Source organism: Salegentibacter agarivorans, from assembly GCF_900113135.1.
GTDB lineage: Bacteria > Bacteroidota > Bacteroidia > Flavobacteriales > Flavobacteriaceae > Salegentibacter > Salegentibacter agarivorans.
The window spans coordinates 1-57,671 of sequence record NZ_FOOH01000018.1; the positions used below are offsets into that span (position 1 = coordinate 1).

Consider the following 57,671-nt stretch of genomic DNA (forward strand, 5'->3'; position numbering starts at 1 on the left):
ATCCTTGTCTCTCGACTTGTTTCTGCTTAGCCTGGAAAGGCGAATAATCAGGCTTCCCCCGTTAAGCAAACATTCCTGTTAGTGAAGCCATCCGTTTTAACATATATTGCTATTCGGATTTTGGGCATCGGCACTTTTTGCAACCTTACCCCCAATATATGCCAGAATCGGTTCGATTTCTCTATGTTCCACTAACTTGCTAGGTCTTCCTTCACACCCCACCGTTGCCAGTGACGCACTTGACTTTACATTGCTCTTCCCTCCGATCAGGTGAGCGGGCTTTCTTTCAAGCCTCGGAATTGTTTGCATGCAGGGCAAACAAAAAACCGCCGGTTAGCCTACCGGCGGTTCCACTACACAAAAGGAACAGTTGCCTGTTCACAAACAGAAATCAAACAAATTGAGGTACTTCTCGTTCCTCAAACAATTTATGGTTTAAACCCTGCAGGGTTTGTATCTTGTTTTTAGTATCTACCAATAAAGAAATATTGTTATCGCTGCCGCCGTAAGAAATCATTCTAACGGGAATATCATTTAATAGTTCAAAAAGTCGGCTTGTACTTTTATCTTCAATTAGGCCCTCGCCTACAATGCAAATGATACTGTGTTCTTTTTCCACTGTAATCTCACCGTAAGCGTTTAATTCTTCCAGGATCAGGTCTAAATTCCGGTCATCATCTATGGTGAGGGAAATTGCAATTTCTGAAGTGGTAATCATATCAATTGCTGTTTCGTATTTATCAAAAACCTCAAAGATTTTTTTCAGAAAACCGTGTGCCATCAGCATTCGGTTAGATTTAATCTTAATGGCAGTAATCCCATCTTTAGCTGAAATAGCTTTCAATCCACGAGAATGAATTTCAGCTGAAATTTTAGTTCCGGGAAGTTCCGGAGTAAAGGTATTTTTCAGAAACAAAGGAATTTTCCTTTTTATAACCGGAGAGATCGTTTGCGGGTGCAAAATTTTTGCGCCAAAATAAGCGAGCTCGGCAGCTTCCTCAAAACTCAATTCGGCAATTGCATGGGTATTTTCAACATAACGAGGATCGTTATTATGAAATCCATCAATATCAGTCCAAATTTGAACTTCTTCGGCCTGAACTGCTGCAGCAAGTATAGTTGCGCTGTAATCGCTTCCGCCTCGTTTTAAGGTGCTAATATTATTTTGCGCATCAATTCTTACAAAACCCTGGGTGATATAAATATCTGAGGGTTCCAGGTTTTCTATATTCTGCTGAAATAATTTGCCAACTAAATCTGTATCAGGATTTTCCAGGTTTGAAACCTGCATAAAATCTTTGGCATCCAGAAAGTTATTTTGAATTCCTAAATTGGTAAGAAAAGTAGAGAAAATATAGGTAAGCATTGTCTCACCGGTAGTCACAACTTCAGCATAAACCTTTTCAGAATATGTATTGCGGCTAATTTCCTGTAAACCTTCAAGCACATTGTTCACAAAAGCTTTGGCATAAGAATTCAACCCAGGCTTATCTATAAGTTCATCTATAGTAGTTTCATGCTTTTGTTTTAATTCAGCAATAATAGAATTAATAGCTGAATGATCTTCAAGCTTAATGTTTTCGGTAATTTCTACCAGTTTATTAGTCACCCCGGCCATTGCCGAAAGTACAAGAACTTTCTTTCCTTCTCTTGAAGCTAAAATGTTCTTAACATTCCTAATGCTTTCTACAGATCCTACTGAAGTACCACCAAACTTTAATACTTTCATTGCTAAATATTTACTCACTTAGTGAGATTTTTAATTTTAAATATTCTTTTTGTTATTCCGGTTTTACTAACTGAAATAATTTGATGCATAATTAGAATTAAAGCTTCCTGCAACAAAAAATATCTATCAATTTATATACATTTGCACAAAATGTACAATATTTAACAATGAAGACGATTACTACCTGTGTTCACGATATAATTAGACACCAACCCTTTTTGGATGATGCCATTGCCCGGGATATAGTAAATTTTAGCGGACTCGCGGAAGACATCCAGCCGCAGGTAGAAAAAGAAATGCGGAAACCTGTAAAACAGGGTTCAATTATAATGGCGTTAAGACGCTATGCTCCCCGCCGAACCAAGATTAATATGCAGCATTTACGGGAACTGGGAGATATAGTAGTCCGCTCCGGCATTACCGAATATACTTTCTTAAACTCTAATACAATTATTGCTAATAAAGCTAAATTACTGGATGCGGTAAAAGATCAAACCGGGGTTTACCTTAATTATTCCAGCAATTACCAGGAAAGTAATATTTTGGTGTCCTCCAGCCTTACAAATCTTGTTGAAGATTGCTTTAGAAACGAGAGACGGGTTTCTATTAAAGAAGAACTTTCTTCTATTACCATTGCGCTGCCAAAAAACAGTTCGCAATTTGTAGGCCTCTATTTTTATCTCTTTAAGCTTCTTGCCTACGAAGGAATACCAATTTTTGAAATGATCTCAACCTCAAATTATTTCGCGCTTTTCTTAGAAAAGGAATATGTAAACCAGGCGTTTTTATTGATTAATGAGATTAAGAAGTAGATAAAAGCTCCCCTCCTTTCAAAGGAGGGGAGGGAATGAATTCAGCTTTGCGGAAAAAAGGGGTGGTTACCCCATTCAAAATTTTATAAGGAGAAACCTTCAGTTAGACGGTTTGTTATCCCCATTACCAAAATTCAAAGTAAAAACCAGAGATCACTACCGCTACTATAAGAATAAGTAAAATGGTAATAATAAAACCGATACCGAAATTAGTTTTCTTATTGTCTTTTAAAATATAATCTTTTTCTTCGTCGTCTTTTTTAAATTCCATTTGGTTAGTTTTTCTTCAAAATTAATATATCCAGAATTTAAGAATGATAAGGTATTCTTAAATTATTGAAGCTGGTACCACCAAACGGAATTCTGAAAATTCATAGGTAAAACCAACTGATTTTTTTCAGCATCAAATAAAATATCTCCAGAGCTTTTTTCTGAAGTTAATACTTCTTTAAGTTCCCCGTCTTTCTTAATAAGATAAATTGTACCGGTAGCCCAATCTGAAATATAGAATGCATCATCACCAACCGGTTGAACGCCGTCTAAATTGCCAATTCCTTCTTTAGATACTTTTTCGATCTCGCGTGTATCCATATCAATTTTCAGGAAATTACCGTCGGAGTTTTCCCCCCAGGCAGCAGCATACAGATGATCTTTATGTGCGTAAAGTCCGTTTACATATTCTAACCTTGTAGTATTTAAATATTCAATAATTTCTCCTTTCTTATTGTCGGGAATCATCATATTAGCTGAATCGCCGGGCATTAAATAAATAGCACTTTTCCCAGAATCTGAAATAAAAATATTACCAACCGCATCTATAGTAATATCATTTAGAGACTTTGCGTCCTCAACTTCAATTCGCTTTGTGATTTCTGATTTTTCAATACTAATTTCTATAAGTTCGGTATTATTGGTAACATATACCTTATCCTCTTTTATCAGTAAACCTTTTGGGTCTTTTAAACCATCTATCCATTTTAAGTCGATTATTTCTCCATCAGCAGAAACCCTGGAAATAAATCCGTCTCCGGCTTCGTTATCGGCCATATTTGAAATATAATACTCATTTTTTGCTTCGTTAAAAACCACAGATTCGGGATGGCTAAAACCTTCTACCTTTTTTATTAAAGTGGCAGATGTACTTTGGGCATAAAGGCCACTACTAATAAACACGCTTAAAAGAAGTATTTTAATAGAATTTAATTTCATAATATTTTTTGTTAGTTTTTATAAAGATACAAAATAGAAATCTTTAGAATTTTTAAGGTTTGTACTAATATGCTGCTAAATATTTCCTAATTCTAAATTTTGAAATTCGATTTCAGCTAAATTAGAGCTACTTAACCTATAAATTATCAATTATGAAAAATATCATTAGGGCTATACTTGCCGGTTGGGGCGCCAAAAAACTTGGCGGCGGCTGCGGGTGTATAGGAATTATCGTGGTATTTATAATCCTTTGGATTATTCTTGGTTACCTTGGGCTCGGATAGTTATTCGTACTCTGCCATAATAGTATTCCATTCCATTGTTTTCATTACTCCAATGAGAACAGGATCAATTTTATTCAATAGAGCTGAATTTTTAGGAAAACTATACCCGTAATAATCCTTTTTCAGGGTTTTGGGGAGAACTTCAATATCATTTTCTAAGCCTCTTCTTTTTAATTCGTAACGCAGAATAGGTTCATCGTAAACAAAAAGCTTTGTTTCTTTATTTTCTAAAAGTTCTATTCCTTCTTTTTCACTAATTACCTCGGTATGCTGAATATTATAAAGGTTTAGTAGTTCCTGGGCGCTACTACTTTTTACACTGGTAACTTCAAATTTAGATAAATCCTGAACGCCGGTGATTTCATCGTTCATTGTTTGAACGGTAAGTGATGATGCTATTCCAGCCGTTAAACTGGAAATAATAATTATGGCCATAAACATCCAGATTAAGCCAATTATACGTCCGCCGGTAGTTCTGGGCGATTTATCACCGTAACCCACTGTTGTCATTGTAACAGCACTCCACCAGAAACCTTCCAGGATTCCACGAGAACCACCGCCAAATTCTTCGGCATTCTTTTTACGTTCAAAAATCCAAACCAAAAAGCCGAAAACGAAAATTACGGCTAACAGAATAAGTATTGCTGAAATAAAATTCCAGCTAAATAAATTGGCTAAATAACTAAAAACCTGAGATTCGCTCCTTTTGGCCACACCGGTATGAGATATGAAATATGGTTGGGAAAAATCCATTCGCTGCATCCTATTATCGGTCACCGTAACGGGATTAATACTGAAATCTACTTCGTTATTTTCAATAGCAATTAATAATTCGCCAAGAGAAGCAAATTCTTTAAACTCGTAATTAAAATCCAGCTCATCATTTACCAAATCCCACGCATCAATGCTCAGTCCGGCGTATTCACCGTTTTCGTTCATAACAAAAGGAGGAGTTGGTGTAACCCCAATTACAAAGGTTTTGTTGAGATCAAGACTATCTGAGGCTTGCTGGGCATTAAAACTGAAACTTGAAATTAATAAGATAAATAGAAAAAAGTATTTTTTAATCATTAAGAGTTATTCTTTTATGTTTCTATTCTTTGAAATTGAATCTACCGGGACCTCATAGTAAATCTTTAATTTTTTCCTTCCAAATTCCCTGGCTTTTTGTACATCTTTATCCATATAGATGTCAATTTTATTCTTCCAGCGGTAATGCATTTTATCTTTCACCAGGAAAATGCTGTCAAAACCTTCAATTTTAATCGGCGTATTATGGTCTAAGCCTTTTTTAATTAAATCCCGGGAAACAGCGATTGCTCTTAAACCTGGTTTTAAAGTATCTCCCCACGCAGTAATATTAGCACCACCGGCGCCAGTTTGCCAGCTAAGGGAATTATAGGCCGAAGCTGTAACTTCCAGGGTGTCCCAGACTGTAGATGGTTCTTCGGAAATTTTATCATTAAAATTACAAGCTATAAAGCCGAAATAAATAATTATTAAAAAAACTATTATTCCGGCTTTCATAACTTATAATTTTAAATTCTTATTCTAGCTTAACTTCCAGCCATCACGATAATCTCTACGTACAAATTGATTGGCTTCGTCAAAATTAGTAACTCTCATTTCTTCTGAATTCCAGAGCATTTTTATATCACGCCCGGGATATTCAAAATATTTATCTCCATTATCACGCATCTTTTCATTTCTAACATCGTAGCCTCTAATAGCTAAATTGGCAATTAGTAAAGTTTCAGTTAGCGGTCCTGCAATTTCAAAAGGAGAACTCAGTTCTTTTTTTCCGTAGCCGGCAATTGCGCCTTCTACCCATTGTGCATAATGGCCTTCTTCCCCACCGGGAACGCGGTCATATTTCTCCGCAACATTTACTTCGTCGGTTTTTGAAGTTGGCAATAAACGTGGATTTCTACCATAGGTACCACACATCATTTTTCCTTTATCTCCAATAAATAATACGCCGTTTCCACCATCGCCAAAAGTTTCGTTTGGTCCAAGTTCTTCCGGTCTCTTTGGTTTAATTCCACCGTCCATCCAATGTAAAGTAACATCTTCACTGGTTTTTTCGGTTTTTGGGAAGGTCATTACTGCGTGGCTGGAAGGTGGGCAACTTTCGGGGAAATAACCTCTTTGAAATTCATCTACATAAACGCTTCCTACACTACATTGTACATCTTTTGGATGGCCAAGGCCTAAAACACGGTAAGGCGCTTCAATTAGATGGCAACCCATATCGCCAAGTGCCCCGGTACCATAATCCCACCAGCCACGCCAGTTAAACGGAACTAATCCTTCAATATAATTTTTATACGGTGCAGTATTTAACCATAGATCCCAGTCTAAACCTTCAGGAACCGAAGTGGTTTTTCCTTTGGGCCACGGAATTCCCTGTGGCCATACAGGTCTATCTGTCCACACATAAACCGTATGTACTTTTCCTATAAGGTCGGCATCATACCATTCTCGCATTTTTCTAACTCCGTCGCCAGAAGCTCCCTGATTTCCCATTTGGGTCACCACTTCATATTTTTTAGCAGCTTCAGTTAATTGCCTGGCTTCATAAATATCGTGAGTAAGTGGTTTTTGAACATACACCGGTTTACCTAATTCCATAGCTGCCATTGCCTGTATTGCGTGGCCGTGATCTGGCGTAGAAATGGAAACTGCATCTATATTTTTGGCTTCTTTCTCTAGCATTTCCCTGTAATCGGTATAAAACTTAGCTTTTGGGAAACGGGCTATAGAGCGTGCCGCCCTTTTTTTATCAACATCACACAAAAAACCAATATCGGCTTTCCCAGATTGGTGAAAGCTATTAATATCACTTTCCCCTTTTCCTCCTACTCCAATTCCGGCAATTACCAGCTTATCACTTGGGGCTAAAAAACCGGGCCCTCCCATTACGTGCCGCGGAATAATACTAATTCCCGCCGTGGCCAAGGCAGTTGTTTTTAAAAAACTTCTTCTGGAATTAGATTTAGGGGTTTCATCTTTTTTCATGTGTTTCAGGATTTAAGTTAAGAGGGTTAAGCTTATTAAAATATTTCTAAATTTTGAGTTAATAAATGTATTTACTTATTCTGGGAATTCCAATTTAAATATTAAGCCCCTGTCTTTCAGAGTGTATGATTTCAAAATAAATCTCTCTGGCAAATGTTAAGATTTTTAAAAGATTTCCGGATTAAAGGGGTCATAATTTGGAAGCGGATTTTATAACTGTACCTTTGCACTCTTTAACGGGCAGATTGTTAATAAAGCCCATTATAATTTCGAAAAACAACATTATGAGTCAAGTAAAAGCAAATGACACGGTAAAGGTACATTACACAGGTAAACTGGCTGACGGGCAGGTTTTTGACAGCTCGGTAGAGAGAGGTGAGCCTATAGAATTTACTATGGGACAAGGACAGCTTATCCCTGGTTTTGAAAAAGGCCTTATCGATATGAAAGTGAACGAAAAGAAAACCATAAATATTCCTAAAGAAGAAGCTTACGGAGAGCCAAGAGAAGAGCTTGTGCAAGAAGTTCAAAAGAGCCAACTTCCAGAAGAAATTAAGCCTGAAGTAGGAATGGGACTTGTTTCTAAAAGCCCTGATGGCCAGGAAATGAACCTTGTGGTTAAAGATGTGAAAGATGAAACTATAGTGGTAGATGGAAACCACCCACTAGCAGGAAAAGACCTGGTATTTGATCTTGAAGTAGTAGAGATCAAATAAGTTTTTTTAACTTATATAGAAAGCCCGAAGCCTAATGGTTTCGGGCTTTTTTATTTATTAAATTTTAAGCTTTAGGTTAAGGTTTTGATAATAATTTGAGGTTGGGTACAATCATCTTTATCTTAGGAAGAAATCAACAAAAAGTATTATTATGAAAAGAAATGGAACCGCAGTTTGGAAAGGGAATCTTAAAGAAGGTAAAGGCACAGTAAGCACCGAAAGTGGTGTTTTAAAAGAATCGCAATATTCTTTTAAAACCAGGTTTGAAGATGGAATTGGTACCAATCCAGAAGAACTTATTGGTGCGGCCCATGCCGGGTGTTTTACCATGCAGCTTTCGGCTAATCTTACTGAAGAAGGTTTTGAGCCAGATAAATTAGAAACTAAATCTGAGATTACTTTTGCAGATGGTGCTGTGAAAAAGTCGCACTTAATTTTAAAAGCGAAAGTAAAAGGAATTGAGAAAACACAATTTGAAAAAATAGCCAAAGATGCTAAAGATAATTGCCCAATTTCTAAATTACTCAATACCGAGATCACTTTAGAATCTGAATTGATTCAATAGATTCTGAAATATTCCTAAAAGATGGAATAAATGAATATATGGGGTTGGCTAAAAGTCTACTTTCGTCAAGCTTAACTTGTTCAGTTTCTAATATATGTTTTTCTAACATCTTAGATCCTGAAACAATTTCAGGATGACGAGTAAAAAAACTTTTAGCCAACCTCTTTTAATGCTATAAACACTGCATTTTTAATCCTATATTCCATTTTGTTTTGCGGCACAAATTTCTGGTTTACTTCCAATTCAATTCCCAAATAATTTTCATGGAATTTTTTACGTAAATAAGTAGTAAACCCATCTGCTTTCCCCAAATAGGGATAATTAAATCTGATCTTTAATTCAGGATTTTGATTCTTTATATTCTGCTTAAATTTTTTACTGAATTCTTTTTCTTCACTCCTTGACGGATCGTAAAGTAGCCCAATATCTGTATTTCTAATCTCTTCGTCTAATTTTGGAGTAAACGTGTGCACCGAAAAATGTAGTACCTTCTCCCCTTTTTCTATTATACTTGAAATTTGCTTTTCTACCGAATCTCGATATGGAAAATAATATTGAGTTAAAATTTCATTTTTCTGCTTTCCTGATAAATTTTTAGTGAATGCAGAAAACAAATTAGAATGCCCTTTAGATCTATTTACTTCCACTAACAAACGCCCCGTTTCGTGATAAAATGAAAAATCGGATAAGTCCTTTAGCTCCTTAAACAGATCTAAGGCACCGGGATCATAGCCACGGTGTGATTCCAGAGTTTCCATGGCATTAGTAAATAAATTTTGATATTCCTGCGGAATTGTATTAAAAGCGTGTTCGCAGGTTAAGACCAGTTTCACGGCTTAAAGAATTTATTTTCTTCAAGACAATCGGCTAGCTTAAAATAGGTTTTTTGAATATTTTCATCTGAAAAATCATCACCTAAGGCCTTTAAAATACGGGTTGAAAGACTTCCATTATTCAGTAGAAACTTTATGCTTTCCTGTTGTTTTTCTGCAATATTTCTTTTCACTTTTGAAAACAAAATCCGCCAGATCTCTTTAATTTCAATGGTTTGTGAAAGTCCGAAGATCTTAAGATATTCTTTGTTACTGATTTTAGTATTTTCGGCGTCCTTTATTACGGCATCAAATATTTCAAAAAGATCATTCTCGTGCCATTTTTTCTGTTTACTAATAGCAATCAAATCTTCGCTAACCAGCAATTTCAAACATTCAATAATAAAAATAGCAATTGCCATATCGGCTTTTGGACATTCCTGAACGTCTATTACGCGAATTTCTATTGCATTTCTATCAAAACGAGCAATAGCTCCACGGGAATTCAAAAAGTGATGATCCAGGATATTTTCTGTATCGTGCGGTTTGATCTTTTTATTAATCGGTTCAAAAATGGTTTTGTAATAATCGTCTTTAGAAAAAACCTGTTCCGGAATAACTTTTCCCGTCATCTCCGGAATTTCCTTTTGATTGGTTTTATATACCTGCATCCTGGCATCTTTAAAACCGGTATCTTTTCCTTCAAAAATAGGAGAACTGGCACTTAAAGCAGGGATTATAGGTAAAAGTAAACGCACTGCAGCGTGCAGTTTTTCAAATTCAGTATCATCAAAAAACGGAAGGTTTATATGCATACTTTGCACATTGCTCCAGCCGTGGCCGCTGCAATCAAAAATTCTATTATAAAGTGCGTATATTTTACTGGAACTGTGTTTCCACAATTCGGTTTCAGTAACGGGATTCATTAAAGGATGGGCTGCCGAAGGTAAAAGCCTGGTGTTCTTCTCCTTTAGCAAAAGATTTACTTCTTTAATATTTTCAGCAAAAAGAAGATCTAGATTTTCTATATCTCCGGTTGGACCATTGGTTTTTAATTCTACAACGTGAGCCACTAATTCGTTGCTCCATTCAATTTCTCCATTTTCAATATCTGAGGTAATTTCCCCATTTTTACTAATAAAAAGTTGGTCTACAATTGGATTTACCTTAAAACTGGACGTATCTACAAGCATATATTCCAGTTCAATTCCAAAAACTTCAAAAAGATGATATTTCATAATTACTTCTTTTCTAATCTTTCTTTTAATGCCGAAATGATCTCCATATAAACCTGTTCCCCATAGTACCCGTCTTCTACACCAAAGTCGATATTCGGATTATCATTAATTTCAATAACAAGCGGCTTTCCTCCTACTTCTTTGATATCTATGCCGTAAAGTCCTTTCCCCATTAATTTAGCCGATTTTAATGCAGCTTCTAATATTTTCTTTGGAACCTTTTCTATAGGTAAGCAATCTGCATTTCCGTCCTGGTCATCTTTTTCTTTAGCGTCCCAGTTGTAGATTTGCCAATGGCCTTTTGCCATATAATATCTACAGGCATAAAAAGGTTTATTATCCAGAATTCCTATTCGCCAATCGTATTCTGATGGTGAAAATTCCTGCGCAATCACTAATTCCGATTTTTTAAGCATCATAGTAACCAGTTCATGATATTCTGCCGGGGTTGTTGCTTTTTTCACTCCGAAAGAAAAAGTAGAATCGGGAGATTTTAAAACTACCGGCAATCCGGTAATTTCAAGAACTTTATCTTTATTTTCTTTATGAATTATCACCGTTTTTGGAGTTGGAATATTGGCATTTTCTAAAGCCTCGGCCATATAAACTTTGTTGCAACATTTCAGAATAGCATCTGGGTAATCTATGATGGCGATACCTTCCTGCTGGGCTTTTCTTGCAAAGGCATAAGCTTCATTATTTACTTCGGTACTTTGCCTTATAAACAAAGCATCAAAAGCAGATAAACGCGAAAGATCTTTAGGAGCAATTATTTCTACATAGAAATCCATTTTTTCAGCAATTTCTACGAATTTCTTTAATGCTTTGGCATTACTGGGCGGGGCGGGATCGTCTGGCTGTACTAAAATTGCCAAATCATATTCCGTAGTATTTGCACGAGGAGTGTCGTAACGTTTTTTAGCAAAATATTGCGCCGCAAAATCGTACATACTTTCTAAGTGATCCTCAGGTATTTCGGCTTCAGAAATAGCTTTAATACTTTTTATATTCCATTTTGTGGTATAATTGAATTTTACCCGTAAAAACGGAATTTGAAAATGGCGGTGAAACATCGCACTCAACTCTTTATATTTTTGCGCTACGTTTTGCCCAAAATATATACTAAGGGTAAATTCCTGTGATTTTATACTTTTTAAGCTGGTTTGCATTAAATTGTCAAACTCTTCTGAAACTATTTTTACCAGTTTCGGCTCTCGTAAATCAACGATATTTTTTACCGTAGGAATTGCCAAATGCCCGCGAGCTTCGGCTAAAAGTGAGACGTAATAACCTTTTGACTGATAAGAATAATCTTTGCAGAGGTTGAAAATCCTTGCATTTTTTAGCTTAGCAAACTCCGGATTGGTTAGATAAGATTGCGCTGAAATTATCTCAACATTATCCAGTTTTAACTTCCACTTTTCAGGGTGGTTTACAATTATATATTTATTCATTTAGAAATTGAAAATTCTATCAAATGTAGGAGAAAATTAAATACGTTTTGAATGAATTTTATCAAAATAAGTCATTCAATTTATTTCTTTAATTTTTATTAGTAATTTCAGGGCTTCAATAAAAATGAAAACCCATATATATGAAATTAAATCTTCTTAGTCTTGCGCTAATTTTCACGGGAAATCTGGTAGTAGCCCAACAAAATAGCGATGATGCTTTACTGGAAAAAGCTAAAGAAATTCACGAAAAGGTAATCACCATAGATACCCACGCCGATATTAATATCAATAATTTCACTGAGGAAAGAAATTATACTATGGATCTTGAAAACCAGGTAACGCTGCCCAAAATGGAAGCGGGCGGACTCGATGTGGCCTGGTTTATTGTTTATACCGGCCAGGATGAGCTTGATGGTGAAGGTTTTAAAAATGCGTATAAAAATGCAATGAGCAAGTTTGATGCTATTCATAAACTCGTTAAAGATTTTGCTCCAAATCAAATAGGTTTGGCCACCAACTCTGAAGAAGTGCGAAAATTAACTTCTGAAGGAAAAAAAGTAGCGATGATTGGGGTAGAAAATGGATATCCTATAGGAAAAGATATTGAAAATGTTGAGAAGTTCTACGATCTTGGTGCCAGGTATATGTCACTTTCTCACCAGGGACATAGCCAGTTAAGTGATTCTAATACCGGTGAGGAAAATGATGAATGGTTGCACAACGGTCTTAGTAATTTAGGGAAAGAAGTGATTGCAGAAATGAATCGACTGGGAATGATGATAGATGTTTCGCATCCTTCAAAAGAAGCTATAAAACAAATGTTTGAGCTTTCTAAAGCACCGCTTATCGCTTCCCACTCCTCTGCTCGTCAACTTTGCAACCATAGTCGAAATTTAGATGATGAACTTCTAATGTTATTTAAAGAACACGGCGGGGTTGTTCAAACCGTTGCTTTCAGTGCTTATGTAGATACCGAAAAAACCCAGGCATTTAATAAAGCAAGCGATAAAGTTTATGAGAAAAAGGCTGAAGAAATGAGTTTTGAAGTTTTGCCACGCGATGCTGTAAGGGCTTTAAGCAATGAAGATAGAAATACTTACTACGCCGATTTTCAAAAAGTACGAGCTGCAGCAGCACCTGAAGTTGAACTATTAAAACAAAAAATTGAACCTGTAGGAGTTTCAGATTTTGTAGATCATATAGACTATATGGTAGATTTAATTGGAATTGAGCACGTAGGAATTAGCTCAGATTTTGATGGTGGCGGCGGAATTGACGGCTGGCAGGATGCTTCAGAAACTTTAAACATTACCAAAGAATTGGTAAAACGCGGTTATACCGAAGCGGAAATCGCTAAGCTTTGGGGAGAAAATTTACTAAGAGTGATGGATGAAGTTGATGCCGTAGCTGCAGAACTTAAAAAAGCATAAATCCTAAAATACTAGCATGAAAAAAGCCTGTAAGGAATATTCCTTACAGGCTTTTTAATTGTGTGCCGTGCATGGCGTATAACTCGACGGTGAAAGTCCGTTATGAGGGTTTATAGCTACCTATCATTAGCTAAGAGCAAGGGTGTCCACCGCGAGGTGGAATCTGAAGGAAGCTTAGGGCAAAGTTCCGGCCCGAGGAACACGAACATCATAAGGCATATTCAGTTTGGACGAGTTTGCAATACAAAACGAAATCCTAAAGCTATACGGAAACTGAAGTGTAGATGATGCGGGCAAATGGAATGAAAGTTATATGTCTTACCGCGGGAGGGCTCACAGACGCGTGGAAACAAAGTATGAAATGCGGTTGAAACAAGATTTGTTGTGAGCATTCAGCCGATGCCATAGTACCGGATGGCCGACATCTTCCGGGAAGGGCTGAACCTTAAGGAAGTGAATAGTAAATGACTGTTACCTTGTGAAGGAAAGAATGCAGAAAATATCGCAAGATACCTGGCTGCAAAAGGATAGGGCGGCACCCGAAAGTTATGCAGGAGGGCAGACCTTTATAGGGATAACTGAAAACAACTTCACTGATCCTGATTACCAAAATTATGGACTACTGGAACAAATCCTATCTCCGGCTAACCTAAACCGAGCCTTTAAAAAGGTACGGAATAATAAAGGAAGTGCCGGGGTGGATAAGATGGATGTCGAATCCCTACAGGATTATCTTATCACTAATAAAGAGTTGCTAATCCAATCCATACTGGAGGGGAAGTACCGTCCCAATCCTGTTCGCCGGGTACACATACCCAAGGCGAATTCTAAAAACAAGCGCAGCCTGGGTATTCCATCGGTAGTCGATCGGGTTATTCAACAGGCAATGGCGCAGGTGTTATCTCCAACCTTCGAGAAACAATTTTCCCCACAGAGCTACGGCTTCCGGCCAAACCGGAGTGCTCATAAAGCTGTAAAACAATGCCAGGCATTTATCACTGCGGGATATAAATACGCGGTGGATATGGACTTGGAGAAATTCTTTGATACCGTAAGTCAAAGTAAGCTTATTGAAGTACTCTCCCGAACCATTAAAGATGGAAGGGTGGTCTCCCTGATTCATAAATACCTCCGTGCCGGAGTGATGGAACGGGGAAGACTTAAGTCGAGCAAAAGGGGAGTTCCGCAGGGAGGTCCTTTAAGCCCGCTATTGAGCAATATTATACTCAATGAGCTGGATCAGGAACTCCATAGAAGGGGACATCGCTTTGTCCGCTATGCGGACGATCTTGTGATTTTATGCAAGAGCAAACGTAGTGCGCAACGCAGTCTTCGCAATATCATTCCCTTCATAGAGAATAAATTGTACCTCAAGGTAAATCAGGAGAAAACCGCTGTAGGCTATATCTCCAGAATTAAATTTCTGGGCTATGGTTTCTATAAAAGAAAAGAAGGTTGCCGGCTTCGAGCCCATCCCAGCAGCATTACCCGAATGCGGAAGCGAATTAAAGAGCTTACCAATAGGAGTAATGGTTGGGGAAATGAGCACAGGAAGCAGGAGCTCCGGCAGTATATAAGAGGCTGGGTAAACTATTTTAAGTTGGCTGATATGAAAACGTTGATGCCTAGAATAGACGAGTGGTATAGAAGACGACTCAGGATGATTATTTGGAAGCAATGGAAACGGATTAGAACCCGTTTTAGCAATCTCTTAAAACTTGGTTTATCCAAATCCAAGGTAAGGGAATTTGCAAACACTCGAAAAGGCTATTGGCATATTGCCAGTAGTCCCATCCTTAACCGAACTATTACCACGGAACGCCTGGCTAAAGCTGGATATACCTTCTTTACGGATTGCTATAGGAAAGTCAGGGTGAACTAAGGAACCGCCGTATACGAGAACCGTACGTACGCGTGGTGTGAGAGGACAGATAGGGAATTAATCCCTATCTTCCTACTCTATCTAAACTCTTAAATTTAGAATTATGCGTGCTGTAAATCGTGTTTACCTTCTTTAATCTCTTCAATCATTTTAGCGTTAAACGCCGGTAGATCGTCAGGATTTCTGGAAGTTACAAAAGCTTCGTCTACAACTACTTCTTTATCTACCCAAAGTGCTCCTGCATTTTCCAGGTCTTTTTTAATAGAGTTAAAAGAAGTCATTGTTCGACCTTCTACAACTTCTGCATTAATTAAAGTCCAGGCTGCGTGGCAAATTGCGCCTACAGGCTTGCTTTGTTTAAAGAAGTCACGCACAAAAACTAAAACTTCGTCATGTCTTCTTAATTGATCTGGGTTAATCACTCCACCGGGAAGTACTAAAGCATTATATTCTTTAGCGCTTACCTCATTTATGCTGCGATCAACATCTATTTCTCCAGACCAGTCAGTTCCTTCCCAGCCTTTAATTTTTCCTTTTTCAAGGCTTACTATATCTACTTTAAAACCTTCGTTTTCTAAAGCCTCTTTTGGTGAAAATAATTCACTCTTTTCAAATCCGTTTGTAGCTAAAATTGCTATTCTCTTTTCCATAATTTCATCTTCTTTTTTGGTTCAATCAAAGATAAAATTTGTTTAAGGGAGAGTGTGCTAAGGTCTTTATAAAAGAAAACCCGGTTAAAGTTAAACTTTATTAATTCTCTTAAAACTGTTTAAAATGAGGCTATTTTTTATTTTTAGTCATTTGCTCATTTTCTCGGTTTTTCTCCCAGTTCATATTATTTTTAAGCGTATCTATAATTTCCTTTTCTTCCTCTAATTGGGTGCGCTTTTGTTGTAATTTTTCCAGTTCCTGGTAAATTGCGGGTTCTCCATACTTATTGGGGACTACTCTTTCATTTTTAAGCAGGGCGTATTGTACGGTAAATTCGGCACCAAAAAATAAAATAAGACAGGTATAATAAACCCAGAGTAGAATTAACACTACCGAAGAAGCCCCGCCGTATACCGATGCCGGTTCACTTTTACCGAAGTAGAAACTTATTAAGGCTTCACCAACAAGGAATAAAATAGTAGTTACCGCGGCTCCTAAATAAGTGATTCTCCAACGTAATTTAATATCAGGTAGTAACTTGAAAATGGCAGCAAATAAAGTGGTTATCACGAGAAATGATATACCAAAATTTACAGCCTCTACCATAAACGCGGTTACCTGAGGTGCATATTGTTCAATTTCATCTTTTAAAATTCGAATTAATGCTGAAATAACGAGGGAGAGCAAAAGTAAAAGACCTATTACCATTACCATTCCAAAGGAGATAAGTCTATCTAATAAAATTCTAAGGAAATTGGTTTGTTTGGCCGCTACATTCCAAATATTATTCATGGCCATTTTAAGCTGAAAAAACACCCCGGTAGCACCAAAAAGCAACATTCCTATTCCAAATATAATTGCCCAGGTAGATTCGGTGGCCAGAGCGGCACTCGCAATCATGTTTTCTATAGCATCTGCCGGCTCCTGCCCTACAAAACCACTAATCTCAGAAGTTAACCTTCCCTGTACGGCTTCCTGTTCAAAAAAATACCCGGCGATGGTTACCACAATAATTAATAAAGAAGGTAAAGAAAACAAGGCATAATAAGCTATGGTGGCGCTACGCGCATAGGGTTCGTTCCTATTCCAGCTTATGTAGGCCTGTTTAAAAAGTGACCAGGTAGTTTTGAGGAATTTCATTAAATCTGATATTTCTCTTTAAAAATTTCAATATGATGTTTGGTATGGCCCGCAGTAATAAAGCCCAATGCTCTGCAACTGGTAGAACTCCCGCTAACAAATCCCTGGCTTAACAACATTTCTTTTGAAAAACTTTGGTAAAGCGAAATCCCAGCATTTCTAACTGCTTTAAATTCCTTTTTGAGACTTTTTAAACTTCGCAGTTTTGCAGCGCTGGCAGGAACATAAGCTTCGTGATCAAAACCCGGTAATTTAATTTCCGGTTCTCTCGCGAGTGTAAGCGATCTGTATTGAAAAATTCGTTCTACATCTATAATATGCTGAATTACTTCAGCAACGGTCCATTTACCTTCAGCATAGCTATAACTAAGGTCTTCTAGTTTTATCGTATCTAATAATCCCAGGAACTCTTCTCTGTTTTCAAGAAGTAAAATCCCCAGCTCTAAATTGCCGGGGATTTTTTGTAAATATCTGTCGTAGTACGCATTGTACTCGTTATAATTTAGGTTTTTTGCTATCATTTTAAGCAGAATTTCTACTTGCGTTAATATTTCCGTAAAGGGAACGCGTTACCATTTTCTCATAAACTTCAAGCATTTTACCGGCACTTTCGCCTTGTTCCTGAAGTTCCTGAACTTTTCTAAGCGCGTGTTGCTGAATGGTTAGCAATGGCAAAACAATTCTTTCACGTGCCTGAATTGACGCTCTACCGGCCGGCTGATTTTCCATAAGCTCATCATATCCAGTTACTTTTAAAAGCATGGCGTGGGTACGCTTATATTCAGCATAAATAATCTTCCAAAAATCTCCGAATTCCTTATCCTGCTCCATATAAGCGGTTAGCGTAAAGAAAGACTTGGTAAGACTCATCATAGAATTCTCCAATAAGGTTTTAAAGAATACCGAATTTTTATAAAGCTGCTGAACTTTGTCAAACTCGCCAGCTTGCTCAAACTTCTCTAAAGCTGTACCTACCCCAAAGAATCCCGGAACATTTTGTTTTAATTGACTCCAGCTTCCTACAAATGGGATGGCTCTTAGATCGTTCAGGTTAAGTTTAGCATCCTTATTTCTTTTAGATGGTCTACTACCAATATTGGTTTTTGAGTAATATTTTAAAGTACTCATTTTTTCCAAATACGGGATAAACTTTTCGTGTTGTTTAAAATTGGTGTAGGTTTCGTAACTTATCTCAGCAAGATGCGTCATTGTTTCCCGATCTTCATCGGTTAACTGATTTTTTCCTTTGCTAAATATTTCGTTAGAAACCCCAGAACTAAGCAGTTGTTCCAGATTATATCTACAAGAATCACGAGTTCCAAAATTAGAACTAATGGTTTGCCCCTGTACAGTTAACTGGATTTCTTCATTTTCAATTCCAGAACCAAGAGATGCATAGAATTGGTGGGTTTTTCCACCACCACGTGCCGGTGGTCCTCCTCTACCATCAAAGAATACAACTTTTATGTCATATCTCCTGGAAACCTCGGTTAGCATTTCCTTGGCTTTATAAATACTCCAGTTGGCCATTAAATAACCACCATCTTTAGTACCGTCACTAAAACCAAGCATTATGGTTTGCTTGTTTCCTCTACTTTTTAAATGCTCACGGTAAACTGGATTGTTATATAAAGTCTCCATTACATCTGGAGAAGCTTTTAAATCTGGTACAGTTTCAAAAAGAGGAATAATATCTACAGTTGGTTTATTCCAGCCGCACATTCTCAAAAATGCAAAAGGCTCTAAAATACTTTGCGGTACTTCACTGTGGCTAATTATATATCTATTAGCCCCATTTTCTCCATTTTTACTCTGAATTTCCTGCATTGCATATATTGAGGAAAGTGTAGATTTGGTGATACCGTCTTCATAACTTTCAAGATCTATATTACCTTCAACCTTTGTAAGCGCTTCTATTTGTTCTTCGTTAGAAAGCGAAGCATAGTTTTTAGGCAATAAATTTGGCTGGGTTTTAATAATTTCCTCTAAAACTTCAGCGTGTTTCCCAGAATCCTGGCGTATATCTAAAGTAGCAAAATGATACCCAAAGATATTTGCTTTGTTAATAAGATCATCAATCTCTTCAACAAATAATCCCTGGTGTTTATTTTCAACTATATCTTTGATTTTATGCAATTTAGACTTGAAGTCTTCAAGTGACATTTTAATCTTTCCGGTCTTGGATATTGCACTTTGATATAGCGGAGTTTCTATTTCAGAAATAATCGCGTCTACTTCGCTAAAGGTTACCCTTCTCTTCAGTTTTCTAATGTCGCGGTAATAGTTCATCAAAATAGTACTTCTTAACCTTTGTGCTACCTTTAAAGTAATTTCAGTAGTTACAAATGGGTTACCATCACGGTCTCCACCGGGCCAAAATCCCAAATTGATTACCTGGTTACCAATATCTTCACCATCAAAAATATTCTGCTGAATATAATTATAAATCTTACTTACACTTTGGTAGAAAACATTCTCAAAATACCAGATCAAACTTACAGCTTCATCGTAAGGAGTTGGCTTCTCTTTTTTGAAAAACGGGGTTTTGCCAAGTTGAGCCAGTAATTTTTTAATAAGTGTAATATCATTTTTCTGAATAGCTTTATCCAAATCGGTGATTATTCCTAAAACGGCTCCCGGATAAAATTGTGTTGGGTGGGCAGTTAAAGTTGGCCTTACATTAAAACGCTTCAAATATTCCCGCAGCTCCGGTGTTTTGTCTTTAGCTTCGGCTTCCTCTTTTACATTTCTAAGGGTTCCGCGGCCATCCATATTGTTTACTATAGGAAAAGATGCATCTTCAATAGCATCAAAAAGCACTACCTGTCTTTCTATATATTGAATAAACCTGAAAAGTAAACTGATTTGATGTTCTTCTGAAGGATCATCCTGATATTTACTGAAGAAGCTTTCAATAATTTCTGAAGGGTTTTTGTTTTCCTTAAAGCCTGCTTCACAAATTTCCTGAAAAAGAGGCAGCAGCGATCCTGTTTTACTAATATCGTCAAAAGGCAGCGTTAAAAATATACTGTTATAAACCTGATATTTTGAAAGTACGCTTTCATTAAAACGTTCTAGTTTTGGTTCTCTGTGCATAATTAATTTTAGTTGATTAAGATTAAATTTAAAGTTATAAAAAAACCCTTTAAACACGGAAGCCTAAAGGGTTTTTATAATAAGTTTAGGCTTATTTACATATCCTGAAAAATAGAGTGCATTAAACGTTTTTTATCATTTAAGCTCTCTTCTAGAGAAATCATAGTTTCTGTTCTGTACACTCCTTCAATATCGTCTAATTGAAAGATTACTTCTTTAGCATGTTGGGTATTACGTGCTCTAATTTTACAAAACACATTAAATTTACCTGTAGTCACGTGAGCAACAGTAACGAAAGGAATTTCGTTAATGCGTTCTAATACAAACTTGGTTTGAGAAGTATTCTTAAGGAATACGCCTACGTAGGCAATAAACGCATAACCCAGTTTCTTATAATCTAGAGTTAAAGAAGAGCCTTTTATAATACCTGCTTCTTCCATTTTTTTAACCCTTACATGAACCGTTCCCGCCGATATTAGCAGTTTCTTCGCTATATCGGTAAATGGAGTCCTGGTATTCTCAATTAACATATCGAGAATCTGGTGATCTGTTTCGTCTAATTTAAACTTGGCCATTTTTTAAATTTCTTTATTTATATGAAATTCAAAATTAATACAAAATCCTTGAATAATTGCTAAGGTTTTTGAGAATTATTCACATTTAAGAGGTAATTCTACATCATTTAGAGTGATTTTATTAACTACAACGTTTTCGATAAGCTTAGATTCCCCATTAATTTTAATTTTTTTATTCTCACAATAGAATTCTTTATGTGCGAACTTGTCAATTTTTGGTTCTATTTTTTCTATTTCCGGTAAAAACATCACTTTTTCCTCTTTCACCCCCTCTTTATATTGTATAGCGATATCTACTACTCCACTTTCGGTTTTTGCCTCCCTTAAAATAATATCGTTGAACAATTTTTTGTTTTCGGGAATATTCTCGTAATCGCGATAATCTATGTCTTTAAAACTTTCTTCACTTATTCCTTTTAAAACCGAAATTAAAGCCAAAAACACATATTTCCTGCTTTCTTCGCGCTGGTAATCTTTGGGAAAATGCCCGGCTTCAAAAAGAATGGTTGGTGTTTTAGTACTTTGAAAAGTATCTCCCGTACAGTTAATATTAAAAGCATCGTCATACCTTCCTATTCTTCCAGGAAGTAATTCAGAAAGATCTGAAGCTATTTTAGCGATTAACTGCATACTTTTAATTCGTGATGAGAATATTTGCCTGTCTTTATCCATAGAAGGCGTTAGGAACGACAAAACAGCTGCTTCTGCTTTATCCCCGGCGCTAAAAATAGTGCGTTGATCGTGTAGGTTTAGACAGAAATCAGGTTGAAAATTATCGAATTGTTCTCGTAAAATCCGGCTTTCCGGCTGACTTAAATCTTGTGCATCCCTGTTTAAGTCTATTTTATTTGCGTTAACCCGGGTGTAGGCTTCTGCTCCGTCTGGATTCAACATTGGAATTATACAAAAACTGCAATTGTTTAAAATAGATTTCACCAATTCACTCTCCTTATACTTATTCATATAATTAAGAAGATCAAAAACCGCTTTAGTGGTGGTAGATTCATTGCCGTGCATTTGTGACCAGGCAAGAATTTTAATTGTCCCTTTACCAAATTGAATACTATGAATTGGTTTTCCTAAAACCGATGCTCCAATTTCTTTTAGCGAAAATTCTTCTCCCAATTTATCAAGTAAAAGCTGAATGTCTTTTTGCCTAATATACCTACCGGAAATTTCCTGGTTTTTAAATGAATTGTAGTCTTTATAAAGCTGGGTAAATAATGCTGATTTTTCCATGTTTACAAAAGTAAACAATACAAATTTTACAATTGTAAACAGTTAAAATTACTTTTGTTTGTTACATATGTAAACATTCGTCCAACTGAATATACACGCGACATGGAATAAATCCTATGCACTTATTTTTAAAACATAAAATGTTTATTTTTAGTTATTTAATATATATTATATCAACTTAGAGTTTAAGTGCATTAAATAAATTACAATTGTAATTTGCAGGCTATTTAAGCTTTGATTACATTTGTAAATACTAATTACACCCAATATAATTCACAATGGTAAACACTGAAGATTTTTCTAAACGCCTGCATAGAATCCTTGAGTTTTATGAATTATCTGCCGCCGGTTTTGCCGATAAAATTGAAGTTGGACGGTCCTCTATTTCCCATATTTTATCGGGTAGGAATAAACCCAGTTTAGACTTTGTGATGAAAGTTGTAAAGTCTTTTCCTGAAGTTGAATTGTATTGGCTATTAAACGGAAAAGGAAGTTTTCCTCCTTCAGAAAAACCCACACCTCCACCTGTGACCAAACAGGAAATTAGCAAAACTCAACCACCACTGGAACATACTATCCAGGAGAAAAGTGAAATGCCTTTTCCTTTTCCGCAGCAAGGAAAAAGTAAACCCATTAGAAAAATTGTTATTTTTTATGAAGATGGCACTTTTGAGGCCTTTGAAAATTGACAGTCCGGGGAAAATAGGTTTATTTTGCAGTTCAAAAGGAATTGCAATAATGAAAAAGCTTTTACTACTATTAAGCCTGGTTTTTATTTTAACGGGCTGTTTTGAACCGGAAAGAAACTGCACCGATTTTAAAACCGGCACATTTGAGTATAAAACCTATTTAAATGGCGAATTAGCCACTTCTACCTTTATAAGGAACGATTCTATAGAAATTGATAAATTCCAGGGGAAATCAGACACCTCATCGGTTAGATGGATAAACGACTGCGAGTATATTCTAAAAAATCTAAACCCTAAGAGTATGGCCGAGGAAAAACCCATTCATATGAAGATCTTAACCACCAATAAAGATGGTTATACCTTTGAATATGGGATTGTAGGCCAGGATAAGAAGCAACGTGGCTCTGTAAACCGCGTTAAATAAACTTATTTTTTGTTTGGGTAGTTATTTTTAAACAACTGGTTTTGTTCTTCCATAAGCTGATTCATTTTTGATAAAAGCTCTATATCTTTTGGCGTAACTTCTCTTTTATCTTCGGGATCCTGGGCCTTTTTTCTAAATCGGTTCATAAATTTTATCACCAGGAATATTGTAAAACCTATAATTAAAAAATCCAGGAAAGCTTCTATTAGCGCTCCATAGCCAATAGCAACTTCTTCCACTAATTGCGTGCCTTCGGCTTCTGCAACACCTTCCCTAAGTACCCATTTCCTGTTAGCGAACTCAATACCATCGGTCATGAGGCTTAGTGGCGGCATCACTACTTCCTTTACCAGAGTGTTTACCACCGAATTAAAGGCTGTACCTATTATGATACCCACAGCCATATCGACCATATTTCCTTTTATGGCAAACTCTTTAAACTCTTTTAAAATACCCATTTACTCATCAAATAATGTTCCCTGGCTTTCAGAAGAATCACCTTTATCTTCCTTTTTGCCAACAATATTTAGCTTGGTTTTGTCATCTGAAACTGCTTCATCGTCTACCACTTCAATATCTTCTGCAGGTGTTTCTTCCTCCTCTTCGTATGGTAAAGGCTCTAACGGATTGATCTGTTTCACCTTATCTGTAGTTAATTGGTTTCCAAGAGCCTTAATACCCTTTACCGAAATGAATTCTTCAATATTAACTTCTTCGTTAGGACGCTGTTCTTTGCCACGTTGTTTGGAGAAAACTATTTCCGCTTGCGGGTAATAATCGGTAGAAACCAGTTCTAAATAGGAATTTTCATGTTCACTGATAAACTTCTCTTCTTTATCTGGATTTTCAATTAAAAAACGCTTCACATAAAAACGTTCTTTTTCCGGTTCCCAGTAAATTGCTGAAATTGGCTTTTTCGGCACCCATTTTTCCAACACTACCATTTCTTCATCAAAACGAGTTGTAAGTTCAGGAATTATGGTTTTTGCAGTTCCGTCCTGGGTAACGATCAAAATTCGATCTTCTCCCCTAAATTCACCAAGGAGTTCTCCACGTTCATCAACATTCAATCTTTTTACCGTTTCATCAAACCAGATTCTTCTTGGCTTTAAGGTAGAAACGCCTTCTTCTTTAAGCTCAACACGTTTTACAGCATATTTAGTAACAATATTTCCTTTTACATTTCTGCCCTTAATAAGCATATCGGCAAAGTCTACATCAAATTTTAATTTTTTAATGCTACCAACCTGTCTTAGAAAAATAGTCACTACTTCAGCTTCACCATTAGGGTTTGCTGTAAAGTAATGCACTTTTGAATCTTTTTTCCCCTGAGATAAATCGTATTCCCTATCCCGAGTCACAGAAGTTACCGAGAAACGTTTTATATATGAGGCACCGGATTTCCCGTCTCGGTAGATCATATTATAAATGGTGCGCTTATCTTTTTTCTTAAAAATGGCAACGTGAATAATATCTTTCCCAATAAAGGTTTTGGTATCCACCTTAGTGACCATCATCTTACCATCTGCAGTAAAACAAATAATATCGTCTATATCACTACAATCGGTTACATATTCATCTTTCTTTAGCGCGGTACCAATAAAACCTTCTTTACGGTTTACATAAAGTTTTGAATTTCTAATCACCACCTTGGTAGCTTCAATATCATCAAAAATACGAAGCTCGGTTTTTCTATCTTTTTCTTTTCCGTAATCTTTCTTCAGTTTAGTGAAATAGGCGACAGCGTAATCTACCAAATGATCTAAATGATGTTTCACATTGGCGATTTCATCTTCTAAAGACTCAATTTTTTGCTGTGCTTTATCTAAATCGAATTTCGAAATTCTTTTGATCCTAATTTCGGTAAGCCTGGTAATATCTTCGCGGGTGACGGCGCGTTTTAAGTGTTTTATATGTGGTTTTAAACCTTCATCTATGGCATTGATCACACCATCCCAGGTTTCTTCCTCTTCTATCTCACGATAGATCCGTTTTTCAATAAAAATTCGCTCTAAAGATGAAAAATGCCATTGCTCTTCCAGTTCGTCAAGTGTGATCTCTAATTCCCTTTTCAGCAAATGAAGCGTATGATCTGTAGAGCTTCTCAATATTTCTGAAACACCAAGGAAAATAGGCTTATTATCAATAATTACACAGCCAAGCGGTGCGATAGAGTTCTCGCAATAAGTAAATGCGTAAAGCGCATCAATAGTTCTATCTGGCGAAATATTATTTGGCAAATGAATAAGGATCTCAACTTCAGCAGCTGTATTATCCTCAATCTTCTTGATCTTAATTTTACCTTTATCGTTCGCTTTTAAAATGGAATCTATAAGACTTGTAGTGGTAGTTCCATAGGGAATTTCGGTAATCGCCAAGGTGTTTTTATCATACTGGCTAATTTTAGCCCGAACTCTAACACGGCCTCCCCGCTTCCCATCGTTGTAGTTTGAAATATCTGCAATTCCGCCGGTTGGAAAATCGGGGAATAAGGTGAATTTTTTCCCTTTTAAATGCTTTATAGAAGCATCTATCAGTTCATTAAAATTATGCGGAAGCACACGAGTACTCAAACCTACGGCAATACCTTCGGCTCCCTGTGCAAGCAACATTGGGAATTTAACCGGTAGGTTTACGGGCTCCTTCTTTCTACCATCGTAAGAAAGTTGCCATTCAGTTAATTTCGGATTAAATAAAACTTCCAGTGCGAATTTAGATAAACGAGCTTCAATATATCTTGGAGCGGCAGAACGGTCTCCGGTTAAAATATTTCCCCAGTTTCCCTGGGTGTCTATTAAAATATCCTTTTGGCCCATTTGCACCATGGCATCACCAATACTGGCATCACCGTGCGGGTGATACTGCATGGTATGCCCAACGATATTCGCCACTTTATTATAGCGGCCATCGTCAAGATCTTTCATAGAATGCATGATACGGCGTTGTACCGGTTTAAAACCATCTTCCATGGCAGGTACCGCACGTTCCAGAATCACATAAGATGCATAATCAAGAAACCAGTCTTTGTACATCCCGGTCACTTTTATAAGCTCTTCTTTTGGTTGTTCTAAATGTTCATCTTTAGCTTCTTCCTGGTTTTCTTCCATTAAGCTGTAGTTTTTTGATTTTCTACAATTTTCTGCATAGAAGCTATCATGCCACGCTTCTTTTTACGGCTGAGAAAAGTAGTATTAAAAGTATATTTTTTGTAACCGCGCCTTCTGCGCGAACTTATGTAAATTGTTACTGCGGAATAAAAAAAGTAATCGCTGAATTTAAATTTCCCAAGTTTTCTTTTTGGGAATTCAGCCTTCTTTACCCGGTATTCCATAAATTTTGAAAAGAAAACCCCGTTGTTCTTTAGATTCAGGGTTTCACCATCACTATCAAAGTCAAAACTCTGACCAATTTTATGCACATAGAAACCAAGTATAAGCACCACAATATTTGGTACATAGTGGCTGAACCTTACCGGTTCTTCGCTGCTCATTAGCTCAATATTCACAAAAATATTGGTGACAAATATCGCCACCAAAACAATGTACATTGAAGGAACTATTTTTACTTCATTTCTATTGGTGAATCTCATAAGCCTAACTCTTCAATAAGGTCAAGTTCAACTTTAAGATTGTCAATAATAAATTCCTGCCTATCAGGCGTATTTTTACCCATATAGAAATTAAGCATTTCGTCTATAGACTTTTCTTTGTCCAGCATCACGGGATCTAATCTAATATCTTCTCCAATAAAATGCTGAAATTCATCTGGAGAGATTTCACCTAAACCTTTAAATCGAGTGATTTCAGCTTTTCCGGTTAATTTTTCTACCGCATTTCTTCTTTCGGTTTCGCTGTAACAGTAAATAGTTTCCTTTTTATTCCGAACCCTGAATAACGGAGTTTGCAGAATATATAAATGATTTTCCTTGATTAATTCAGGAAAAAACTGGAGGAAAAAGGTGATTAACAACAACCTAATGTGCATTCCATCTACATCGGCATCAGTTGCAATTACTATATTGTTGTATCTAAGATCTTCTAAAGATTCTTCAATATTTAATGCGGCTTGCAGTAAATTGAATTCTTCATTTTCGTAGACGATCTTTTTACTTAAACCGTAACTGTTCAATGGTTTTCCTTTTAAACTGAAAACCGCCTGCGTATTTACATCACGAGATTTGGTAATAGAACCACTCGCAGAATCTCCCTCGGTAATAAACAAAGTTGTTTCTAAATAGCGTTCTTTTTTACTGTCACCCAGATGAATACGGCAATCACGTAATTTTTTATTGTGAAGACTGGCTTTTTTAGCTCTATCCTTTGCAAGTTTTCTAATTCCCGACAGATCTTTACGTTCTCTTTCTGCCTGTAAAATCTTACGCTGAAGCCTATCGGCAGTTTCCTGGTTTTTATGCAAGTAATTATCCAGCTGTGTTTTTAGAAAATCGTTAATGTAAGTCCGTACGGTGGGCATTTTCCCACCCATATCTGTAGAACCCAGTTTTGTTTTAGTCTGACTTTCAAAAACAGGCTCCATTACTTTAATACTAATAGCCGATACTATAGATTTTCTAATATCGCTGGCATCGTAATTTTTTCCGTAGAACTCGCGTACCGTTTTAACGATTGCCTCTCTAAAAGCCGCAAGGTGTGTACCACCCTGGGAAGTATTTTGCCCATTTACAAAAGAATGATATTCTTCACTGTATTGGGCTTTACTATGTGTTAGAGCAACTTCAATATCCTCACCGCGCATATGGATAATTTCATACAAACGCTCATCTTCGTGAATACTATCTTTTAAAAGATCTTTAAGTCCGTTTTCTGAATAGAATTTTTCGCCGTTAAAAATTATGGTTAACCCGGGATTCAGGTACACATAATTTTTCAGCATTTTTTCTATATACTCATTTCGGAATTTAAAATTCTTAAAAATAACCTCATCGGGAACAAAGGTAACCTTGGTTCCGCGACGGCGGGAAGTTTCGTCAAGATGTTCTTCTTCTTTTAATTCTCCCTGCTCAAATTCGGCAGCGTGAGATTTGCCATCTCTGGAAGATTCTACTCTAAAATATGATGAAAGTGCATTTACTGCTTTAGTACCAACACCATTAAGTCCTACCGACTTCTTAAAAGCGCGGGTATCGTATTTCCCGCCCGTATTCATTTTTGAAACTACATCAACTACTTTTCCTAACGGAATTCCACGACCATAGTCACGAACAATAACACGCTGATTTTGCACCGAGATCTCAATGGTTTTTCCAGATCCCATTACAAATTCATCAATACTGTTATCCAGCACTTCTTTTAGGAGAATATAAATCCCATCGTCTGCACTGGAGCCGTCTCCCAGCTTACCAATGTACATCCCGGGACGCATTCTAATATGTTCTTTCCAGTCTAAAGACCGTATATTATCTTCGGTATACTTTGTTTCCTGGCTCATAAGTGGTTCATGGAGTTGTGGCGCTAATATAAGGTATAGCGCAAAAAGTTAAAACAATGCAAGCGGATTTTAATTAACAAAAATTTAAAATATAATGTTAATTATATTTTGAAGAAAAACGACTATTTAGAGGGATGTTTTACCAAATTCACCCAAAACTCCTCAATTTGATTCACGGCTTTCATAAAATCTTCTACTTCTATAGGTTTTGTGATATAACAGTTAGCATAATTCTGGTAAGAAATATCTATATCTTCTTTGGAAGACGAAGTAGTGAGCATAATTACGGGAATTTGTTTTAGGTCTTTATGCTGTTTAACAAATTTAAGAACCTCGTGCCCATTCATTTTTGGAAGATTTACATCCAGTAAAATAAGATCTGGGGTAAGTGCTTTTACATGCGTTCCTTTTTTATCCAGAAAATCCATCGCCTCTTTTCCATCTCTAACCACACTTAATTTATTTAGAATTTTACCGTCTTCAAGCGCTTCAGAAGTTAAAAGTATATCGCCTTCATTATCTTCAACCAAAAGTATGTGGATAGATTCCATAGCTATAAGAATTTATTTGAAAGTTTTAATAATAATCTACCACATAGTAACTTATGGGTATTCATAATTGACAATTATTTAATGTTCTAAGCAATATTGGTACATTTATATCTCCATTGCCGAGTAGAATATACTGATTTACGCAATAATTAACTAAAAAATATAAATCATTTTTAATGTAAATCTAATTATTAGAAACTATTTATTATTATGAAATATATTTAGAAATGGTAAAGTGAAAAATACTCCCATTTCCTTCTTGAGATTCTACCCAAATGTTTCCACCCAGGTTCTCAATAATCTTCTTGGTTACCGCGAGTCCCATTCCGGTACCCGAATATTCATCCCTATGATGCAGGCGCTGAAAAATCACAAAAATACGATCAAAATATTCCTTATCTATCCCAATCCCATTATCTTTTATGCTAAATTCCCAAAAATTTACAGTCTCCTGAAAATCAATGGTAATCGTAGGATTAACCTCTGGTTTGCTGTATTTAATAGCGTTGCTAATAATATTTTGAAATACCTGTCTTATGGGACTTTTAGGCACTTTTAATACCGGTAAATTTCCATATATAATCTTCACATTTCTTTCCTCTATTCTTTTCCTGTACAGGTATTTAATTTCTTTTAAAATATCATCTAGCGCAACAGTTTCAAGTTTATCTTCGGTTCTACCTACCCTAGAGAATTCTAAAAGATCTAAAATAATTTGTCGCATTCTTTTTGCTCCATCTACGGCAAAATCTATATACAACAAACCTTTTTCGTCCAGAACATCTGCATATTTCTTTTCTAATTGGGTTAAAAAGCTTGTCACCATGCGCAATGGTTCCTGAAGGTCATGAGAGGCTACGTAGGCAAACTGTTCTAATTCTGCATTTGAGGTAGCCAGCTCTTTAGCTCTTTCTTTTAATTCTGCATTAAGTTTTTTAAGCGATATTTCGTATTGCTTTTTACGCGAAATATCCTGCATTGCACCAACTACCCTAAGGGCTTTATTATTTTTATCACGTACTACAAAACCCCTGTCAAAAACATCCAGATATTCACCCTGTGCATTTATATACCTATATTCTTCTTCCCAAATAGTATCTTCACTGTTAAGAAATTCCTGAAAGCTATTAACAATTCTTCCCTGATCTTCTGGATGAATTTTATTGTACCACGTAGAAAGTTTCGGTTTAAATTCGTTCAAATTATAACCGAATAAATTTTCGAATCCTGCACCCCAGAATAATTCCCCTTCCACTACATCATAATCCCAAATAGCATCAGATGTGGCTTTGGTTACATAACGATATCTTTCGTTTGCATTTTCCAGCTCCTTTTCATAAGCTCTAATGTCTGAAACATCACGAAGTACTCCAATCATTCTTACCGCTAAGCCTTCCTCATTCCTAATAATATAGCCGTTATCAATAATATTTAAAAAATCTCCGTTGGCTTTTCTAAATAAATATTCAGAACTCCATTTGTTTTTACTCTTATCTTTTAAACTATTTTCCAGACTTTCATATACTTCAGCTATATGATTGGGGTGAACGCCTTCGCTCCATTTTCCGAGTGAAAACTTTGCATCCTCCCTATCGGCGCCAACCATTTTATAAAACCCATCTCCCCATTTAAGCTCGTCCTTAACCACATCCCAATCATAAATAGCATCTTCGGTAGCTTTATTTACAAATTCGTAGCGTTGATTGCTGCGTTTCAAGGCGAGTTCATTTATCTGAAATTCAATAATTAACTGTAGCAATCCAACCGCTCTTTTAATACTTCTTTGCTCCTTTTTTTCTTCAGAAAAATGCTCTTTTTTATAAAAAACCGTAAAAATACCCAGTCTTTCGCCTTTTGAATCTATAATTGGGTAAGTAGAGCAGGATTCAATTTCATTTTCTAATGCCAGTGCTTTTAAGTTGGAATCTGGAATTTTATTTATTTTTAAATTAACAGGTTTCCCCTCGTCAAATACAGAAAATATTTTTTCTCTTTTTTCAATTCCCAGCTCATTTAAAGCTTCTACAAGTGAGGGCTGAATTTCACCGGAAGCCCAATAAGATAAATTCTCGTTTTCAAACTTTTGAATAACAAAAAATGCATTAGGATTTATCTTTTCCAGGCTCTCCACATAAAAATTAAGGATTTCCTTTAATCGGGAGGTTTTTTTAAAATTCATTTCCAGGACTTTTCGCTCTAAATTCTCTAATTCCTGAAAACGCTTCTTATCGGTAATATCCCTGGCATTAGAAACATATCCATTTACTGCGGGATCATCAGAAAGATTGGTTAAGGTAGTTTCCAACCATCGCCAATCTCCATTTTTGTGCTTAAACCTAAAGCCACTAATTTCTATTCTTTTTTGCTGTTCTATTTTTGCAAATTCCTTTTGAACCTTTGGGAGATCGTCAGGATGAATAAAATCAAACGCATTTCTATTTTTAAAATCTTCCTGGGTAAAGCCTAAAACAGAAACTGAAGTAGGGCTTGCATAGATATAATCTCCATTTTCATCTAATATGGCAATTAAATCGCCACCTTCCTGCACCAAACCTTTAAAGCGCTGCTCGCTTAACTGAATTTGTTCTTCAGCTCTTTTTCTTTTCGAGATATCTGTCATAATACCTCTTAGCCATTTGATTTCCCCGTTTTCTCTTATTACCGAAACCACATCACTTAACCACACATAACTTCCATCTGCTTTTTGCATTCGGTATTCAAAGCTGTGGTTATTTCCTTTTTTTACCTGGTTAGAACAAAAATTTACCGCGTATTCACGGTCTTCAGGATGTATATGGTTTTGCCAAAAGTCTGCATCGTGATACCAATCTTTGGGCTTAATTCCTATTAAATCTTTTGCTTGTTCACTTACAAAGGTAAACTCAAAGGTTTTTGCATCCATTTCCCAAAAAACACCTTCTATGCTGTTTATTAATCCTTCATATTGCTTTTTGGCTTCATTGAGCGATAACTCTGCTTCCTTTTTTTCTGAAATATCAATCCCTATACACTGAATTTCATTTGGATTTCCTTCGGCATCACATAAGGCAATAAAATCCCATACCGTAGTTCGGGTTTTACCGTCCCTTCGGGGTTTTCCTATCTCTATTTGAAATGTTTCATTAGGATTCTCCAGGCATTTAATAGCGGTTTCCTGCACTTTTGGCCTGTCTTCTTCCACAACCGCTATCATACAACTATTTCCAATTAAACCCTCCTCTGTATCGATCCACCCAAAATCTTCTTTAAATTTTGAATTGTAATAGGTGTAATTTCCTTCGGTATCGGTTCTAATAACATAATTGGTTTGAGACTCGAGTAAACTACGCTGCCTGGATTCATTAATTTCTAATAATTCATACGCCAATTTTTTTTCGGTTACATCTAAAACAATGCAATCCCAAACAACACTTTCGTCTGCCATTTTCTGCGGAGTTCCAAATCCTCTATTCCAACGCAAACCTTTTTCGGGATGTTTTACCCGCCACTCATAGGTCCACATATTTAAATTACCGGCAGATTCATTGATTGTTTTTTTAAGTCCCGGCACGTCATCTTCATAATACAAATCCCATACAACGCTATTGTCTCGCGTAGCTTCCTGTGGGGTTATCCCCCAAACATTCCGAACCCCTTCGCTTATGTACATTAATTGATCATCACCATTTGGTTTAAGTTTATATCTAAAAACAACGCCGGGAATATTATCGTTAATGTTTTCAAGTCTAATTTGAGCAAGTTTACGGGAAGTAATATCCTGGGTGGCTCCAAATACTCTAACACATTTTCCGTTTTTAAAATGTGGTTTGCCCGTAGCTCTTATCCATTTATCATTATTTTTAGCAGTAATAATTTCCAGTTCAAGATCAAAAGTTTTACCGATTTCAATGGCATTAGAAACTGCATTTTTTATGGTGGTCCTATCTTTTTCTGTTTTATAAAAACCTATCGCAGCATCAAGACCCGGTGTAAAATCTTGCGGAACCTCGTGAATTTCTTTAAGCATATTAGACCAGGAAAGCGTATTTTGTTCAATATCCAACTGCCAGCTGCCAATTTTTGCAACTTCCTGAGTTTCCTTTAGAAATTTTTCATTTTCCTTTAAGCTTTTCAGCGAAGCCTGCCCCTCTTCTCGGGTTCTAATTACTTGAGTTATATCACGTACCCGGTGTAAAATAAATTCAATTTCACCGTTTTCATTTTTAATAGGAATATTATCTGCTTCCCAAATTTTTCGCTGTAGTGTACCCTTTTCATCTGGGAGGTCATATCGTACCTGGTGAATATGATTTGGTTCGCCAAATTCTATAGCTTCCCTAAGAAATTTAGTAATTATTTTAATAAAATCGTGATCTTTATTTTCTTTACCAAAAACCTCCAGCATACCATTTCCCACCAATTGTTCGCGCTTCATTCCAGAAGTTTTCATAAAGGCACGATTAACTTCAATAATTGTAAATTTTGGATCATCTGGTAGTAATAAGAAACAATTGTCAGGAAAAGACAGGAATACTTCTTTTTGTTGCGTGAGGTTAATCATTACAGATTGGGATTACTGGACTTGAATTTAATTATTTAAAATAAAGCGCTAATTGTTTTGGAAAATACTTAAAATTTGTGAGACTATTTTAATAGGAATAAAAAAACCGAAACTGGAGAAACCAGTTTCGGCCTTTAAATAATAAAAGCAGGAATTTTAGGTGCAAATTCCTGCTTTAGGTTGAATTAATAAACTAACTTAAATTGAAAGTTTTTCTGTAACTGTTTTGTCAGCAACGTTTAGTGTAAAAGTGTATTCTCCTTTTGGCATTTTAGAGAAATCCAGGGTTTTGTTCATTGTGTACCCTTTTCCTTTAACTTCTCCTACCAGTTTTCCTGTAGCATCATATACCTTTAAAGTGGCATTAGTTTCTGCCGGATTAGTTAGAAAAAATTTCACTTTTTTAGATTCCACTCTGTAAATTGGTTTAAAAACAACCGCAGCAGTTTTATCTTCAATGCTTATTCCGGTAGAAGATTTCTTAATTTCTGTAGTGTAAATCCCATTAAGATCTTCTGTATTTAAAAAGTAAGTTCCAGCAGGAATACGACTAAAATCTATTTGTTTCTTATAATTCCCATCAAGAGCCGGGCTATCCTTAAATAGAATAAATCCTGAAGCATCTTCTAGGCTTACTGTACTTACATTATCTAATTCTACAATTAGCGTTTGCCCTTTATCAACACTAACTTCCACACGGTCAGCTGCGTACATGTTTATTCCGGTTACCAATACTACTAGTAATAACGAATTTTTCAATAGTTTTTTCATAATTTTGATTTTTAATTGTTAATACCCCTTGTTTACAATTACAAAGATAGCGCACTTTTACCCTGCTGAATAGTAGTGGATAAACAAGAAAATGTGCTATATTGATCTTTACAATAATTTAATGTTGAATTATTGTGCATATAGCATATTTTTGAGTTAATTTTGTATTACAAACCTATATTATGTCCACATTAACTAAATGTTAATTTGTTGAGAATATGCTAAAAACAAGTAAACCTTCTTTTGAAAAAGTAGACCCAAGCTTTGGAAGTTCATTTTCTTTTAAAAATTTTAACCAGGATCATCAAAACAAAAACCACACATTTTGGCATTACCATCCCGAAATTGAACTTGTTTATGTAAACGGAGGATCTGGCAAAAGACAAATTGGAAGCCACGTCTCTTATTATCAAAACGGTGATCTTATTTTAATTGGTGCCAATCTTCCGCACTGTGGCTTTACCGATAGTTTAACCAATAACGACCGGGAAACCGTTATTCAGTTTAGCCCAGATTTCCTCGGAAAAAATTTCTGGGAAATTCCTGAAATGAGAAATGTGCGGGTTTTACTTGAGCGGGCCAAAAATGGAATTGTTTTTCATGGGGAAGATAAAAACCTTATTGGGGAAAAGATAGAAGCCTTAAGCTCATTAACTAACTATAAGAGGCTGCTGGGTTTGCTAGATGTTCTTAATATGCTGGAAAATGCAAAAGATTTTACGCTTTTAAATGCCGAAGGCTTTGTACTGGATACCGAACTTGAAGATCACAATAGAATTAACGTGATCTTTAATTTTGTAAAGAACGAGTTTAAAAGAAATATTGCCCTGGAAGAAATTGCCGATGTAGTGAGTATGACGGTGCCGGCTTTTTGTAGATATTTCAAAAAAACGACTGGAAAAACTTTTGTACAATTCGTGAACGAATATCGCCTGGTACATGCTGCAAAATTACTACACGAAAAGCAAATAAGTATCACCGATGTGTGCTTTGAAAGTGGCTTTAATAATTTTAGTCACTTTAATAAGCAGTTTAAAAAGTTTACCGGTAAATCACCTTCGATTTATCGTAATGAGATTAAGTTCGCGGTTTCATAAGCAATTCTATTATATAAAAAAAGATCCCATTTCAACTGAAACGGGATCTTTTATATTCTAAATTCAGCAGAATTTATTTATTCGTTCTCGTGCATAAATTTCTGCTTGGCGAGTAATTCTTCTTCGCTTTCTACGTGTTCATCATCTGGTACACAACAATCTACCGGACAAACCGCAGCACATTGTGGTTCTTCGTGAAACCCTTTACATTCTGTACACTTATCTGGTACAATATAATAGATCTCATCACTAATAGGTTCCTGGGCTTCGTTAGCATCGGCTTCTTTCCCGTTGGGTAGTACTACGTTACCTTCCAGGTCTGTACCATCGGCATAACGCCAGTCATCTGCACCTTCGTAAATTGCTGTATTTGGGCACTCGGGCTCGCAAGCACCGCAGTTTATGCACTCATCTGTTATAACAATTGCCATAGCTTTTTTCTTTGTAATTTAATTATCATAAAACTTAGTTGGTATTTCCCGTCGTTTTTTAGGAGTTTGCCGCCTTAAGTTTTAATTTCGCGCTACAAATTTAAAGCCATTGGCTATCATAACCAAATAAGGAAATGACAATCGAAGAAAGAAAATCATATTTTGTTCAAGTGGGAAAATTCCTGAGTCTTTTTGGGGATGCGACTAATAATTCAATAAAAATAACGCCTGAAAACGAAAGATTTTTTAATGAATTAAATAATAAAATTGATCAGGCTGTTCATTATAACGGCTGGTTTACTCGAGAAAACGTGATTTTTTCACTTCAGCAATGGAGCAAAGCGCTAACGCAAAGCAATTTGGATCAATGGCTTGAACCTTATAAATTCGATAAACCAGAACAAAAAACAGTAGCCATTATTATGGCAGGCAATATCCCATTAGTTGGATTTCACGATTTTGTTTCGGTTTTAATTTCAGGGCATAAAGTACTGGTAAAACAATCTTCTAACGATAAACAATTGTTACCAGTAATTGCCGGGTTTGTAATGAATATAGCGCCAGAATTTGAAGAACGAATAAAATTTACTGAAGAGAAACTTACCAATTTTGATGCGGTAATCGCTACCGGAAGCAATAATACCGCCCGCTATTTTGAGTATTATTTCTCGGGGAAACCTAATATTATAAGAAAAAATCGAAATTCGGTAGCCATACTTACCGGTAATGAAAGTAAAGAAGAACTGGAAGCTCTAAGCGAAGACGTTTTTAGATATTTTGGTTTAGGTTGCCGTAATGTTTCTAAACTTTATGTGCCCAAAGCATATGATTTTGATTCTTTCTTTAAGGCGATGTACCCGTGGAATACTTTATTAAATTCAGCTAAATACGCCAACAATTACGATTATAATAAAGCGGTGTATTTAATGAGTGAATTTAAATTACTGGAAAACGGGTTTCTTATTCTGAAAGAAGATGAAAGCTTCGGCTCTCCTATCGCCACTTTATTTTATGAAAAATATGAAGGTGAAAAAGAATTACAGGAAAAACTTGAGCAAAATAAAGAAAACCTGCAATGCGTTGTAGGAACCAATGCCGATGTTAATTTTGGCCAAACCCAACAACCAAAATTATGGGATTATGCTGATGGCGTAGATACTTTAAAATTTTTAGAAGAACTTTAAAACATAAGACTAACCACTTTTATAAACCAACTATGAAAAAACATAATTATAGCGCCGGACCCTGTATTTTACCACAGGAAGTTTTTAAAGAAGCGGCGCAAGGTATTTTAAATTACCAGGATTCAGGCTTGTCTATTATGGAAATTTCGCATCGCAGCGCTGCTTTTGTAGATGTGATGGAAGAAGCCCGAAGCCTTTCCCTTGATCTTTTAGGACTTCAAGATAAAGGCTACAAAGCCCTTTTTCTGCAAGGCGGTGCCAGCATGCAATTTCTAATGACTGCTTATAATTTATTGAATAAAAAAGCAGCTTATCTCAATACCGGTACCTGGTCTACCAAAGCGATAAAAGAAGCGAAACTTTTTGGTGAAGTATTTGAAGTTGCCTCTTCAAAGGACAAGAACTTCAACTATATCCCAAAGAATTATCAAATTCCCTCTGATGTAGATTATTTTCACTGCACCAGCAATAACACTATTTTTGGGACCCAAATTAAAGATTTTCCGCAAATGGATGCACCAGTTGTTTGTGATATGAGTAGCGATATTTTTTCCCGTGAACTCGATTTTTCAAAATTTGATCTTATTTATGCAGGAGCTCAAAAAAATATGGGCCCGGCAGGAACTACACTCGTTGTGCTCAAAGAAGATATCTTAGGAAAGGTTGAGCGCGAGATTCCTTCAATGTTAAATTACAAAGTACACCTGGAAAAGGATAGTATGTTCAATACCCCGGCTGTTTACGCGGTTTACGTTTCGCTATTAACCCTAAAATGGATTAAAAATAACGGCGGAATTGCAGCCATGGAAAAACGAAATAATGAAAAAGCCGATTTACTTTATAAAGAAATAGATAGAAATCCGCTTTTTAAAGGTTTTGCTGAAGTTGAAGATCGTTCGGTAATGAATGCCACTTTTAATCTTACCGATGAAAGCAAAAAAGAAGCTTTTGATAAACTTTGGAAAGATGCGGGCATTAACGGACTTAACGGCCACAGGAGTGTTGGCGGTTACCGTGCTTCTATGTACAACGCTTTAGATATTGAAAGCGTAAAAGTCCTGGTTGAAACAATGCGGCAGCTGGAACAGCAGTCGTAAATCAGAATCCAAAACCCGGCCTGAAACTGGATAAATAAATTGAAAACGTACAGGAAAAAAAATATAATCCTTTACAAAACTCCCATAAGAGGGATTAAATAATAAATAAATGAAACCTGAAGATTTTTTTAATAAACCCACTACTCCAACTCAACCTGAAAGGATTAAAATCCTGGCCAACGACGGTCTTGCAAAAGCCGGGATAGAACAACTTGAAAAAGCAGGTTTCGAGGTCATAAGTACAAAAGTAGCTCAGGAACAACTTGCTGATTATATAAATTCAAAAAACATTCAGGTTTTACTTGTTCGAAGCGCTACCAATGTAGACAAAGCAATTATTGATACCTGTAAAAATTTAAAATTAATTGGCCGCGGTGGTGTTGGCTTAGACAATATTGCGGTAGAATATGCTGAAAGCAAAGGCATACAAGTCATTAATACGCCACAGGCAGCTTCAGGATCGGTGGCAGAACTTGTTTTTGCGCATCTTTTTAGCGGAGTAAGGAAATTGTTTGATTCTAACAGGAATATGCCTTTAGAGGGAGAATCAAGATTTAAGGAATTAAAGAAATCCTATTCCGCAGGAATCGAACTGCGAGGAAAAACCCTTGGAATTATAGGTTTTGGTAAAATTGGTCGTAAAGTTGCTAAAATTGCTTTAGGCCTGGGAATGAAGGTTATTGCGAGCGATAAAGAAGATGGGGAAGTAAAAATTACTTTAGAATTCTATAATCATCAAAGTATAGAAATCCCTATAAAAACTGAACCTGTAGAAGGACTTATAAAACATTCAGATTTTATAACGCTACATGTACCTGCTCAAACTAAACCATTAATTGGAAAAAAGGAACTGGAAGCGATGAAACCGGGAGTGGGGATCATTAACACTGCTCGTGGTGGCGTTATAGATGAAGTAGCGCTTTTGGATGCTATAGAAGATGGTAAAGTTGCTTTTGCAGGCTTAGATACTTTTGAAGCCGAACCAAGACCGGCCATTAAATTATTGATGAACGAGAAATTGTCTTTAAGTCCGCATATAGGTGCATCTACTTTAGAAGCCCAGGAACGTATAGGTTTAGAACTTTCAAAACAAATTATTTCTTATTTTAAAAAATAAACAACCTGAGAGCAAGCTTAGTAGCCATTGATAGCGAATAGTTGTTTAATTATAACGGAGGTCTTTTGAGCATCTAATCTCCATTATCGAGCAGATTATAATAAAGCTTTAACGTGACTTACTATTTAAAAGCCGTAAATTCATTTTAATAAAAAATAAAATCATGGCTTCAATATTAGATTTACTTAATACCCAAACGGGAGATCAGCTGGTGAATAAAGCCAGCGAAAAAACTTCAGAAGAGAAAAGTAAAATTACCTCGGTATTGGGAATGGCTATGCCGTTAATTCTTGGCGCGATGAAAAGAAACGCTAAAGATCCTAAAGGTGCCGAAAGTTTAGATAAAGCTTTACAGGATGAAAAACATAATGGAGAGGTTTTAGATAATTTGGGAGAAAAAGATCCTGAAGACCTTACTAACGAGGGTAGCAAGATTTTAAACCACGTTTTAGGAGCAAAACAAAGCGGAATTAGTAAAACCATTGCCGGAACATTAAATATTGATGAATCTACGGTGAATAATATCCTGGAAATGGCTGCCCCGGTAGTTATGGGCTTATTAGGACAGCAAAAAAGAAAAGATAATGTAGGTTCTTCAGGTTTATCTGGTTTATTAGGTTCGGTTATGGGATCTGATGATTCTCACGACCAATCTTTACTGGAAACTTTATTAGACGCCGATGGTGATGGCAGCGTAATAGATGATGTTGCCGGAATGGCATTTGGAGGTAAAAAAGGCAAAAAAGGGGGTAGTCTGCTTGGTGGTATGTTAGGCGGAAAATAAATTAATTTAAAGAATATTATATTTTTCAGCAGATAAGATTTTAATATATTCCTTTTTGTTTGATGAAAAGGAATAGATTGAAAAATTTAGTCTCGATTTTAGAATAAAGAACAGGCATGAAAAACTTCATTTATATTTTACTACTGGGTTTATTTATTTATAGCTGCGGAAGCTCAAGAAATAGAAACCTTGGAGATTCTCAAATAAATGAGGATACAGTGCGCATTGCAAACGATAGCCTGGAATATGAAATTATAATTATTGAACCGGGTTTTAATCTTTTTATAAATTCCATAGCTAAACCTGAAGGTTATTATTCTCAACAATACCTGGAAAACAAAAACCGAATTTTAGTTTCAGATTATAATCAGCGCGTTAGGCAACCCCAGGTATATAATTCCGATCTGTATTTGCAGGAAATTAATTACGATCCTAATATAGATTACGGGTACGAGGTAAATTATTTGCTATACAATTACTTTGTGTTTTTCAGCAGGCATTATAATCAGCGATTCTCTGTACCTACGCGTATTTAACACTCATTATTTTAATTCTTCGAAGCTTTTAGTATTTTTGCGGCATGAATAAGTTAAAAGCACGTTGGGGTATAGATTCTAATTGGCAAATATTTATAATATTTATAGTGTTTGCTATTACGGGATCTACTTCAGCTAAATTAGCTGAGCCTCTATGTAATTTCCTGGGTATCTACCAGGCATCCTCTCATTGGGCGGTTTACTGGAGCGCTAGAATATTCCTGATTTTTCCTATTTACCAGGTTCTATTGGTTAGTTTTGGCTGGATTTTTGGCCAGTTTCAGTTCTTTTGGGCCTTCGAAAAGAAAATGCTAAGTAGAATGGGCTTTGCTAAATTATTCCAGTAATTATTCTTGAAATTCCTTAAACACATATTCGCTATATTATTGGGAGCATTACTTTTGCTTCCGGTTGTAATAAGTTTCTCGCATATTTTTAGCGGTCACGGCCACGAATTATGTGTAAATTATGCTGATAAGCATTTTCACGAAAGTAGCCTGGACTGTGAACTCTATTCTTTTCATCAAAGTCCGGTACTTGCTGCCGGTTTTATAAATTTTGAGCCGCTTGTAGAAAAACAGATCAAAAAACAATTCTTCGATTTTTATCAATTTTTAAGTGATTATCAAAAGCTCCCTTTCGAGCTTCGCGGTCCTCCACTGGCTGCCTAACATCCGTTTTTATTTGTTAGAATTTTAATTATTTAAAAATAATATATGAAAAGTTTACTTTTCTCATTGCTTTTTATAGCAGTGAGTCCAATTATATATGCTCAGAATAACTTCTCGGGCAAGGTTACCAATGCTGAAACCGGAGAACCGGTATTTAGTGCCAATGTTTATTTTCCTGAATTAAGTAAAGGTGCTATGACCGATCTTGATGGCAACTTTACAGTTGAAAATATCCCTAACGGAAAATTTAAAATTATAGTTTCTTCAGTAGGTTTCGGCACATACTCCAACGAATTAGATTTTCCTGAAACTTCTACTTTAAGTATCACTTTAGAAAAATCGGCTATAGAGATGGAAGAAGTGATAGTCTCTACTCCTTTTCACCAGTTACAAAGTGAAAATGTAATGCGTGTAGAGCGGGAGAATGTAGCAGAATTAAACCGTAAAGGAGCCGTTACTTTAAGCGACGGGATAACCCAAATTGCCGGCGTGGAAAGTTTAACCACAGGAGTTGGAATTGGAAAACCGGTAATTAGAGGTTTAAGTTCTAATCGTGTTTTGGTTTATACACAGGGAGTTAGATTAGAAAATCAGCAGTATGGAGATGAGCACGGGCTTGGTATTAGTTCTAAAGGAATTGAAAGTGTTGAGATTATAAAAGGCCCTGCTTCCCTGCTCTATGGAAGCGATGCCATTGGTGGTGTACTTTACCTTAACCCAGAACGTTATGCAGCAGCAAACAAAACTAACGCTGAAGCAGATGTAAATTATTTCAGTAATACCCAGGGATACCAGGGAAGTGTGATGGCCAAAACATCTGGAGAAAAATTAAAATTTCTGGCTCGCGGTAGTTATGCCGCACATAGTGATTATGAAACCGGGGATGGAGAAAGGGTTACTAATACCCGATTTAATGAAACCGATTTTAAAGCGGGCATCGGCTACCAGGATGCTAAATTCAAAACCGATTTAAGGTATAATTTCAATAAATCGAATATTGGAATTCCGGAAGAAATAGGGGTACAATCTACAGATAAAGATCCCCTTCTTCCCTACCAGGAAATTGATAATCATATTCTAAGTTTAGAAAATAAACTTTATTTCAGCAATTCAAGTCTTGATTTTAAAGTAGGTTATCAATACAATAACCGGAAAGAGTTTGAAGAACACCACCACGAAGGAGAGCACGAAGAAGAAAATGCAGAGGAAGAACATCTGGAAGAGAATGAAGGTACCGACCATCCTGCTTTAGAAATGCACCTTGAAACCTTGAATTATAATCTAAAATATAATTTACCAAGAACAGGGAGATTTGAAACAATTTTGGGAGTTCAGGGAATGCACCAAACCAATACAAACTATGGCGAAGAAATTTTAATCCCAGATGCCACTACTACAGATTTTGGTTTTTTCGCGACTACCCACGTTCATTTTGACCGATGGGATTTCCAGGGAGGTTTACGTTTTGATACCAGGAGTATAGACAGCAAAGCAGTAGAAGCTCACGAAGAAGAACATATAGGAGACGAGCATGAAGGGGAAGAACATGAAGAGGAACACGATCACGACCACGAAACAGGCGAAATTGCAGCAATAAATAATTCGTATAAAAGTATAAACGGTGCGCTGGGGGCAAAATATAATGTTACCGAAAATTTAAGCGCAAGATTAAACCTGGCTACCGGTTTTAGAGCGCCAAATTTATCTGAATTAACTTCTAACGGTTCTCACCACGGTACCAATAGGTATGAGGTTGGAGATCAAAATCTTGAAAATGAACAGAATTTCCAGGTAGATCTTTCTTTAGAATGGCGAAATAAGCATTTTGAAGCTTTTGTGAACGGCTTTCATAATTCAATAAGCGATTATATTTATTTACAGCCTACGGGAGAATTAATAGATGATAATCCTGTTTTTGAATACACTCAGAATAATGCTGAATTATACGGTGGTGAAGTTGGAGTTCATATTCACCCGCACCCTTTAGACTGGTTACACCTTGAAAGTAGTTTTGAGACCGTAACGGGAAAAAGAAGGAATGGAGAATATTTACCGCTAATTCCAGCAAATTCCTTAACCAATACTTTAAGATTAGAATTTGACAATCCAGAAGATAAAATATATAGTAAGTATTCTTTCTTAAGATTGAAAAATGTATTTAATCAAAATAATGTAGATGCTTTTGAAACCCGTACCGGTGGTTATGGTCTATTAGGTGCAGGATTTGGAGGGCAATTCGCTATTAATTCCAGTGAAATGAGAATTGGCATAAGTGCAAACAATATTTTGAATAAAGATTATATCTCCCATCTTTCGCGTTTAAAACCCGACGGTATCTCTAATATTGGTAGAAATATTTCTGTTTCAGTAAGGTGGTTGCTTTAATTAAATAATCCACAAAAAGACCCAATCTATTTTATGCAAATAAAAAGACCTCACATTACCGCATCTGCGGAATTGTGAGGTCTAATTTTAAGTATTTGGGGTATTTAAACTATAATTTTCTTTTTCCCTTTAACTTCGGGATTATTGTCTTCTATATTATCTATATGGGTTAGATCATTTTTCTTTCGTTTTTTAAGAAAACTATAGGCTGCAATTCCCGCTCCGGCTGCTACTGCTCCTACTCCAAGGGCACTTGCCGGTTTTCTCATAATCATTTTTCCTGCTTTGAAGATCACAGCTCGTTTAAGCCATTTTATTCCTTTCTGTATTGCTTCTTGGTTATTCATAATATTTTTTTATTGGTTTAAGCCCGAAATTTTTCGGTTTATATAAATATCGTGGTAATTCTAAATACCTAACGTTAAAGAGATTTCAAATAACACAGTTTTAACGCTCTTAGATCGAGAGAATATTCAGTTGAAATTTTATTCAAAAGCGGTAACTTTCTTAGCATATCTCTCTGAAGCTGAATTTAGTTGCGCTCCTAAAAGCACGGTAAAGCAACTAATAAAAAGCCATAGCATCATAATAACCACTGCGGCAATAGAACCATAAACTTCCCCATAACTTCCAAAATTACTAACATAAAAAGAGAAACCCCATGAAGCGATTAACCAAAGAATAGTGGCGACCAACGCCCCGGGAACCACCCATTTTAATTTAGGGTTATTCCGCGCAGGAGCATATTTATAAATAATGCAAAGAAAAAATCCAACAATTAATGCTAGAATTGGCCAGCGTAACCAACTAATAAGGTTTTCAATATTTTGAGGCAAGCCTAATTCCCCTACTACGGCGGGAAAAACAACTATTAAGCCCATACTTAAAATCACCAGGATAATAGCGGCAAAAGTAAATAATAAAGTAAGTGCATTCTGTTTTATAAATCCCCGGGTGCTGCGGGTTGCATAAGCAATATCAATACCGGTAAATAAAGATTTCATTCCTTTATTCGCACTCCAAATACTAAATAAAATACCTATTGCCATTCCCCAACCTAATGTTTTACCCGAAGTGGAGATAAATGCTTCCAGCCTCTTTTCAACAATCCCAAAGGCTTCCTCTGGCACCATGGAAGCAAGCTGGTTTAATTGATATTCAATTTGCTCAGGATTTACCGCCAACCCGTAAATTGAAACCAGCGCCATTACAGCTGGAAAAATCGCTAAAAATGCATAAAAAGCTACACCGGCAGATACTATACTTAAGTTATTCTCATCTATTTTATCTTTTATTATAATTGCTATTTTCTTCCAGCCGGAAAATGAAATTTTTGACGGATTGGAAATAGTGTTTCGGTCCTGTTCAAACTCTGCCATATTATAAATTTTGCATTCAGCATAAATTACATAAAACATTTAAAACCAAAGAGTACCCGCTGTTAAAGAGTTTTTAAATAATTTACAACAAATGCAAAAAAAAGCGGAATCCCGATAAGGAATTCCGCTTTTATAAAGTTTTGAAAGAGTTTTACTCGTTAATCGAAAATTAGCTTTAGGCTTTACTCTATTATTTCAACTTCAATTACCCGTTCTTTAGGTTGCTTCTTTTTACTCCACACAAAAGTATAGAAATACATTAGCGTAAATGTTGGAATAATATCGGTTCCCGGTAAAATCTCTTCAATAAATACAAGTACAGATGCTACTTTTCCTTTTCTCCCGGGGTACATTTCGCCCATTTTTCTGGCTGCATAAGGTGCCCATAATAAATCAAGAAACGGACCCACTAAAGGAATTGCCATAGTAGCCATACCAATAGCATCGTACATTAGGCCTTTTATAAATAGTTTATCTTTTAAAAGTTTCATTTTGATTGCTTTTAGCCAAATAAAGCAAATAAAGTGCCAGTTTGTTATTTAAGATCTGAGCTAATGAGTTTTAAAAACTCATTTCTGGTTTCTATCTTCTCAAATTGCCCCCTAAATCCTGAAGTTGTAGTCGCACTATTTTGCTTTTGCACTCCTCGCATCATCATACACATATGTACGGCTTCTATAACTACTGCTACTCCTTTTGGTTTAAGGGTGTTGTTTATACATTCTAAAATATCATGCGTTAAACGCTCCTGCACTTGTAGCCGGCGGGCAAAAACATCTACCACTCTGGGTAATTTGCTTAAGCCAACAATATGGCCGTTAGGAATGTAGGCAATATGAGCTTTTCCAAAAAAAGGCAACATATGGTGTTCGCATAATGAATATAATTCTATGTCTTTTACCACCACCATCTCATCATAACTCTCCTTGAACATCGCTTTTTCTAAAATGGTTTTAGCATCCATTTTATAACCCTGCGTTAAGAATTGCATAGCTTTTGCCGCGCGTTCTGGAGTGTTTTCTATGCCTTCACGGCTAATATCCTCCCCTATCCCTTCAAGGATATTTTTATAATTTTGCTGAAGTCCGTCAGTAACCTCAATATTATATTCTTCTTTAAATTTATAAGCCATCTTTTTATTATTTCAGTTTATCTGAAAAAACTTCAGTTAGTTTTTTTATTTTAGGATCTATAATAAACTGGCAATATGGCTGCTGTCTATGCTGGTTATAGAAATCCTGGTGCTCTTTTTCTGCAATATAAAAATCTTTTGCCGCAGTTATTTCGGTAACAATTTTATTCTCAAATATCTTTTTTTCTTCAAGTTCTTCAATCACCTTCTCTGCGGTTTCTTTCTGTTTTTCAGAATGATAAAAAACAGCGCTACGATATTGGGTTCCCACATCGTTTTGTTGTCTATTTAATGTGGTGGGATCGTGTGTGGCAAAAAATACATACAGCAAATCCTGAAAACTAATTATTTCTGGATTAAACCTTATCTGTATGGCTTCAGCGTGACCTGTTCTGCCCGTTATAATTTCACGATAAGCAGGGTTTTTTATATTTCCGCCGGTAAATCCCGAATGTACCTGTTCTACTCCTTTTAAACGTTGAAAAACAGCTTCGGTACACCAGAAACAACCTCCTGCCAAAGTTGCCAGTTCTAAATTTTCTGTATTCATAGATTAATTTTGTTTAGCAAATTTAAGGTAATAATAAACAAATTAGATATAGTTTAACTTGAATTTAAATCAAAGCTTTGACTGCATTGAGAACTATGATATATTTGAACTTATTTTCAATCAAATTATCAATTAATGCCTGCAAAAATCCGGTTAATTTTAATATTCCTCATTTTTACTCAACAAATTTCGGCTCAAATTGAGAGTCTTCCGCGTAAAAATTATACGGCAACAAAAATTCAGGAATCTCCGGTAATTGACGGAATCTTAGACGATAAAGCCTGGAATAACCTTACCAACGCTAAGAACTTTGTGATGTATTATCCTGGTGATGGTAATCTTATTCCCCAAAGTCATAATACCGAAGTGAAAGTAGTTTATACCAATGAGGCGCTGTATATCGCCGCATATTTATATGAAAATAGACCGGAAAAGATTGTAAAACAGTATACCCAACGGGATAATTTGGAGCAAAGCGATTATTTTCAAATAGATATTAATACCTATGACGATGGTGAAAATCAAATAAGGTTTGCCGTTACCGCTGCGGGTACCAGAGCCGATGCTAAAATAACCGGAAATAACGAGGATTTCGGGTTTAATATAGTTTGGGAAGCAGAAGTTTCTCAAGATGAAAGTGGATGGTATGCCGAAGTTCGCATTCCTTACGCTGCCTTGCGTTTTTCCTGAAAAACAGGAACAGGAATGGGGAATTCAGTTTTTAAGGCAAATTTCGCACAGAAATGAAAGTTACACCTGGAATTATGTAGATAAAGCTGTGGGTTTAATGAGTCAACAAACCGGTTTGCTTACAGGTATTAAAAATATTGAACCTCCTACCCGACTGAGTTTTTATCCATATACTTCGGCTGAAATAGACATATTTGATGGTCAAACTGAAACTAATTTTAATGCCGGCCTGGATGTAAAATATGGAATTAGCAAAGCCTTTACTTTAGATATGACTTTAGTGCCAGATTTTGGCCAGGTTGCATATGATGATGTAGAATTAAATTTAGGCCCGTTTGAACAAATCTTTGGGGAAAACCGCGCATTCTTTACCGAAGGAACAGAACTTTTTACAAAAGGAGATCTTTTTTATTCGCGCCGAGTAGGAAATACTCCCATTGGTTTTAATAGCGCCCAGCGGGAAAAACTCGATAATGAAGAAATTCTTGAAAATCCTGAAAGAACCGATCTTATTAATGCTTTAAAGATTTCTGGAAGAACCGAGAGAGGCCTGGGCGTAGGTTTTTTTAATGCTGTTACCGCTGAAACTAAAGCGATTTTTAGGGACATTCTCACCGGCAATCGCAGCGAAAAAATTACAGAACCACTGGCCAATTATAATATCCTGGTGCTTGACCAACGTTTTAATAAAAATTCTTCTATTAGTTTAATTAATACTAATGTTACCAGGGAAGGGAATTTTAGGGATGCCAATGTTACCGGATTTCTATTTGATATTTTTAATAAAGCTAACTCCTTTAATTTTGTAGGAGAAGCAAAAATGAGCAATGTGAATTTACCGGGCCAAAATGAAACGGGCTTCGCTTCTTTATTTTCAATAAACAGAACCAAAAGAAATCTTAGGTATGGAGTTTCTCACGAATTCGCTAACGAAACTTATGATATTAATGATCTTGGAATAAGTTTTACAAACAATTACAACAATTTTTATCTGAATACTTCTTATCAAACTTTTGAACCCACCGGCATTTTTAATCAATATAACATAGAGTTATATGCAAATCACCAACGGCGTTACCGTCCCGATGTGAATGTGGCAAGCGGCGGCGGTCTAAGCATTTTTTGCTATGACCCGAGATCGATTTGCCTTTGGAGGTTTTGCTGAAGTAAATTCAGCTTTTAAAGACTTTTTTGAACCAAGCAGGGAGAATACTTTTATCACCTATCAACCAAATATTGCGGCAAACGGCTGGATATCTTCAGATTATAGAAAAAAGTTAGCTGTAGATGTTCGAAGCACCTACCAAACTTTTAGTAAAAGTTCCCGGGAAAGTTTTAATTTTATTTTTGAGCCCAGAATACGTATAAACAATAAGTTTTTAGTGATTTATGGTTTTGAATACGATAACGAAATAAATCGTCCCAGCTTTGTAGGCCTTCAACCGCGAGATGTTATTTTTGGAAACAGGGATATGAAAAGTTTTGAAAATTCGCTTCAGGCAAATTATAATTTCACCAAGAAACAGGGTTTAAATTTAAGTTTTAGAAATTTTTGGTCGTTGGCGCAGTTTCAAGATGGAAGCTTTTCAAAATTAAACGAAGATGGAAGTTTAACTTCAATAAATTACAACAGGGAAGAAAATTATAATCCCGATGCTAATTTTAATATCTGGAACCTGGATCTAAGCTACCGCTGGCAGTTTGCTCCCGGCAGTGAAGCTATTTTACTCTATAGAAATTCTATTTTTAACCAGGATGAATTAAGTTATCTAGATTTTCAGCAAAGTTTGGATAATTTATTCAACAGGCCGGCACGACATAATTTTAGCCTACGAATAGTGTATTATATAGACTACAACCGGGTAAAAAACATATTCAATTCTTAGCTTGGGGGTTTTGCTGAATTTGGCTAATTTTCACGAGCCTAATAAATCTCTCTAACCAGGTGAAAAGACGTTATCAGTAATAAATTAATTTCCGGGGAAAGTCCTGGAGCTCTTAAATCTCGATTATCTAGCGAACAATGATAATAGCCAAAAATATTCATAAATACTACGGAGACCTGCACGTACTAAAAGGGCTCGACCTTCATATTAAAAAAAGCGAAATTGTTTCTATTGTGGGGGCTTCGGGAGCGGGTAAAACCACTTTACTTCAAATTTTGGGAACGCTGGATAAACCAGAAAAAAACAAAGATTCTACGCTTCAGATTAATAATACAGATATTTATAAACTTTCGTCCCGGGATTTATCTAAATTCAGGAATAAGAATATTGGGTTTATCTTTCAGTTTCACCAATTATTGCCTGAATTTACTGCCCTGGAGAATATTTGTATTCCGGCATTTATTAATAATACGCCAAAAGAAAAGGCCGAAGAACGCGCAAAAGAACTTTTAGGGTTTTTAGGCCTTAAAAACCGGGCACATCATAAACCCGCTGAACTTAGTGGCGGCGAGCAACAACGCATTGCGGTTGCAAGGTCTCTAATTAATAATCCCGCAGTGATTTTTGCCGATGAACCCTCGGGAAATTTAGATACCGAATCTGCCGAAAACCTTCACAAATTATTCTTTAAACTTAGGGACGAGTTTCAGCAAACTTTTGTAATTGTAACCCATAACGAGGAACTCGCCGATATGGCCGACCGGAAAATCACTATGCAGGACGGAAAAATTATTGACAAAAAGGAAATTTAAGCAGTTTGAAAAAAAGTGAACTCAAATCTTTTCTCGATTTTAAAGTCGAACAATACAATACGCCAGAATTTATAGAATCAGATCCTATTCAAATTCCGCATCAATTCAGTAAAAAGGAGGATATTGAAATTGCCGGTTTTCTTACCGCTACAATTGCCTGGGGAAACCGAAAAAGTATTCTCAAGAACGCAAATCGCTTAATGGAAATGCTGGACCGCAGTCCGCACGATTTCATTATTAATCATTCTGAAAGCGATTTAGAAAGCTTAACGGGATTTGTTCACCGCACTTTTAATGATATTGATCTTATTTATTTTATTTCATCATTAAAAAATATCTACTTAAACCACGGTGGTATTGAAACTGTTTTTACACAATATGCTGAAAAAGATTCCCTTCAACCCGCTATTCACGAATTCAAGAAAATATTTTTTGAAATCTCGCATCCTCCACGAACCCAAAAACATGTAAGTGATCCGCTGAAGAATTCGGCTGCAAAACGAATAAATATGTACCTGCGGTGGATGGTGAGAAAAGACCAGGCCGGGGTAGATTTTGGCCTTTGGAACAACCTTAATGCTTCGCAATTAAGTTGCCCTTTAGATGTACATTCTGGAAATGTAGCCAGGAAATTAAAACTCTTGAAACGCAAAACGAGTGATGCCAAAGCTTTAAATGAATTGGATAAAGCGTTACGAAAGTTAGATGCAATAGATCCCGTTAAATACGACTTTGCATTATTTGGATTAGGAGTCTTTGAAAAGTATTAGCAAAAGTTTAACAGGTTACACTTAATTTTGTTAAATTTGTTTTAATGCAATCTTCAAATATATGTTAAGTCCTGCTATTCCAGATAACGAAAGCCAACGATTAAAAGCGCTTGAGGACGCCAACATTTTATACAGTCCCACCGAAGAGGAATTTGATAATATCACTCAACTTGCGTCTTTTATTTGCCAAACACCAATTTCCTTAATTTCCCTTGTAGGGGAACACGAGCAGTGGTTTAAATCTAAATATGGTACAGATATGTGCACCTCAGAACGGGATATTTCGTTTTGTAGTCACGCCATTCTGGAACCGGAGAAACTAATGGAAATTGAAGATACCCGCTTAGACGGGCGGTTTTTAGATAATCCTTTTGTACTTGCCGATAATGATCCTATAATTTATTATGCCGGTATGCCTCTAAAAAACTATGATGATATGGTTTTGGGCACTCTTTGTGTAATTGATACAAAACCGAATAAACTAAGCCAGGAACAAAAAAAGGCATTAAAATCATTGGCGAAACAGGTAGAAATTCTATTGGAATTGAAACGTAAAAACGATTACCTGGAGAATATTAAAAAGCAATTAAACGAGCATAATGCAATGCTCAAGGATTTTGCCGGGGTGGTTTCACACGATATGAAAATGCCCCTGGCCAATATGATTATCTCTGCAGATATTTTAAAAGCAAAATTTGGTAGTAAACTTGGAGAAGAAGGTTTAGATTATTTAAAAAACCTAAAACAAGCCGGATTAAAGCTTAGCAGCTACATAAATGGCATTTTAGATCATTATGAGAGTGATAATATTGCCGCTTCAAACAGCGAAGAATTTGATGTGCACCAACTGCTGGAAGAAATTATAGACCTTTTAACTATTACAGAAGATTGCGTAATTAACCTTCCAGAAGATAATAGCATTATTAGTTCTAACCGTGCAGCCCTGGAACAAATCTTTTTAAATTTATTAGGGAACAGCCTTAAATACAACGATAAACCCAAGATTGTTATTGATATTGAATTCTCTCAAAACCCCGATTTTTATTACTTCAGCATACAGGATAACGGGATAGGTATTCCAAAAGAGAAAGAAGATGATATTTTTAAACTTTTTACCACCGTTGCCAAAAGTGATCGCTCTGGAAATAAGGGCAATGGTATTGGGCTTTCTACAGTAAAAAGATTGGTGGGTAATTTAGGAGGGAATTTAAAAGTGACTTCGGAAATGGGAAAAGGTACCAGATTTGATTTTTCTATTAGCCGAAAAGCTTAAATAGCAAGCTTTTTCATCAAAAATCGAAGATTTTTTTATATATTATTGTATTAATTGCAAAAAAGTATGCAACAAAAAAAATTTTCTTCAAATGAGAGATTACGTCGGGCAGCGCTTGCTGAATATGCAATTTTTAAATCGGGAGAAGACAAGGACTACGATCAGCTTACTTTTTTAGCGGCAAAGATTTGCCAGGTTCCAGTAGCAAAAATTAGTATTATTGGTAAAAATAATATCTGGTATAAATCGGCTTACGGTACTCAACTGGCCGAACTTCCCCGGGAAAATGCTTTATGCGAGCATTCCATTCACACAAGCGAAGAAATCTTTATAATTAATAGCGGCGAGCATCCAGGGTTATTTGAAAATGCCAGGAATATTTACGATCGTGAGTATCATTTTTATGCAGGGGTGCCACTTTTAAATGCAAATGGCCACGCAATAGCCGTTTTCTGCATTTTTGATACACGAATTAGGGAGTTAGATGAAGATCAGAAAAAATCTTTACTGGCTTTAGCGAACCAAAGTATGAACCTCTTTGAATCGCGAAAACATAAAAACAAACTTCAACACGTACAGCGAAAGTTGAAGCAAAAATATAAGGAACTGGAAAAATTTGCCAGCCTGGTTTCTCACGATATTAAATCGCCTCTCGCCAATATTATTTCCTTAACCGAATTGCTTAAAGACGAAAACAAGGAAAAACTTGATAAACAAAGCAGGCAGTATCTCGATTTTTTAGTAGAATCGTCTTATTCCCTTCGCAATTATGTAGATGGAATTTTAAGTTTTTATCGCAGCGATCATGTTTTAGAAAAAGATTATGAAGATGTGCACCTCCCTACCCTTTTAAAGCGAATTACAGATCTTTATAAACTGGAAGAAAATGTAGAAATCACCTACCCCAATAAAGGTCATCTTAAAAATATAAACAAAGCTGCGCTTAGCCAGGTTTTTATGAATCTAATAAGCAACGCTTTAAAATATAATACTTCAGAAGTTAGAAAAGTGGATATTAATTTCAAAACTACTTCAACTTATTATTGTTTTGAAGTTAGCGATAATGGCATTGGAATTTCTGCTACCGATAAGGAAAAGATCTTTCAGCTTTTTGCTACTTTAGATGCCAAAGACAGGTACGGCAATCCCGGTAGCGGCATAGGCCTTGCCACGGTTAAAAAACATATAGAACAAATGAATGGCAGTATTGAAGTGATTTCTGAAAAAGGTAAAGGCTGTACTTTTAAATTCAAAATTAAACGGCCTTAGCTTAAATTCCATTTCATATATTTGAAAAACTTTTTAAAGCTTTATGGAATTTAAACAGCCGGAATTACTTTATGCCCTGTTTTTACTACTCATACCGCTGGCTGTTCACTTATTTCAACTACGCCGCTTTCAAAAAGAAGATTTTACCAATGTAAAATTTCTAAAAAAAGTAATTCGCCAAACCCGTAAGAGCTCTCGCTTAAAAAAATGGTTGGTACTGGCTACAAGAATGCTTATGCTCACCGCTTTAATTTTAGCGTTTGCTCAACCCTATTTTCCTGCTAAAAACCCTGAAGCAACCCAAAGTGCTCAGCTTATTTTTCTAGATAATTCTTACAGTATGCAAGCCACCGGCAGAAATGGCGAACTACTGGCCGCCACCATTCAGGATTTGATTAAAAATCTTCCTGAAGATAAAGAAATAAGCCTGTTTACCCATACTAACGAGTTTAAAAACCTTACTGCGGAAGAATTAATCACCGAACTTCAAAACATCGATTTTGCAGAAAATTCATCCGAATTTAATACGCTGAATTTAAGAGCTCAACAACTTCTGAAAAGTTCTACCGGAGACAAAAATGTCATTTTTATTTCTGATTTTCAGCAAAATTTGAAGCCTGAAGACTTATCATATAAGTCCAATATAAATTACCATTTAATTCCTGCAATTCCCGAAAATACTCAGAATATCAGTATAGACTCTGTATCTATAAGCAATCGCGAAGCTTCTGAAATTAGCTTAAAGGTCTTATTAAGCAGTTCTGTGGAAATTTTAGAACCTGTAAGTGTTTCGGTTTATAACGGGGAAGAACTTTTTGCAAAAACTGCCGTAAATTTTAAGGAAAATCAAACAACGGAAACCAATTTTAAAATAAATGAAGAAGAAATTTCTAAAGGAAGAATAAGTATTGAAGACGCCTCTTTGAATTACGATAATTCGATGTTTTTTAGCTTAAATAAGCTTGAACCAGCCAATGTAGTGGTTATAAGTCAGAATACAGATGCCAGTTTTCTTAGCCGCATCCTTACTCCTCCTGAATTTAATACTGAAATCTTTGAAATAGATCAACTTGATTTTAATACTTTAAACTCCGCAGATTTGGTGGTGCTAAATGAGCTAGAAACTATCTCGAGCGCTTTAGAATCTAACCTTTTAAACCTTCAAAAGAATGGGGTTCCACTGGTAATTGTTCCTGCAGAAAACTTAGATATAAATTCCTACAATAACTTTCTTAGTCGAATAAATGCACCAGGAATTTCTGAATTAAAAACCCCGGAAACTTTAATAACCGATCTTGCTTTTGATCATCCTTTGCTTACCGGAGTTTTTGAAGAAAGAATTAAGAATTTTGATTATCCTAAGGTGCAGACTTATTATAATTTGAACGGAGGAAATAAAGTGATTTCATTTCAAAATAATTCAGGCTTTTTACTGGAAAGTAATGGAGTATTTCTTTTTTCCGCAGCCTTAAATTCCGAAAATTCAAACTTTAGAAATTCTCCATTAATTGTTCCTGTTTTTTATAATATAGGTCTTAGTGCTTTAAAAACGCCAAATTTATACTACGAAACGGGGCAAGAGAATGAGATCAATATTCCGCTTCAAACGCAGCAAGACGAGGTTGTTCATATTGTTTCAGATACCGAAGATTTTATTCCGCAGCAACGAGCCCTGGGCGATAATCTGGAGATTTTAACTTCCGGCCTCGATATAGCTTCAGGAAATTATTCGCTGGTATACAAAAACGAAAACCAGGGTTATATAAGTTTTAACTCGCCAAGGACCGAAAGTGAATTGGAATATAATATTCCCCAGGAAGCAGAAAATGTAAAAATACATTCCAACATAGCATCTTATTTTAATGAAATAAATGCGGCGGGGCAAAGCAACGAGCTTTGGAAATGCTTTGTTATTTTTGCACTTATATTTTTAACCGCGGAGATGTTTCTTTTAAAATATTTAAAATAATCGCATTATTACTGAATCGGGATTAGCAACAGATTTGGATAAAAACATAACTAAATGAAACTACTTTTAAAATCGGCAACAATAATAGATAAACACTCAGCTTACCATAAAAAAAAGCTGGATATTCTAATAGAGAATGGGATTATAATAAAAATAGGAAATGATATTTCTACCAAAGCCGATAAAGTGATTTCTGAAGAAAATCTTCACGTTTCCCGGGGCTGGTTTGATAGTAGTGTGAGTTTTGGAGAACCCGGTTTTGAAGAGCGGGAAACAATTGCCAACGGCCTTGATACAGCAGCAAAAAGCGGATTTACCAATATTGCATTAAACCCTAATACGTATCCGGTTCTTGACAATAACGGCGCAATTACTTCGGTAAAATCAAAGGCAGCACATCACCCGGTTAAAATGTTTCCTACAGGAGCTTTAACCATTAAAAGTGAAGGCGTAGATCTAGCCGAACTTTATGATATGAAACAGGGAGGCGCCATAGCTTTTGGAGATTATAAACGTGCTGTAAAAAATCCAAATTTGCTGAAAATCGCGCTTCAATATGCTCAAAATTTTAACGGATTAGTGCAATCTTTTCCGCAGGAAGATCGTATTGCCGGTAAAGGAATGGTAAACGAAGAACAAAGCAGTACCTCGTTAGGATTAAAAGGAATTCCCAACCTAGCCGAAGAATTGCAAATTACGCGAGACCTATATCTTCTGGAATACACCGGTGGGAAGTTGCATATTCCTACAATTTCTACTAAAAAATCGGTTTCCTTAATAAATGAAGCTAAAAAGAAAGGCCTGGATGTTAGCTGTAGTGTAGCTATTCATAATCTAATATTTACCGATGAACTACTGCAGGACTTTGATACCAATGCTAAGGTTTTGCCTCCGCTTAGAACTAAAGAAGATATAAAAGCGCTCATAAAAGGCTTAAAGGACGGAACTATAGATATGATTACCAGCGATCATACTCCTATTGATACCGAGCATAAAAAAGTAGAATTTGATAATGCTTTATATGGAAGTATTGGTTTGGAATCTGCTTTTGGAGCATTAAGCACAATTTTTTCTACCGAAGAAGTTATAGAAATACTTTCTAAAGGAAAACAAAGATTTGGGTTGGAAGACATAGAAATTAAAGAAGGAAATCCTGCAGATCTTAGTCTTTTTATCCCAAATGAAAAATATGAATTTAACGAAGCCCATATTTTTTCGACTTCAACAAACAGTATTTTTAAAGGGCATCAAATAAAAGGAAAAGCTTTGGGAATAATTACCAAAGCGGGAGATTTTGGTTTATAGATTTCACTATAAATTTAATACCTTTACAACCTAGAAAACCAGCTATGAAAACAGTGGCCGAAGAAGGAAAAACCCCAGCTATAGTTGCCTATCTCACGATTATTGGCACCATTATAGCCTATTTTATGAACAACGAAAATAAAAATCCGTTTGCTTCATTTCATATTAGGCAAGCTTTTGGCATCCACGTCACTTTCTATGTTTTAGGAGTGTTAGTAGGATTATTTGACAGCTGGTTAATTTCATCTGCCTTTTATATTTTTATTGCGGTTTTGGGTATTTATGGCCTGGTAACAGCAATTCAGGGCGAACAAAAAGAAGTGCCAATTTTAGGCGCATATTTTCAAAAATGGTTTAGTACAATAAATTAAATGAATACCAAAGAACTTTCTCTCCACCACCTTATAAGAAAACCGAAAACCCAAACTGAAAAGACCCCATTGCTCATTATGCTTCACGGCTATGGAAGTGATGAAAACGATCTTTTCTCTTTTGCTGAAGAATTACCCGATGAATTATTCGTGATTTCGGTAAAAGCACCTCACGCGATGCAACCTTACGGTAACGCCTGGTACGCGATTCACTGGGATAACCAGAATGGAAAATTTAGCGACGATGAGCAGGCCAAAGAATCCCGGGAGAAAATTACAGGTTTTATAGATGAAGCGATTGAAGCCTATAATTTAGATGCGGAAAATGTTACTCTTTTAGGCTTTAGCCAGGGTAGTATTTTAAGTTATGCGGTAGCCCTCTCCTATCCTGAAAAGGTTAAAAATATTGTCGCTCTTAGCGGTTATATAAATAAAGAAATTATAAAACCTGGATTTGAGAAAAATGATTTTTCTAAACTATCATTTTATTGTTCGCACGGTTCTCAAGACCAGGTGATTCCTGTAGAATGGGCTAGAAAAACCAAACCTGTTCTGGATAAACTTAATATTGAAAACAGTTATTCAGAATTTCCTGTAGGTCACGGGGTAGCGCCACAAAATTTCTTTGAATTAAGAGAATGGCTTAAAAAGCGAATTTAATTGGCTGCCGGGTAGATAAAAGACTTTTCG

At 36.1% G+C, this 57,671-nt stretch carries 57 protein-coding genes (1 of these 57 running past the window's edge); 28 read left to right on the top strand and 29 right to left on the bottom strand.

Annotation, left to right across the window (positions count from 1 at the left end; translation table 11 throughout):
• Positions 1–391: 391 nt before the first annotated feature.
• Entirely contained in the window at positions 392–1,729 is a 1,338-nt protein-coding gene (locus tag BM084_RS13090) for an aspartate kinase (protein ID WP_075326966.1), read from the bottom strand.
• A 167-nt stretch (positions 1,730–1,896) separates the two neighbouring features.
• Here BM084_RS13090 and BM084_RS13095 point away from each other — a divergent pair, with 167 nt between their 5' ends.
• Complete coding sequence (locus tag BM084_RS13095) at positions 1,897–2,541, top strand: hypothetical protein (protein ID WP_075326967.1); 645 nt, start codon at positions 1,897–1,899, stop codon at positions 2,539–2,541.
• Positions 2,542–2,665: 124 nt separating this feature from the next.
• On the opposite strand, the gene BM084_RS19205 is transcribed toward BM084_RS13095, so the two are convergent.
• Together BM084_RS19205 and BM084_RS13100 are read right to left on the bottom strand one after the other, a co-directional pair.
• Positions 2,666–2,812: a hypothetical protein gene (locus BM084_RS19205; protein ID WP_177195705.1), complete on the bottom strand. Its 147-nt coding sequence runs from the start codon at positions 2,810–2,812 to the stop codon at positions 2,666–2,668.
• Positions 2,813–2,874: 62 nt separating this feature from the next.
• Positions 2,875–3,750, bottom strand: coding sequence for an NHL repeat-containing protein (locus BM084_RS13100; protein ID WP_075326968.1), 876 nt, complete (start codon positions 3,748–3,750; stop codon positions 2,875–2,877).
• Positions 3,751–3,902: 152 nt separating this feature from the next.
• Here BM084_RS13100 and BM084_RS19535 point away from each other — a divergent pair, with 152 nt between their 5' ends.
• Positions 3,903–4,034, top strand: coding sequence for a hypothetical protein (locus tag BM084_RS19535; RefSeq protein WP_257787182.1), 132 nt, complete (start codon positions 3,903–3,905; stop codon positions 4,032–4,034).
• Here the strand turns inward: BM084_RS19535 and BM084_RS13105 are convergent, their stop codons facing one another.
• Genes BM084_RS13105 through BM084_RS13115 form a run of 3 tightly spaced genes read right to left on the bottom strand, consistent with a single transcriptional unit; the run spans position 4,035 to position 7,052 of the window.
• Positions 4,035–5,105: a transporter substrate-binding domain-containing protein gene (locus tag BM084_RS13105; RefSeq protein WP_075326969.1), complete on the bottom strand. Its 1,071-nt coding sequence runs from the start codon at positions 5,103–5,105 to the stop codon at positions 4,035–4,037.
• 6 nt (positions 5,106–5,111) lie between these two features.
• The gene (locus BM084_RS13110; protein ID WP_245764375.1) at positions 5,112–5,561 is read right to left on the bottom strand and encodes a 3D domain-containing protein; all 450 of its coding nucleotides are present in this window, start codon (positions 5,559–5,561) and stop codon (positions 5,112–5,114) included.
• A gap of 24 nt (positions 5,562–5,585) precedes the next feature.
• Positions 5,586–7,052, bottom strand: a complete 1,467-nt coding sequence (locus BM084_RS13115; RefSeq protein ID WP_075326971.1) for a Gfo/Idh/MocA family protein — start codon at positions 7,050–7,052, stop codon at positions 5,586–5,588.
• Between the two features lie 284 nt (positions 7,053–7,336).
• Between BM084_RS13115 and BM084_RS13120 the strand changes: the two genes are divergently transcribed.
• Both BM084_RS13120 and BM084_RS13125 read left to right on the top strand, forming a co-directional pair.
• The gene (locus BM084_RS13120) at positions 7,337–7,768 is read left to right on the top strand and encodes an FKBP-type peptidyl-prolyl cis-trans isomerase (RefSeq protein ID WP_075327974.1); all 432 of its coding nucleotides are present in this window, start codon (positions 7,337–7,339) and stop codon (positions 7,766–7,768) included.
• A gap of 151 nt (positions 7,769–7,919) precedes the next feature.
• Positions 7,920–8,333, top strand: a complete 414-nt coding sequence (locus BM084_RS13125) for an OsmC family protein (RefSeq protein WP_075326972.1) — start codon at positions 7,920–7,922, stop codon at positions 8,331–8,333.
• Positions 8,334–8,485: 152 nt separating this feature from the next.
• Here BM084_RS13125 and BM084_RS13135 read toward each other — a convergent pair whose 3' ends face one another.
• Genes BM084_RS13135 through BM084_RS13145 form a run of 3 tightly spaced genes read right to left on the bottom strand, consistent with a single transcriptional unit; the run spans position 8,486 to position 11,837 of the window.
• Entirely contained in the window at positions 8,486–9,166 is a 681-nt protein-coding gene (locus BM084_RS13135; RefSeq protein ID WP_075326973.1) for an N-formylglutamate amidohydrolase, read from the bottom strand.
• Positions 9,163–10,383: a carboxylate-amine ligase gene (locus BM084_RS13140; protein ID WP_075326974.1), complete on the bottom strand. Its 1,221-nt coding sequence runs from the start codon at positions 10,381–10,383 to the stop codon at positions 9,163–9,165. Before BM084_RS13140 ends, BM084_RS13135 begins: the two co-directional genes overlap by 4 nt.
• A 2-nt stretch (positions 10,384–10,385) precedes the next feature.
• Positions 10,386–11,837: a RimK family protein gene (locus tag BM084_RS13145; RefSeq protein WP_075326975.1), complete on the bottom strand. Its 1,452-nt coding sequence runs from the start codon at positions 11,835–11,837 to the stop codon at positions 10,386–10,388.
• Between the two features lie 140 nt (positions 11,838–11,977).
• Here BM084_RS13145 and BM084_RS13150 point away from each other — a divergent pair, with 140 nt between their 5' ends.
• Together BM084_RS13150 and ltrA are read left to right on the top strand one after the other, a co-directional pair.
• Complete coding sequence (locus BM084_RS13150; RefSeq protein WP_075326976.1) at positions 11,978–13,267, top strand: dipeptidase; 1,290 nt, start codon at positions 11,978–11,980, stop codon at positions 13,265–13,267.
• A 490-nt stretch (positions 13,268–13,757) separates the two neighbouring features.
• A complete protein-coding gene (gene ltrA, locus BM084_RS13160; RefSeq protein WP_218152249.1) occupies positions 13,758–15,149 on the top strand; it encodes a group II intron reverse transcriptase/maturase in 1,392 nt (463 codons plus the stop codon).
• Between the two features lie 101 nt (positions 15,150–15,250).
• Here ltrA and BM084_RS13165 read toward each other — a convergent pair whose 3' ends face one another.
• From BM084_RS13165 to BM084_RS13190, 6 genes are all read right to left on the bottom strand, one after another.
• Positions 15,251–15,799 (bottom strand): type 1 glutamine amidotransferase domain-containing protein, encoded by a 549-nt coding sequence (locus BM084_RS13165; protein WP_075326977.1) that lies wholly within the window; start codon positions 15,797–15,799, stop codon positions 15,251–15,253.
• Positions 15,800–15,929: 130 nt separating this feature from the next.
• The gene (locus tag BM084_RS13170) at positions 15,930–16,940 is read right to left on the bottom strand and encodes a YihY/virulence factor BrkB family protein (RefSeq protein WP_093305356.1); all 1,011 of its coding nucleotides are present in this window, start codon (positions 16,938–16,940) and stop codon (positions 15,930–15,932) included.
• Positions 16,940–17,461 (bottom strand): DinB family protein, encoded by a 522-nt coding sequence (locus BM084_RS13175; protein ID WP_075326979.1) that lies wholly within the window; start codon positions 17,459–17,461, stop codon positions 16,940–16,942. The genes BM084_RS13170 and BM084_RS13175 overlap by 1 nt, the downstream gene beginning before the upstream one ends.
• A gap of 1 nt (position 17,462) precedes the next feature.
• Positions 17,463–20,036 (bottom strand): phosphoenolpyruvate carboxylase, encoded by a 2,574-nt coding sequence (locus BM084_RS13180; protein WP_075326980.1) that lies wholly within the window; start codon positions 20,034–20,036, stop codon positions 17,463–17,465.
• A 95-nt stretch (positions 20,037–20,131) separates the two neighbouring features.
• Positions 20,132–20,611 carry an Lrp/AsnC family transcriptional regulator gene (locus BM084_RS13185; protein WP_037314044.1) on the bottom strand — a complete coding sequence of 160 codons (480 nt, stop codon included), beginning with the start codon at positions 20,609–20,611 and terminating at the stop codon, positions 20,132–20,134.
• 75 nt (positions 20,612–20,686) lie between these two features.
• Positions 20,687–21,850: a M14 family zinc carboxypeptidase gene (locus tag BM084_RS13190; RefSeq protein ID WP_093305358.1), complete on the bottom strand. Its 1,164-nt coding sequence runs from the start codon at positions 21,848–21,850 to the stop codon at positions 20,687–20,689.
• Between the two features lie 278 nt (positions 21,851–22,128).
• On the opposite strand from BM084_RS13190, the gene BM084_RS13195 reads away from it, so the two are divergent.
• Complete coding sequence (locus tag BM084_RS13195; RefSeq protein WP_075326983.1) at positions 22,129–22,539, top strand: helix-turn-helix domain-containing protein; 411 nt, start codon at positions 22,129–22,131, stop codon at positions 22,537–22,539.
• 49 nt (positions 22,540–22,588) lie between these two features.
• On the top strand, positions 22,589–22,963 hold the full coding sequence (locus BM084_RS13200) for a lipoprotein (protein ID WP_075327975.1): 375 nt from the start codon (positions 22,589–22,591) through the stop codon (positions 22,961–22,963).
• 2 nt (positions 22,964–22,965) lie between these two features.
• On the opposite strand, the gene mscL is transcribed toward BM084_RS13200, so the two are convergent.
• The 7 genes from mscL to BM084_RS13235 all read right to left on the bottom strand — a co-directional run bounded on the left by mscL (position 22,966) and on the right by BM084_RS13235 (position 34,273).
• Positions 22,966–23,421 (bottom strand): large-conductance mechanosensitive channel protein MscL, encoded by a 456-nt coding sequence (mscL, locus tag BM084_RS13205; protein WP_093305360.1) that lies wholly within the window; start codon positions 23,419–23,421, stop codon positions 22,966–22,968.
• The gene (locus BM084_RS13210; RefSeq protein ID WP_093305362.1) at positions 23,422–26,070 is read right to left on the bottom strand and encodes a DNA gyrase/topoisomerase IV subunit A; all 2,649 of its coding nucleotides are present in this window, start codon (positions 26,068–26,070) and stop codon (positions 23,422–23,424) included.
• Positions 26,070–26,552, bottom strand: a complete 483-nt coding sequence (locus tag BM084_RS13215) for a hypothetical protein (protein ID WP_075326986.1) — start codon at positions 26,550–26,552, stop codon at positions 26,070–26,072. The genes BM084_RS13210 and BM084_RS13215 overlap by 1 nt, the downstream gene beginning before the upstream one ends.
• The gene (locus BM084_RS13220; RefSeq protein ID WP_093305394.1) at positions 26,549–28,411 is read right to left on the bottom strand and encodes a DNA topoisomerase IV subunit B; all 1,863 of its coding nucleotides are present in this window, start codon (positions 28,409–28,411) and stop codon (positions 26,549–26,551) included. Before BM084_RS13220 ends, BM084_RS13215 begins: the two co-directional genes overlap by 4 nt.
• A gap of 122 nt (positions 28,412–28,533) precedes the next feature.
• Complete coding sequence (locus BM084_RS13225) at positions 28,534–28,962, bottom strand: response regulator (RefSeq protein ID WP_075326988.1); 429 nt, start codon at positions 28,960–28,962, stop codon at positions 28,534–28,536.
• A gap of 208 nt (positions 28,963–29,170) precedes the next feature.
• Entirely contained in the window at positions 29,171–33,502 is a 4,332-nt protein-coding gene (locus BM084_RS13230) for a PAS domain-containing protein (RefSeq protein WP_093305396.1), read from the bottom strand.
• Between the two features lie 198 nt (positions 33,503–33,700).
• Complete coding sequence (locus tag BM084_RS13235; RefSeq protein WP_093305398.1) at positions 33,701–34,273, bottom strand: T9SS type A sorting domain-containing protein; 573 nt, start codon at positions 34,271–34,273, stop codon at positions 33,701–33,703.
• Positions 34,274–34,491: 218 nt separating this feature from the next.
• Between BM084_RS13235 and BM084_RS13240 the strand changes: the two genes are divergently transcribed.
• Positions 34,492–35,370 carry an AraC family transcriptional regulator gene (locus BM084_RS13240; protein WP_093305400.1) on the top strand — a complete coding sequence of 293 codons (879 nt, stop codon included), beginning with the start codon at positions 34,492–34,494 and terminating at the stop codon, positions 35,368–35,370.
• Between the two features lie 77 nt (positions 35,371–35,447).
• Here BM084_RS13240 and BM084_RS13245 read toward each other — a convergent pair whose 3' ends face one another.
• Positions 35,448–35,801 (bottom strand): 4Fe-4S dicluster domain-containing protein, encoded by a 354-nt coding sequence (locus BM084_RS13245; RefSeq protein ID WP_057483042.1) that lies wholly within the window; start codon positions 35,799–35,801, stop codon positions 35,448–35,450.
• Positions 35,802–35,935: 134 nt separating this feature from the next.
• Here BM084_RS13245 and BM084_RS13250 point away from each other — a divergent pair, with 134 nt between their 5' ends.
• The 8 genes from BM084_RS13250 to BM084_RS13285 all read left to right on the top strand — a co-directional run bounded on the left by BM084_RS13250 (position 35,936) and on the right by BM084_RS13285 (position 43,575).
• Positions 35,936–36,985 (top strand): acyl-CoA reductase, encoded by a 1,050-nt coding sequence (locus tag BM084_RS13250; protein WP_093305402.1) that lies wholly within the window; start codon positions 35,936–35,938, stop codon positions 36,983–36,985.
• Positions 36,986–37,017: 32 nt separating this feature from the next.
• Positions 37,018–38,082 carry a 3-phosphoserine/phosphohydroxythreonine transaminase gene (gene serC, locus BM084_RS13255; protein WP_093305405.1) on the top strand — a complete coding sequence of 355 codons (1,065 nt, stop codon included), beginning with the start codon at positions 37,018–37,020 and terminating at the stop codon, positions 38,080–38,082.
• A 163-nt stretch (positions 38,083–38,245) separates the two neighbouring features.
• Positions 38,246–39,199 (top strand): D-2-hydroxyacid dehydrogenase, encoded by a 954-nt coding sequence (locus BM084_RS13260; protein ID WP_093305459.1) that lies wholly within the window; start codon positions 38,246–38,248, stop codon positions 39,197–39,199.
• Positions 39,200–39,362: 163 nt separating this feature from the next.
• Complete coding sequence (locus tag BM084_RS13265; RefSeq protein WP_093305407.1) at positions 39,363–39,983, top strand: DUF937 domain-containing protein; 621 nt, start codon at positions 39,363–39,365, stop codon at positions 39,981–39,983.
• Between the two features lie 116 nt (positions 39,984–40,099).
• On the top strand, positions 40,100–40,519 hold the full coding sequence (locus BM084_RS13270; protein ID WP_075326995.1) for a DUF6146 family protein: 420 nt from the start codon (positions 40,100–40,102) through the stop codon (positions 40,517–40,519).
• 44 nt (positions 40,520–40,563) lie between these two features.
• Positions 40,564–40,866, top strand: a complete 303-nt coding sequence (locus BM084_RS13275; RefSeq protein ID WP_075326996.1) for a DUF6787 family protein — start codon at positions 40,564–40,566, stop codon at positions 40,864–40,866.
• 39 nt (positions 40,867–40,905) lie between these two features.
• Entirely contained in the window at positions 40,906–41,190 is a 285-nt protein-coding gene (locus tag BM084_RS13280) for a hypothetical protein (protein WP_093305409.1), read from the top strand.
• A 45-nt stretch (positions 41,191–41,235) separates the two neighbouring features.
• Positions 41,236–43,575 carry a TonB-dependent receptor gene (locus tag BM084_RS13285; protein ID WP_093305411.1) on the top strand — a complete coding sequence of 780 codons (2,340 nt, stop codon included), beginning with the start codon at positions 41,236–41,238 and terminating at the stop codon, positions 43,573–43,575.
• A gap of 104 nt (positions 43,576–43,679) precedes the next feature.
• Here the strand turns inward: BM084_RS13285 and BM084_RS13290 are convergent, their stop codons facing one another.
• The 5 genes from BM084_RS13290 to msrA form a co-directional block, all read right to left on the bottom strand.
• A complete protein-coding gene (locus BM084_RS13290) occupies positions 43,680–43,922 on the bottom strand; it encodes a hypothetical protein (protein WP_093305413.1) in 243 nt (80 codons plus the stop codon).
• A 138-nt stretch (positions 43,923–44,060) separates the two neighbouring features.
• Positions 44,061–44,954, bottom strand: a complete 894-nt coding sequence (locus BM084_RS13295; RefSeq protein WP_093305461.1) for a YihY/virulence factor BrkB family protein — start codon at positions 44,952–44,954, stop codon at positions 44,061–44,063.
• A 182-nt stretch (positions 44,955–45,136) separates the two neighbouring features.
• Positions 45,137–45,445 carry a hypothetical protein gene (locus tag BM084_RS13300; protein WP_093305415.1) on the bottom strand — a complete coding sequence of 103 codons (309 nt, stop codon included), beginning with the start codon at positions 45,443–45,445 and terminating at the stop codon, positions 45,137–45,139.
• 44 nt (positions 45,446–45,489) lie between these two features.
• A complete protein-coding gene (gene folE, locus BM084_RS13305) occupies positions 45,490–46,086 on the bottom strand; it encodes a GTP cyclohydrolase I FolE (RefSeq protein WP_093305417.1) in 597 nt (198 codons plus the stop codon).
• Positions 46,087–46,093: 7 nt separating this feature from the next.
• Positions 46,094–46,636, bottom strand: a complete 543-nt coding sequence (msrA, locus tag BM084_RS13310) for a peptide-methionine (S)-S-oxide reductase MsrA (protein WP_093305419.1) — start codon at positions 46,634–46,636, stop codon at positions 46,094–46,096.
• Between the two features lie 135 nt (positions 46,637–46,771).
• On the opposite strand from msrA, the gene BM084_RS19435 reads away from it, so the two are divergent.
• From BM084_RS19435 to BM084_RS13355, 11 genes are all read left to right on the top strand, one after another.
• Positions 46,772–47,326, top strand: coding sequence for a carbohydrate binding family 9 domain-containing protein (locus tag BM084_RS19435; RefSeq protein WP_245764376.1), 555 nt, complete (start codon positions 46,772–46,774; stop codon positions 47,324–47,326).
• A complete protein-coding gene (locus BM084_RS19540; protein WP_262506679.1) occupies positions 47,283–48,491 on the top strand; it encodes a DUF5916 domain-containing protein in 1,209 nt (402 codons plus the stop codon). Before BM084_RS19435 ends, BM084_RS19540 begins: the two co-directional genes overlap by 44 nt.
• Positions 48,454–49,212, top strand: coding sequence for a DUF5916 domain-containing protein (locus BM084_RS19545; protein WP_262506680.1), 759 nt, complete (start codon positions 48,454–48,456; stop codon positions 49,210–49,212). The genes BM084_RS19540 and BM084_RS19545 overlap by 38 nt, the downstream gene beginning before the upstream one ends.
• A gap of 137 nt (positions 49,213–49,349) precedes the next feature.
• The gene (locus tag BM084_RS13320; RefSeq protein ID WP_093305421.1) at positions 49,350–50,024 is read left to right on the top strand and encodes an ABC transporter ATP-binding protein; all 675 of its coding nucleotides are present in this window, start codon (positions 49,350–49,352) and stop codon (positions 50,022–50,024) included.
• A 5-nt stretch (positions 50,025–50,029) separates the two neighbouring features.
• A complete protein-coding gene (locus BM084_RS13325) occupies positions 50,030–50,794 on the top strand; it encodes a TIGR02757 family protein (protein ID WP_093305423.1) in 765 nt (254 codons plus the stop codon).
• Positions 50,795–50,855: 61 nt separating this feature from the next.
• Entirely contained in the window at positions 50,856–52,067 is a 1,212-nt protein-coding gene (locus BM084_RS13330) for a sensor histidine kinase (RefSeq protein ID WP_093305425.1), read from the top strand.
• A 66-nt stretch (positions 52,068–52,133) separates the two neighbouring features.
• A complete protein-coding gene (locus BM084_RS13335; protein WP_093305427.1) occupies positions 52,134–53,336 on the top strand; it encodes a sensor histidine kinase in 1,203 nt (400 codons plus the stop codon).
• 43 nt (positions 53,337–53,379) lie between these two features.
• Positions 53,380–55,305, top strand: a complete 1,926-nt coding sequence (locus BM084_RS13340) for a BatA domain-containing protein (protein WP_093305429.1) — start codon at positions 53,380–53,382, stop codon at positions 55,303–55,305.
• Positions 55,306–55,359: 54 nt separating this feature from the next.
• On the top strand, positions 55,360–56,610 hold the full coding sequence (locus tag BM084_RS13345) for a dihydroorotase (protein ID WP_093305431.1): 1,251 nt from the start codon (positions 55,360–55,362) through the stop codon (positions 56,608–56,610).
• A 44-nt stretch (positions 56,611–56,654) separates the two neighbouring features.
• Positions 56,655–56,981: a DUF4870 domain-containing protein gene (locus tag BM084_RS13350; protein ID WP_075327010.1), complete on the top strand. Its 327-nt coding sequence runs from the start codon at positions 56,655–56,657 to the stop codon at positions 56,979–56,981.
• The gene (locus BM084_RS13355; protein ID WP_075327011.1) at positions 56,982–57,641 is read left to right on the top strand and encodes an alpha/beta hydrolase; all 660 of its coding nucleotides are present in this window, start codon (positions 56,982–56,984) and stop codon (positions 57,639–57,641) included.
• Here BM084_RS13355 and BM084_RS13360 read toward each other — a convergent pair.
• Positions 57,638–57,671, bottom strand: the 3' portion of a protein-coding gene (locus BM084_RS13360) for a hypothetical protein (RefSeq protein WP_093305433.1). 467 nt of this gene lie beyond the right edge of the window; the window shows 34 of its 501 coding nt (coding positions 468–501); its start codon lies off the right edge, out of view; the stop codon is at positions 57,638–57,640. The two genes, BM084_RS13355 and BM084_RS13360, sit on opposite strands and share 4 nt — an antisense overlap.

Excerpts from the sequence above, each read along its gene's own strand:
- BM084_RS19435 (WP_245764376.1), top strand. The coding sequence starts at position 46,772 with ATGCCTGCAAAAATCCGGTTAATTTTAATATTCCTCATTTTTACTCAA.
- BM084_RS13195 (WP_075326983.1), top strand. The coding sequence starts at position 22,129 with ATGGTAAACACTGAAGATTTTTCTAAACGCCTGCATAGAATCCTTGAG.
- BM084_RS13355 (WP_075327011.1), top strand. The coding sequence starts at position 56,982 with ATGAATACCAAAGAACTTTCTCTCCACCACCTTATAAGAAAACCGAAA.
- BM084_RS13100 (WP_075326968.1), bottom strand. The coding sequence starts at position 3,750 with ATGAAATTAAATTCTATTAAAATACTTCTTTTAAGCGTGTTTATTAGT.
- BM084_RS13270 (WP_075326995.1), top strand. The coding sequence starts at position 40,100 with ATGAAAAACTTCATTTATATTTTACTACTGGGTTTATTTATTTATAGC.
- BM084_RS13150 (WP_075326976.1), top strand. The coding sequence starts at position 11,978 with ATGAAATTAAATCTTCTTAGTCTTGCGCTAATTTTCACGGGAAATCTG.
- BM084_RS13330 (WP_093305425.1), top strand. The coding sequence starts at position 50,856 with ATGTTAAGTCCTGCTATTCCAGATAACGAAAGCCAACGATTAAAAGCG.
- mscL (WP_093305360.1), bottom strand. The coding sequence starts at position 23,421 with ATGGGTATTTTAAAAGAGTTTAAAGAGTTTGCCATAAAAGGAAATATG.
- BM084_RS13115 (WP_075326971.1), bottom strand. The coding sequence starts at position 7,052 with ATGAAAAAAGATGAAACCCCTAAATCTAATTCCAGAAGAAGTTTTTTA.
- BM084_RS13120 (WP_075327974.1), top strand. The coding sequence starts at position 7,337 with ATGAGTCAAGTAAAAGCAAATGACACGGTAAAGGTACATTACACAGGT.
- BM084_RS13345 (WP_093305431.1), top strand. The coding sequence starts at position 55,360 with ATGAAACTACTTTTAAAATCGGCAACAATAATAGATAAACACTCAGCT.
- BM084_RS13190 (WP_093305358.1), bottom strand. The coding sequence starts at position 21,850 with ATGGAAAAATCAGCATTATTTACCCAGCTTTATAAAGACTACAATTCA.
- folE (WP_093305417.1), bottom strand. The coding sequence starts at position 46,086 with ATGGCTTATAAATTTAAAGAAGAATATAATATTGAGGTTACTGACGGA.
- BM084_RS13105 (WP_075326969.1), bottom strand. The coding sequence starts at position 5,105 with ATGATTAAAAAATACTTTTTTCTATTTATCTTATTAATTTCAAGTTTC.
- BM084_RS13175 (WP_075326979.1), bottom strand. The coding sequence starts at position 17,461 with ATGATAGCAAAAAACCTAAATTATAACGAGTACAATGCGTACTACGAC.
- BM084_RS19540 (WP_262506679.1), top strand. The coding sequence starts at position 47,283 with ATGCCGAAGTTCGCATTCCTTACGCTGCCTTGCGTTTTTCCTGAAAAA.
- BM084_RS13180 (WP_075326980.1), bottom strand. The coding sequence starts at position 20,036 with ATGCACAGAGAACCAAAACTAGAACGTTTTAATGAAAGCGTACTTTCA.
- BM084_RS13300 (WP_093305415.1), bottom strand. The coding sequence starts at position 45,445 with ATGAAACTTTTAAAAGATAAACTATTTATAAAAGGCCTAATGTACGAT.
- BM084_RS13090 (WP_075326966.1), bottom strand. The coding sequence starts at position 1,729 with ATGAAAGTATTAAAGTTTGGTGGTACTTCAGTAGGATCTGTAGAAAGC.
- BM084_RS13215 (WP_075326986.1), bottom strand. The coding sequence starts at position 26,552 with ATGAGATTCACCAATAGAAATGAAGTAAAAATAGTTCCTTCAATGTAC.
- BM084_RS13220 (WP_093305394.1), bottom strand. The coding sequence starts at position 28,411 with ATGAGCCAGGAAACAAAGTATACCGAAGATAATATACGGTCTTTAGAC.
- BM084_RS13240 (WP_093305400.1), top strand. The coding sequence starts at position 34,492 with ATGCTAAAAACAAGTAAACCTTCTTTTGAAAAAGTAGACCCAAGCTTT.
- BM084_RS13125 (WP_075326972.1), top strand. The coding sequence starts at position 7,920 with ATGAAAAGAAATGGAACCGCAGTTTGGAAAGGGAATCTTAAAGAAGGT.
- BM084_RS13230 (WP_093305396.1), bottom strand. The coding sequence starts at position 33,502 with ATGATTAACCTCACGCAACAAAAAGAAGTATTCCTGTCTTTTCCTGAC.
- BM084_RS13225 (WP_075326988.1), bottom strand. The coding sequence starts at position 28,962 with ATGGAATCTATCCACATACTTTTGGTTGAAGATAATGAAGGCGATATA.
- msrA (WP_093305419.1), bottom strand. The coding sequence starts at position 46,636 with ATGAATACAGAAAATTTAGAACTGGCAACTTTGGCAGGAGGTTGTTTC.
- BM084_RS13290 (WP_093305413.1), bottom strand. The coding sequence starts at position 43,922 with ATGAATAACCAAGAAGCAATACAGAAAGGAATAAAATGGCTTAAACGA.
- BM084_RS13185 (WP_037314044.1), bottom strand. The coding sequence starts at position 20,611 with ATGGCCAAGTTTAAATTAGACGAAACAGATCACCAGATTCTCGATATG.
- BM084_RS13295 (WP_093305461.1), bottom strand. The coding sequence starts at position 44,954 with ATGGCAGAGTTTGAACAGGACCGAAACACTATTTCCAATCCGTCAAAA.
- serC (WP_093305405.1), top strand. The coding sequence starts at position 37,018 with ATGAAAAAACATAATTATAGCGCCGGACCCTGTATTTTACCACAGGAA.
- BM084_RS13340 (WP_093305429.1), top strand. The coding sequence starts at position 53,380 with ATGGAATTTAAACAGCCGGAATTACTTTATGCCCTGTTTTTACTACTC.
- BM084_RS13095 (WP_075326967.1), top strand. The coding sequence starts at position 1,897 with ATGAAGACGATTACTACCTGTGTTCACGATATAATTAGACACCAACCC.
- BM084_RS13145 (WP_075326975.1), bottom strand. The coding sequence starts at position 11,837 with ATGAATAAATATATAATTGTAAACCACCCTGAAAAGTGGAAGTTAAAA.
- BM084_RS13200 (WP_075327975.1), top strand. The coding sequence starts at position 22,589 with ATGAAAAAGCTTTTACTACTATTAAGCCTGGTTTTTATTTTAACGGGC.
- BM084_RS13265 (WP_093305407.1), top strand. The coding sequence starts at position 39,363 with ATGGCTTCAATATTAGATTTACTTAATACCCAAACGGGAGATCAGCTG.
- BM084_RS19535 (WP_257787182.1), top strand. The coding sequence starts at position 3,903 with ATGAAAAATATCATTAGGGCTATACTTGCCGGTTGGGGCGCCAAAAAA.
- BM084_RS13275 (WP_075326996.1), top strand. The coding sequence starts at position 40,564 with ATGAATAAGTTAAAAGCACGTTGGGGTATAGATTCTAATTGGCAAATA.
- BM084_RS13165 (WP_075326977.1), bottom strand. The coding sequence starts at position 15,799 with ATGGAAAAGAGAATAGCAATTTTAGCTACAAACGGATTTGAAAAGAGT.
- BM084_RS13140 (WP_075326974.1), bottom strand. The coding sequence starts at position 10,383 with ATGAAATATCATCTTTTTGAAGTTTTTGGAATTGAACTGGAATATATG.
- BM084_RS13350 (WP_075327010.1), top strand. The coding sequence starts at position 56,655 with ATGAAAACAGTGGCCGAAGAAGGAAAAACCCCAGCTATAGTTGCCTAT.
- ltrA (WP_218152249.1), top strand. The coding sequence starts at position 13,758 with ATGCAGAAAATATCGCAAGATACCTGGCTGCAAAAGGATAGGGCGGCA.
- BM084_RS13170 (WP_093305356.1), bottom strand. The coding sequence starts at position 16,940 with ATGAAATTCCTCAAAACTACCTGGTCACTTTTTAAACAGGCCTACATA.
- BM084_RS13320 (WP_093305421.1), top strand. The coding sequence starts at position 49,350 with ATGATAATAGCCAAAAATATTCATAAATACTACGGAGACCTGCACGTA.
- BM084_RS19545 (WP_262506680.1), top strand. The coding sequence starts at position 48,454 with ATGACCCGAGATCGATTTGCCTTTGGAGGTTTTGCTGAAGTAAATTCA.
- BM084_RS19205 (WP_177195705.1), bottom strand. The coding sequence starts at position 2,812 with ATGGAATTTAAAAAAGACGACGAAGAAAAAGATTATATTTTAAAAGAC.
- BM084_RS13285 (WP_093305411.1), top strand. The coding sequence starts at position 41,236 with ATGAAAAGTTTACTTTTCTCATTGCTTTTTATAGCAGTGAGTCCAATT.
- BM084_RS13245 (WP_057483042.1), bottom strand. The coding sequence starts at position 35,801 with ATGGCAATTGTTATAACAGATGAGTGCATAAACTGCGGTGCTTGCGAG.
- BM084_RS13210 (WP_093305362.1), bottom strand. The coding sequence starts at position 26,070 with ATGGAAGAAAACCAGGAAGAAGCTAAAGATGAACATTTAGAACAACCA.
- BM084_RS13335 (WP_093305427.1), top strand. The coding sequence starts at position 52,134 with ATGCAACAAAAAAAATTTTCTTCAAATGAGAGATTACGTCGGGCAGCG.
- BM084_RS13110 (WP_245764375.1), bottom strand. The coding sequence starts at position 5,561 with ATGAAAGCCGGAATAATAGTTTTTTTAATAATTATTTATTTCGGCTTT.
- BM084_RS13250 (WP_093305402.1), top strand. The coding sequence starts at position 35,936 with ATGACAATCGAAGAAAGAAAATCATATTTTGTTCAAGTGGGAAAATTC.
- BM084_RS13235 (WP_093305398.1), bottom strand. The coding sequence starts at position 34,273 with ATGAAAAAACTATTGAAAAATTCGTTATTACTAGTAGTATTGGTAACC.